Genomic DNA, 55,175 nt, shown 5'->3' with positions numbered 1-55,175 from the left:
GACATCTCACCGCAGCTCTTGGGCCGCGGTCGTGGAGAGGCCCTCCGGACGGTGGTCGGCGATGACCCCATCGCCCACCGGGTGCAGGCCCGTCAGCATCCAACCGGCCGGTAGATCGATGATTCCCGCAGTACGCCCGTCAAGCGAGGGGGTTGCGAGGTCGCGGGTGTGTGTCAGGATCCGGTCGATCCATCCTCCTGTGACCAGCGAAGCGACAGCGGGGTCAGCTTCTCCGCCGAGGATGAGGACTCGCCGGGCGCCGGTCGAGCTGAGGACCGCGATGGCCTCGTCGGGTGTGTTCGGGAGCGGTTCTGCTGGGGTGCGCAGAACGTCGGGGTGGTGGCGGCCGGGGATGGCTTCGGTTACTTCGCCGTGGTCGACGACGATGTCGACCTGTGGTGCTGCGAACTCCCGTAGCCGTTCGCTGCTACGGGAATCGGTGCCGGCGGCCCAGATCAGGTAGGGGCGGCCTTCGGCGAGGCTGTGCAGCCACGGGTGCAGGAGCAGCTCGGCTTCCTGCTCGCCAGTTCCGACGACGACGTCGATTCCGGCTTGTCGTAGGAGCGCGATACCACCCTGTCCACGTGATGTGGGGTCTTCCAGCGCGACGACGACACGGGCGACTCCCGCGTCGATCAAGGCCTGATGGCACGCTGGTGTCACTCCGACGTGGCAGCAGGGTTCTAGCGTGACGACCGCGGTTGCTCCGTGCGCTCGTGCGCCAGCTGCTCGCAGCGCGTTGACCTCGGCGTGAGGTTCCCCCTTGCGGCCGTGGAACCCGGCGGCGAGCACTTCGCCAGAGGGGTCGAGGATGACACAGCCCACCGGCGGGTTGGGGCTGGTTGCCCCGGTGCGCAGCGCGGCCAGAGTGAGGGCTTGACGCATCGCGGCGAGTTCGGTGAGCCTCATGCATCTCCTGTCTCGGTGAGGGCGGCGAGGAGCTCGGCGACCTCGGGGACTCGCCTGTGCGGGCGAAGGGAGTCGGCCACCGCGCGGATCTCGGCAGCGCAGCGTCCGGAATTGACAGCGCGGGCCAAATCCCATGCGGTGTGCGCCTGGTGAGCGGCAGCGTCGATCAGCCCTGCCTGCTGCAGGGTAATCGCGTATCGGACGAGGTGGGCTGCCCGGTCTCGCTGATACACGCTCGGCAGCTGGTGCAGGCCCGTGTCGAACAGCGCCGCGGCTCTCTTGGGGCGTCCCGCGATCGTCCAGCACCACGCACGCTGCAGCCCCACCCAGTTGGTCGAAGCGAAGGCGCCGTGTCCGGAGCGTGCGTCGCCGGCGTCGTGGTCTTCGGCGTAGTTGTGAGCACGGTCGAGCATCCGATGCGCGGAGGTTTCGTGCCCGAGGGCGGCCAGCGCGAGCGCGTGCTGGGTGTCCAGTGCGGCGCGCATCGATGACTGTGGTTGGCCCTCGTCGTGGGCGCGAGCGAGGCGTTCGAGCACCCGGTGCGCGGTCTGCGGTGCCGCTCGGCTACTGGTCGCTGGGAGGATTTGTTGCGCCCGTCGGTAGTGCGTCCACGTCACGAGGTCACGATCACCGCCAGCTCTTGCCAGATGCAGGGCTTGCTCTGCCCAGTGCCGCGCGGTCGTCTGATTACCCAGGTCTTCATGAAGCCACGAGGCCGACTCCGCATACTGGGCCGCCAGACGCTGTGCCCGCTGTCGAGCGGGTTCAGGACCGTGATCGATCAACGTGGTCAACAACGGGATGTTTTGCTCGACACCTTGCAGGGCGTGGGAGGGGCCTACGACGTTGTCGGCTTTGACCAGGGCGTGCCACTGCTCGCCGAAGTAGCTGAGCACGTGGTCGGGGTCGACGTTGCGTGCCCAGACCCGCTCATTTGCCGGCGCTGACCGCTGGCCTTGGTCGAGGTCGCCGACCTCGAGGGCTTCTTCAAGCTGGTCCAGCGTCCAGCCCAGCGCTTGGGCGAGCGCGCGGCGGCGATGCGCTGCCGGGTCCCACTTCGCGCGTTCCCAGTCACGTACGGCGTCCGGGCTGACCCCGAGCTCGGCAGCCAGAGACTCGCGCGTGTACCCGCGGCTTTTTCGGCGCTCGGCGAGATCGTGTCGACGACGACGAACCATGCATCAGTAATACCAACCCCGGAACACTTTCGAGAAACGACGCCTTGCTTGGTACCCGTAGGCTGAGTTGGCAGGCGCGGCGCCCAGAGCAGGACGCTCACCAGCTCGATCGATCGCTGCGCTGTCCGGGTGATCCTCAGGCTGCTGTCGCAGCCGGTCAGATGATTCAGCCGGATGCATTCCCTCCCTGTTTCCTCCCCCTGGCACGTTGCGGACTGCTGTGAGTCGGTCTGTACTCACCGCCGAATCTGATCTCACCGGTCGAGCTGTGCCCGATTGCACGCGGCGTACCCGCCGCGTTGAGGCCTCGACCTGTTCTAGGGGGTGTCATGGCGCACGCGCCGCTGCGCGCTCACGGTTCAGCGACACGCGGGCCGGCCATCGTGCTTGTCGTCCTTTCAGCTCTTCTCGGGGTGGCCGCCGTCATCTGCAGCGCCACTGGCATTCGACTGCCCGTTCTCGCCATCGTCGTGCTCGCGACATCCATCGTCGCGGCAGCTATCGGGGCACTCGTCGTGCTGCCGAGCGGCGACCAGCTTGGCTCCCCCGTTTCCGACGCCGAGTCCGACGAGCAGGACGCGGACCAGGACGAGGAGCCTAGGCCGAGTGAGCCCAGCGCCGAGATGTGGTTGCCGCTGGCCGCCCGGTTGCAGTCCTTGCTGCTTCGGCTGGTCAATGAGATTGACAGCCTGGAGCACGAGGTCGAAGACCCTGAGTTGCTCCACGCGCTGTTCCGCAGCGATCACCTGGTGATCCAGGCCTTGCGGCTAGCCGAAACCCTGGAGGTACTGGGCGGTCGTCCCGTGCACCGCCGCGCGCGGGAACCGGTGCCGCTGCGGGCACTGGTTCGGGCAGCCATCTCGGAAATCACCCGCTACACCCAGGTCGACACCACCCGCATCGACGAGGTCGCGATCGCGCCCGCAGCACATGGCGATCTGCGTCATGTGCTGGCCGAACTCATCGATAACGCCACCTGGGCCTCCGACCCCGACGGTGAACCGGCCCTGGTGAAGGCTCGACTCATCCCGGCCGGGGTGAAAATCACCATCAGCGATCACGGCATTGCGCCGCGGACCGAGGAGGAATTCGCCCGTTTCAACGCGGTCCTCCGCGGCGCGGTACAGGTGGGCAAGGTACTCGCCGACGGCCAATACGGGCTCGCGGTCGTAGGTTTGGTTGCCCAGCGACGAGCGTTTCACGCCTCGTTGGAGCCCAACCAGTTCGGCGGCACCGACGCGGTGGTCGTCGTCCCCCAGCAATGGCTGGTGCAACCCGCCCAAGCCACTGCCCTGCCACCAGCGAAGCCGGCAGCCGCCAACGTGCCGCCGGCTCAGCCCCAGCGGAGCGCACCTCGTCACCTCGCCGGGGAGCTCCTACCCGAGCAGAGCTTCTTGCCCGCGCGAACACCCACTTCAGCAGCCACGGAGTCGACTCTGCCTCAACTGCCCAACCACAACCCCGGTACGTGGGCAGCAAAGAGGACACCCAATGAGCCGAAACCACCGTTGCCTCAAAGGGTTCCGGGTCATCACGCCGATGCCCTACCGCAACCGCAGGCCGCACCGACGTTACGGAACTCGTTCGATCCCGAGGCCATTGGCCAGGTCAGCACGACACTGACCGGCCATTCACCTACCTCGTCGTCTCCGAACGAGGCTCGACACCCGTTCTTCCCGTCCCGACCACAAGGATCCGTCGATGACTTCAGCGAACGCCCCTGATTTGACCTATCTCCTCGACGACCTCCGCGCCACGACGCTCGGCGTCCGCTCAATCGTGCACGCATCCACCGACGGGTTGTACAGGCACTTCAGCGGCCTCACGCGCGAAGCCGCTGAGCGCGAGGCCGCGTTGGCCAGCTCCATGCGGGCCTCGGCAATGCAGGTGCCCACCGAGTCGGTCACCGACGAGCCCGTCACCGACCTGACCTACCTGAACTTTGAGGTGGTCGGCTCGACTTCAGGGCTGCACGCGATGCTCACTCAGCCCGCCGAACGCGGGCTGCTGCTGGCCGTCGCTGACGATCGATGCACGCCCCTGGTTCTGGCAACAGCCCTCAAACAGCTGGGTGACCGAGTCGCTTCCTGGTGGCAGACCGAGCCTCGCAACAGCAGCACTTCACTGGCCCAGTGAGGATGCGCGACGAGGACGACTTCGAGCTGCGGATACGTCCGTACCTGATCACCCGTGGCCGCACCGCCGTGGATCCTCGACTCCGCGTCGACTCCACGGTGCTGGCTACTGGCCAAATCTCGCCCACGGAAATCCGGGCCGAACACGGTCAAGCTCTGGGCCTGTGTGAGCGTCCGGCTTCCATCGCTGAACTCGCGGCGCAACTCGACCTGCCCGTGCCGTTGGCGAAGGTCCTCGTCACGGACTTGCTGGCGCACTCCGCCGTGTGTCTGCGTGCCACCCCGGAAGACGCACCTGATCTGCACACTCTCGAGGAGGTCCTGCGTGGGCTCAGACGACTCTGAGGCGATCCCGATGTCGGTGAAGCTTGTGGTCGCCGGCGGGTTCGGCGTCGGCAAAACCACCTTCATCGGATCGTGCTCGGAAATTCGCCCGGTCCGCACCGAGGAACTCCTCACCACCGCCAGCGTCGGTACCGACGACCTCACCGGGGTGCGCGCCAAGACCACCACGACGGTCGCCGCCGACTTCGGCCGGATCACCTTCCACACCAACCAGGGGCTGGTGCTCTACCTGTTCGGGACACCGGGACAACGACGGTTCTGGCCGTTATGGACTGAACTCACACGTGGCGCGATCGGCGCCGTGGTGCTCGCCGACGTCCGCAAACTCGACGACTGCTTCGACGCAATCACCTTCTTCGAGACGCGAGAGATCCCGTTCCTAATCGCGATCAACGTCTTCGACGACGCCTACATCTACGACAACCAGGAACTGCGCGCGCCCTCGCGTTGCCACCACAGGTACCGCTGCTGTTCTGCGATGCACGCCACCGCGGGTCAGTCGTCGACGTGCTGATCGGGCTCGTCGAACACCTCCACGCCCGTGCTCGACACACCCTGTCCACCTCGCCGTTGGGAGAGCCACGATGACCCAGCAACAGGACCAGCAAATCCTCGACTTCCGACTCGCACAGCAGTCCAACCCGTTGCGAAACGACCCGGACGCCCCTCTCCGCAAGCGGCGCCTGGCCGAACTCGGGCTCTCGCACGACCAACCTCAGCCACGCCTGGACGCCTTCGCGGCCGAGCTCGCCCGCGGCGCTGCCGAGCTCGTCAATGGGTCCCTACCCGATGCCATGGTCAACATCCTCGCTAGTGATCACCAGTATTTCGCGGGGATGCACCTGTCCGCGGGTCCCAGTGGCGATGCCACGGCCGCGCTTCGACAACAGCACACCGCCCCATCGCGCGTGATGAGCCTGGACACCGGCTGGTGCCCCCACGTGATCTCACGTCGCAAGGCACTCACTCTGCCCGATGTCTTCGCGATGGTTCGCTTCGCATCCAACGAGGCAGCCATGGTGCTCGACATTCGGTCGTACCTCGGTGCCCCACTGCTCGATCCCGACAGCGGCGTCGCACTCGGCACTGTGTGCGTCACCGCGCGCGACACCCGTCCCTACGACCGGAACGCCACCGCGTTCATCAAGGACAAGGCACGCGAAGTGACCCAGTTGATCCTCGATGACCGCACCTAGTGCCCGTGAGGTCAGGGCGACCTGTCCGTCGCCCCATGAAGCTCGTCCAACCCACTGGAACGGGAGTGCTGATGTTGAGCAGCCGCAGGCATGCTGACCGAGCCGAGCACATCGACCGCGACTTCTTGGTCCCCCGCCACCACGCGCTCCTCAGTGAGGTCGCCGAGTTCGCCCTGGAACACGTCCGACCTCGAATCGCCCAACTGGAGTCCTCCGCTGAGGTCAACGACGACCTCGTACGCTTGATCGCCCGTCGTGGCTGGATCGGCGCTACCATTCCCGCGCGCTACGGCGGGGCCGGGATGGATCACCGCAGTCGCGTCATCATCATCGACCAACTCGCCCGCGTCTCCGGCGCCGCCGCCGCCGCTGCCCAAGCCAGCGATATCCCAGTGGCGATGTTCCTGTACCTGGGGAGTCCTGCACAGCGGCAGGAGTGGCTTCCGAAACTAACCAGCGGCAAGGTGCTGGCGACCATTGCCGTCACCGAACCCCGATCCGGTGGCCACGTTCTCGGAATGGATACCACCGCCACCCGCGACGGAAACGCCTACGTCCTCACTGGGCAAAAGTGCTACGTCGGAAACTCGCACATCGCCGATGTCCACGCTGTCGTCGCTCGCACCGGCGACCGCCAGCTCAGCGCGTTCCTCGTTGACGCAGACGCCGACGGTCTCACGCTCATGCCGCACCAGCCGGCGTCAGGACTGCGCGGGTTCAGCTTCGGCGATATGAGCTTCCGGTCCGTTCATGTTCCCTCGTCTTCCCGTCTGGGTAAGCAGGGCGACGGACTCACCGCAGCCTACCTAGCCTCCATCGTGCACGGACGCCTCGATATCGCCGCTGTCTCGATTGGGCTCCACCACGAGCTGCTGGCCGCCACGGTGTCCTACGTACGGGGGCACCCACGCCTGCGCGGTCACGAGACGGTCCAGCAACGATTAGGGCAGCTGCAGTCGAACCTGCTCACTGCGCGCCAAACCGTCTACCACGCGGCATGGCTACTGGATTCCGGCGCCGATTGTGATGCGGAGCTGATCAACTGCAAGCACGTTGCCATCGACCTCGGCATTCACTCCGCTCGCCTCGCAGCCGAGATCTTCGGGGCTCGATCACTACGTGCGGCCGAGCCGGTCGAGCGGTGCATCCGAGACCTGCAGCACCTCTGGGCGCCAGCAGGGACCGGCGACGTCCAACGGTTCCGTCTCTACCAGACCGCCCTCGGCATCACGAAATCGTCCTGGTCCTTGCGCTCCACCACGTGAACCGGGACTAACCACTTCCCCCACCCGACCCAGTCCTCAGTGAGAAAGCCACCGCCATGACCGACTCCATCGACACCAGCACGGCCAGCATCGCACGCGTCTACGACGCGTTCCTCGGCGGCAAGGACAACTTCGCCGTCGACCGAGAGGTTCACGACGCCATCGTCGAGATCGCGCCCGAAGGGCCGGCGCTGGCCCAAGACGGCCGCCGATTCCTCTCCCGAGCGGTGACGCACCTGGCTGCCGAGGGCGGGATCGATCAATTTCTTGACATGGGCTGTGGTCTGCCGACCCGCGACAACACCCACGAGGCTGCCCAGCGAGTGAACTCCGATGCCGCGGTCGTCTACGTCGACAACGACCCCGCGGTCGCGGCCTACGGGCGCGCCTTCCTCACCACTGGCCCCAACACCCATCTCGTGAACCAAGACCTGCGCGCTCCTGACGCCGTGTTCAGCGACCCCGTACTCACCGGGGCCCTGGACTTCACCAGACCGATCGCTTTGATGCAGTGCGGCACGCTGCACCATCTCGATGACGACGACCGCCCTGACGCGGTCATGCATGCCTACATCGACGCGCTGCCAGTCGGTTCGTTCGTGGTCTTCAGTCACTTCTACCTGCCGGACCAGAGCGACCCGGGCTACGTGCTAGCCCGAGAGATCGAACGCCGGTTCCGGTCGTCTTCGATGGGAACCAGCCGATTCCGCACCACCCACGAAATCACCGCGTTCCTCGCCGGACTCGAGCTGCTTCCTGCCGGTCCTCAAACCGACGCCGCCCCGATCGTTCCCGTCGCCCAGTGGTGGCCCTCAGGACCGCCACTGCGTCCTGCACGACCGATGGACTCCCTGTTCGTCGGAGGACTCGCTCGCAAACCGGCCTCGCCGAGCACCAACTAACCGCCCGAACCACCGCGAAACTGGAGGAACCCATGCCAACCGACACGGCGCTTGATTCGCCGGAGCGTGCGCTCCCAAAACTACTCATCGCTGACCGAATCCTCAATCCCCATGCCCGACGATTCAACGACGCCGACTGGCGCCCCACCGAGCGCGACGCCGTGTTCATCGACGCTGGCCACGCCCGAGCCTGGTTTTCCGAGAACCGACTCAAACTCCGGCAGCTTGTCGACGTCGCCGCAGCCGATGGCAACGACACCACGGTGTGCCGCATGGTCGAAGCATTGTGGGGCGGAATTCTGAAATCCCGCGCCCACCGACTCTTTCTGCCAGCCCACCAGCTGGCCGTCACCGCCGCAGGACGCGTACAGAACCCAGCTCAAGCGCTCATCTACGCGCGAACCTCCTGGAGCCTCCGCGCCATCGGGTCCATCGAACAGGCCACGCTCATGGCCCAACAGGGCCGTGCGATTGCGATCCGCACCGGCGATCCCTATTCCGAGTCGCTGGCCGCCAGCGCAGAAGGACGTGCCTACCTCGCCGCCAACAACCCGGGGGCCGCGATCGCCGCGCTTGAAGACTCCCTCCAGATCGTCGAGCAGCTCGGAGAATCCCGGTCCAGCGCACTTCGCCTTCAGCACATCGCGGAATGCCACATCGCCCTAGTACTGCAACGGCACTCAGAGTGGGTGTCCGCGTTGTCGGTAGTGGCAGTGGCGGGCTTGGTGTTGGCGTCGTCGGCGCCAGCGTGACCAGGACCAGACGTGCTTGGCGGGGTGTGGTGTCCGGGTGATGAGGTTGATCAACAGTCGGCGGAGCTCTGCTAAGGTGTAGTCGATCATACCCGGTTCTCGGGCGTTGAATTTGCTTGTGTGGCCTGGGTTTTCGCCACGGCTAGCCACGCGAGGGCGAGCAGCGACAGGGTGGTGTGGGCGTACCAGGCTCGCCAGGAGCGTGCTTGGTAGTGGTCGAGCCCGGCCTCGTTCTTGGCCTGTTGGAAGCACTCCTCGACATGCCAGCGAGATCCGGCGGTCCAGGCGAGATCGAGCAGTCGGGATCGGCGGGGTCCGTAGGCGACGTAGTAGGCGATCTCGCTGGGATTGCTCGTCGAGCGCCGCGCCAGCAGCCAGCGTCCCCGCCCGGGCGGCCAATCGGCGCCGAGCGGGATGCGGGCCCAGTCATAGATGCGCGGGCCGTGGGCACCGGCGCCGACCGACAGTCGTCGCCACGATTGCTCGGACAGCCCGGCGATGAGCTCGTCGGCCCGGCTCGTGTCACTGGAGAGGGTGGTCAGGGTGTCGTTGCGTTTGGTGGCCAGCACGTAGGCCGCGTCCTGGGCTTCGAGCCAGTCCCGCAGGTAGTGGGCCTGCCCGTAGGCCTCATCGGCGGTGACCCACGAGAACGGCACCCCGGCTTCGAACGCCCGAGCCAGCATCGCTTGGGCCTGCGCAGGTTTGGTGGCAAAGTCGACCTCGTCGGGCACCCCGGCCGCTCGGCAGCGGTCCCGATCATCGGTCCAGCTGGTCGGTAAATACAGCTCCCGGTCGATCAGCGCGTGCCCAGCCGAGGACGCATACGCCAGGAAGGTCCCGATCTGGCAGTTTTCCGTGCGACCGGCCGTGCCGGAGTACTGGCGCTGCACCCCGGCCGAGCGAGTCCCCTTCTTCAAAAACCCGGTCTCATCGACGATCAACACACCCTCGCGGTCACCGAGGTGCTCGATGACGTAGTCACGCACGTCGTCGCGGACCCCGGCGATGTCCCAGTCCGCCCGCCGCAGCAGCCGCTGCATCCCATCCGGACTGACCTCACCGGCCTGCTCAGCGATCGTCCACCCGTTCTTGCGTTCCAAGCCCGCGACCAGGCCCGACACGTATTCACGCACCCGCGCACGTGGCTCTGAACGCACGAACCGCCCAGCGATTCGCTCGTGCACCCGCTCCAGCTCCGCCGCCACCAGCTCCACAACCACGCCCACCATGATCCACTACGGCTCAGGCGAGTGCCGTTGCAGTACTAGGACAACCGGACCGTGCCGAGCAGCGGCTGCAAGCCGCACTCCAGATCCTGAGTTCACTGGCAGATGCCGAAGGTACGGCGCGAGCCCGCTGCGTCTTGGCAGACACGATGCTGGCCGGTAACCGACCGGACGAGGCCCTGCTACTCCTCCAGCAAAGCCTCGACGAGATCACGCACCCCAGCACCGAGGGCTACCAAGGAGACGTGCTGGTCCGTGCCGGACACGCCTCAACCGCCCTCAACGACCACGACAGCGCCCGTTCCTACTATCACCAGGCCTGCCTTCAGTATTCCCTGGCTGAATCGTGGGACAACCTCGCCGAGGCCACAGCCGCATTAAACCGCATCACAACGTAACCAAACAACCGGGTCCGCAACAAGCTCTTGACGCGAGTTCGTCGCCGAGCCTGTCTGCTCGCCCATCTCCAGTACCCCAGTAGTGATCGCCAAGCGAGGCAAGTCGCGCCGCACCGGGTCGCAACCCGTGATCGGTAGCGGGTTGCCGGAGCCGATCGAGGGAAATGGAGAAAGGATTCGGACCTCGGCCGGTTGGTGTGTTCTCGCCTGACTGATGCCTACGCGGGGCAGGCCTGCACCACAAGCCCGCCCCGCGAACTTCTCCGCTCGTTCCTCGCTCCGAACTTCGCGCTCTGGGCTTGTGGCTCCGGCCAGCCCCGCGTCGAGACGGCATCAGCCGAGAACACACCAACCGGCCGAGGAGGTCGATCTCGATGCGATTTTGGAAGAAGAAGCCCAGGGCAGAGCAGCCATTGCCGGAGCTTCGGAGTAAGAGGTCCCGCGATGCTTATGCGAACGCCCTGAACTATCTCGGTACGGAGACCGTCCGGGACGGCAATCTGGACCAGTTGCTCATCCTCAGTACCAGCCCGAACCGGGCTCACGTGATGCTGATCGCCAACGAGATCACGCTTGGTCTCCGCAGGATCATCAGAACGCGCAAGCCCATAATGCCCACACAGCCCAGCGGCTGGTTCGGCCGCTGGACGCGCCAGGACCTCGATGCCGCCCATGCAGCCGGCGCCGCCGAGGGCTACCGGAAGGCGACCGGCGAGTTCACCGATGGACTTGGCGAGCTCATTCTCGTCCCACTGCTGGAAAAGCCCGGGGAGCCGCGAGACGAGTGACAGCCGTATGGGCGGGGCACCCGAAGAACTCCGGCCGCAGCCCGAGGGGACGGACAGACGGACGACGATGGCCGGCAACACTTGAACGACGGTTGCCTGCACCGGTCACCGACCGCCGACCGCAGTACCTGCCGCCAAGTAGCCAGCAGTGGCGATCCGGCGAGCTCGCCCGGATCCGGGCGGTTACGTGACGAGCACGGTACCGAGCTTGCCCGCAGCGGCGGAGCGGTCGGCGCTGATCTGCTGTGGGCCGAGGAGGCCCACGCCTCCGGGCTGGTGACCCGCCTGTACCTGCCTTTTCCCGACCAGGACACCCGGTGACCGCAGCAGTGGCGGGACCTGCGAAAACCATCCTGGTGACCCGCTGCAAGTTCCCCGGCGCCTGACCCGCGCCAACTCGGCCCGGCCCCCGCTCCCCGCGGGGACCGGGCCTTTTTCCTTTTGCCCCGTGGCACCCGGGCGGACCGACCAACCGCTCGACTGCCGCGCATTCCGAGTGAAGGAGACAGATCCGCTATGTCCGACACGTTGACGATTCGGCACGACTACGAGGGCGGCACGACGATCGAAGGTACCGCGAAGAACAGCCCCGCTCACCACGCGATCAAGGCCACCCGCTCCTGGGTCTGGTCGCGCTACGCCGGCGCGTGGCTGCTGCGCTCGTCTCGCCACCGCCGCCCCAAGTACGCCGACATTGACCTCATCGAGCAGGTCCTGACTGACCTGGGTTACACCGTCACCCGCGACATCGACGAGACGATGCCGACCGTCGCCGAGCAGGAAGCCGACCGCGCCGAGCGGATGGACGACCGTTCCAACCGGCTCGCCGAACGCTCCGAAAAGCAGGCCGGTGCCGCTGCGGCGACGCGTGAGAAGGCCGACGCGGTGTTCCGGAACATCCCGTTCGGCCAGCCCATGTTGGTCGGCCACCACAGCTACAACGCCGACCGCAACCGGCGGGAGCAGGCGGCCAACAACCTCACCAAGTCCATGAAGCAGGGCGAGTACGCCGACGAGCTCGCACGCCGGTCGGACACCGCCGCAGCGCACATGGGCGCGCGGCACAACCCTGTGACCGTCGGCAACCGGATCGAAAAGCTCGAGGCCGACCGTCGCGCGGTGCAGCGCCAACTCGACGGCGAAGGCGCCATCGAGTCCTACACCGACGAGCACGGCAACCCCCGCGAACGGCGGGTCAACCGCCCACCGGAGGGCGAGGCCCGCGAGCGGTTGACCACGAAAGCAACCGACCTGGACGACACGCTCGCCTACTGGCGGCGCATCTACGCCGAGCTCCAGGCCGAAGGCAAGGCGTCGACGGCCGGACCGGACACCGTCGCCAAGGGCGACTGGGTGCTCATCCGCGGCGACTGGTACCGGGCGCGCCGGGTCAACAAGAAGACGGTCAGCGTCCCGAGCCACCTGGTGAACGCACCCGAGCAGGGCCGCCGCGAGTCGACCAACACCGCACCGTGGCACGAGGTCCGCGAGCACCGCACCACCGAACAGATGCCCGCCGCGTTCGTCGAGGCCTACGAGACGCCCGGCGCCAACCGGTTTCGGATCTCTTCCACCCAGTTCGTGGAAGCAGTCGCCCGCAAGAGCACGCCCGGCGAGCGCGACAGCGCAGGTTAACGCCGACGAGGCGAAGTCGAGGACGCGCGGCACGCCCCGCGCGGGCGGTGGGGCGTGCGCACTCTGCCCCGGCAGCGGCCCGGGGTCAAGCCGCGAAAAGCGTGCGGCTGGACCCCGACCCGCTGCCGGGGCCCTGGCGAGTGCGCCCCACCGGCCACGGCGGGGCGCACCACAGCGGGGTGTGAGGAGGCGGGACCGACCACTCGCCCTTCACGCCGGCCATTCCGAGTGAAGGAGCCGCGCGATGACGCCTGAAGAGGAGAAGCAGTACATCGCCACGATCACCAGCCGGGAGCACACGCGCATCGCCGACGAAGACCACCGGCGGCGCGAGGCACGACGCCCTGAGCTGGAGCGGCGCGGGCTGATCCCCAACGGGCTCAAGACCCCTAACGAGAAGAAGAAGTAGGGCACAAGCGGCGCGAGCGGATCACTCCGCTCGCGCCGCTTTTTGCCTCCCACCACCACACGTTTTCCGAATTCCCGCAGGGCACAGCCATGCCCGGAAACGGAGCCACGATGAGCACCACCGGCACCGACCAGACCACTCCCGCGACCGCGCCCGCCGTCACGGAGCAGTACACCGCCGAGCCGGACGCCTACCCGTACGTCCTGCGCGGAGTCGATCCCCGCGAGCTACGCGCCGACGGCAACAGCCGGAACATCGGTGACATCCGCAAGCGTCGTCCCGAACTCGTCGCCTCGGTCGCCGAGCACGGGGTGAATCCGATGATCTCGATCATCAACGTCGCCCCGGACTTCGCCACCGGAGTCCTCGACGTGCTGGTCGGCTTCAACCGCCACGCCGCCGCCGTCGAGGTCAAGGGGGTTGAGAACCCCGATCTCACCATCGACGTCCTGGTCCACGCGCCGGGCACGACCCGCCAGGACATCCTCGTAGCCCAGGGCATCGAGAACATCCACCGTGAGGGCTACACCCAGACCGAGGAAGCGGCACTCTACGAGCAGCTGGCCCTGACCGGGCTGGGAGACGACGCGATCGCCCAGACCCTCACGCGCCCGGTCGAGCGAGTCCGCGCCGGTCGCAAGGTTGCGGCCACATCCCGCACCCGTGCGGCGGGAGCCACGGTGCCCAACGCCGACCTACTGGTCCTGGCCCAGCTCTCGGAGTTCGCCGACGACGAGGACGAGCACCAGGAGCTCGTGGACGTACTAAACCGGCGCCCCCATGACTTCGAATGGAAGTTGGGCCAGCTGCGGCGCCGTCGCGACCAGCGCGCCAAGCAGGCCGAGGAGGAGCAGCGCCTGGTCGAGCAGGGCTACACCCTCTTCGACAACGCCTACGACCTGCCCGAGGGCACCGCGCGGTTGGCCGAGTTGTGCACCGGCGACGACGAGACTCCGCTGGATCCCGCCGAGCACCGCGACTGCCCCGGGCGCGCCGCGGTCGTCGACGTCGACCCCGAGCTCACGGTGCGGGTCACAGAGCTGTGCAACGGCTACGCGGGACACGGCCACCGCACCATCGACTCGGTGCGAGTCGCGGCTGAGGAGGACCATCTGCGTGCCAAAGGCGTGCCGGTCGTCGACCCGGAGACCGAGGGCCTGGTCCAGCTGCGGGAGCTGTTCGCCGACGAGACGGCCGAGCGGCCCCTCACCGTCGACGAACACGCCAGCTGCCCCGGGCATGCCGCCTACACCGATATCCGCTGGTCCAGCGTGGACGTCACCTACGTCTGCACCGACTACGCCGCGCACGGCCACATCCTGCGCACCTCCCCGAGCACGCAGCGCGAACCCGACCCGGCCATCAAGGCCGCCGAGCGCAAGCGCGCGGCCGCGAACAACAAGCTGTGGCGCGAGGCCAAGACCGACCGCCGGGAATGGCTCGCCAAGTACTTCTCCGGGTGGCGCAAGCGCAAGACCGCGGACCTACCCGCCCGCGTGCACCACTGGCTCGCCCTGGCGCCGGTGCTGGCCAGCGACTACCTCGAAGAAGCCGCACCGGCCAACCGCTACGCCTGCACGCTGCTCAAACTCGGTGAGCCCGAGGGCTACCGGCGCGAGAACAACCCGCTCGTCGTGCATCTCCGCAAGCGAGCCACCACCGAGCCCCAGGCCGTACTCATTCGCCTCGCCCAGGTCATCGGCGCCTGCGAGCAGCACTGGGACCGCGCCTACACCGAATCCGCCGACGCCAGTTGGCGTCAGCCGACCGACAGCGCTCGCTACTACTTCGAGCTGCTGGATGCGCTCGGCTACCCGCTGTCCCACGTCGAGCAGCTGGTGAACAACCCCGAGCTCGACAACGAGCACTGGGCGCACCTCGCCGCTGACGACCAGGACGACGACGGCGACGGCGACGACAGTGACGACGGTGACGACGACGGCGGCGACCCGCAGATGGCGTGACGAGCGCCGCACGTCCCAGGCGGCGCGGGCGGGGACCGACCAACCCGCCCGTGCCGCCTTCGTCGATTCCGAGGGGAAGGACCTGACCGTGTCCAAACTGACCAAGAGGGACGCCCAGCTGCACCGACAGGCGTGCGAGCTGGTCGACAGCGACCGCCCCCTGACCGAGGACGAGAAGAACATCGTGCTCGATCACTGGCACGAAGCTTCCACCGCCGCCAACAGCCTGGAAGGGGCGTTTTTCACCCCGCGCGGCCTGGCCCGCGACATGTCCGTCGAGCTGGTCGGCATGAACGCCACCCGCATCCTCGACGTCGGAGCCGGAACCGGGCGACTGGCGTTCGAGTGCCGTCGGCTGTTCGCTCATCGCTGGAACGGTGAGCCCCGCCGCGAGCTGGTGTGTGTGGAGCGCAACCCGGACTACGTGCGGGTCGGCCGCAAGGTGTTGCCGGAGGCCACCTGGATCTGCGCCGACCTGCTGGACCTGCCGACCATGCAGCTCGGCACCTTCGACGCCGCGATCGGCAACCCGCCGTTCGGCACCGTTGCCCGTACCGGCAACGCGCCCGGCTACCGAGGCCGCCGGTTCGAATACCACGCCATCGCGACCGCCGCGCTGGTCGCCCGCTACGGGGTGTTCCTGATCCCGCAGACCTCGGCGCCCTTCCGCAGCAGCGGCCAAGCGGGTCTGACCTGGGCCGCCGACGACGAGTACGCGCGTTTTCACGCCGCCACCGGACTCGAGCTCCAGCCCGGCTGCGGCTGGGACACCTCCTACTACGCCGACGACTGGCGAGGCGTCAGCCCCCACGTCGAGATCGTCACGAGCGACCTCAGCGACCTCGTTGCGACCGCCGACCAGCTCTCGCTGGTCTGAACTCCCCGCTGAAACCCCAGGTCGTCCTGGAGGCGAGACCGACCAACTCGCCCCAGAGCCGGAAATTCCGAGTGAAAGGGACAGACATGAGAACCGTAGAGATGGTCATCGGCTACGGCGCCGACGGACGCCCGCACAACATCGTCCTCGTTGACGGGCACGAAACCGAGGTCACCGTTTACGAGCTCGACCCGAGCTCGAAGCTGCTCCAACGAGGACGGGCGGGCAACTGGATTCTCCAGCAGGAGAAGGGCGCATCGCAGGCCTCACCCCAGGCCGCTTCCCGGATCCGCAGCTGGGCGTACCAGACGGTCCACGACGGCCACATCACGCCCGACTCCGAGAACGACGACGTCCCCGATCCAGACACCGTGATCCAGGCCGGAGACGCCACGGTGCGCCGATTCCGCGGCCCGGACGGCACGACCGTCGTCGACATCAACACCGGTCCGGTCGAGAACGACCTCACCGACCGAGTCGTCGACGAGCACGGCGACGTGCACGGCGGCCTGACGTTCTGAGCCAGCTGCTGGATTCCCTCACCCGCCCGGTGACCAGGGACCGACCAACCCTGCCCACCTGGCGGCTCACCCCGCATTCCGAGCGGAGACCGCAATGAACAGCTACAACAGCGAACCGCCCCCGTCGACTCCCGCGCTCTGGATCAACCCCGACACCCCCGAAGGCGCCGTGATCCTCGCGTTGTTCCGACGGCTCAAGGGCGTCGAAAAGTCCGATGGGTCCTGGCCCGGCTCTGACGTAGCCGACGAGCTCACCGATTGGCTGGCCCGCATCGGCCTGCATCCCGATGACGACCCCGACCAGGCGGTGCGACACCTGCGCACCCGTCCCCGTACCTGGACGGTGTTCGGCCTGCGCGACAACGACGCCGACGGCGAGACCCTCATCGCCGCGGTCGTCGCAGGCGAGATCACCTGCCGCGACACCGCCCCCGGCGAGGAGGGCGGTTATCAGCGCGTGGCGCTCTCCGTGGTCGCCACTGGCCCGGATGAGGCCGAACGCAGGGCGTTCCAGCTGTTCGAGGTTGTCCGGCCCGACTAACCACCGAGCGCGAAGCCGCACCGAGCGTGGTGCGGCTTCGCGCTCGGTCCCACACCAACGACACCGAATTGGAGTTCAACATGAGTAGTTCTGCGACCAATCAGTTCGGCCCTGGTGAGCATCCCGTGGTCGTCAGCGTCACCCTCGATGGCAACCCCGGCGAGCAACCCGTGACCGTCTGCGCAACCGTCCCGAATCTCCAGCGTCGGGAGGAAACCAGCTTCCTTGGGCGAGTGGTCGGTCTTGAAGCCCAACTGGACGTGCTGTTCCCCGGCGACAACCGGCCGCACACCTACTACCTGTCTCGGCTTGTTGGCGAGCCCTGCTGGGTGCAGGACGCGCATTTCGGCCCCAACAACTTCCCATACTTCAGCAACGGGTTCGGCGCCCGTTATCTGAAGCTGACCGGCGTCGCCCCAGGCCTGGAACGCCTCCTCGACCAGGCGGCGCGGGGACGCGGGTTGGTCGACGAAGATCGGCCCAGAGGTGCCCCTAGTGCTGCCGAATCATCAGGTGTCCGAGGGCACCAACGACGACTGAGCCGCCCCGCTCGGTGGGGCGTGCGCACTCTGCCCCGGCGCCGGCCGGGGTCAAGCCAAAAAGCGGCTTGACCCCTTTCCCGGCGCCGGGGCCTGGACGAGTGCGCCCCACCGAGCCGGGCAGTGCAGCAGTTCCGAGTGACCAGGAGAAAGACGATGACCGTGGAGATCACCCCGCCGCCCAATTACCACGAGACTCGACTGCGCGGGTTGTGGGCGCTGTCCGGGTGCGCCGATTGCGGCGGCGCTGGCGAATTCCTCGCCACCGATGACGACGACCCAACCCTGCGCTACCCGCAGCCCTGTGACTGCCTGTGGTGCCCGGAAGCCGAGCTCGAAGGCAGGTTTGAGGAAGAGAACGACCCTGCCCAACAGGTCGAGCTCAGGGAGGAACTGGGCCGCCGCGACGCCGAGCAGGCCCGGCTGCACATCGCCGAGGAGATCGGTCCTCGCCAAGTCGGCGACCGCTACTGGTCCGGCTACTCGCGCAAGACCTACACGGTTGAGGACATCTCCATTTCCGACCCTGATGACTTCGCGGGACCACGCTGGTCGATCACGGTGCGCTGGGACAACGGTCGTGTGGCTACGCACTACACGCCGTGGAACCCCGAACGGGATGAGGTGCTTTCCCCGCCCCCACAGCCTTCGGTACCAGCACCGCCTCGGCCGCATGGCGAAGGCTGCCTGCGCTGCCGCTCCCGATTCGCGCTGATTCGCGCGGCCCATCGGGTCGGCCTGCTCTAACCAGTCCGTTACTGAAAGGCACCGACTTGTACCCGAGCACGCTCACTAACCAGCAGATCCAGGGCTACCGAGCACTGCGCCGCGACGGCGTAGGCGCGGCTACGGCCTACCGGCTGGCCGTCACCGAACCGGACATCCCGTCCTACCGCATCGGGCCGGGCGACCAGATCACGTTCGTCCTCGACGACCGGCCCGACCTCGCGGAATTCATCATTACCGCGACATCCGTGCCCGACCCCGCCCCTGACACCTCCTGGCTCGGTACATTCCGCCGTCTCGGGCCACGCGGCTGGCGGCCGCCGGAGGCGATCGAGCTCACCGACTCCCTGGGCTCCTACTTCGTGCCCGCCTACTCCCTCGCACTGCGTCGCGCGGACCTCTCGGCCCGCGGCTACGCGCGGGGACCCGCCCACATGCTGGCCGAACGCGGCGTCCGCGACGACGCTCGTCTAGCCCTTGAGCTCGACTGCCGCATCGTCACTGTCGAGGTCAGGAAGGCCGGAGTGCTCCTGGGTACCGCGTCGCTCGGCACGGACTTCAAGCCGGGCGAATGCCGTGATCATGCGCTAGCTGCCGCAGTCGCACATCACGGCCTGATCGACGAAGCCGTCTCCGATGCGCGGGCCAGGCTCCCCGTACTGCTGGCCGCGCTAGCCGCCTGAACCAGCGAGTTGCTGGACGCCTGAAACGCTGTGGCCCACCCGGCGAGCGCCGGGTGGGCCACGAGCAGACCGGCGCATCACCCCATACAGGGGTCCGCAGCCGAAGCCGCGGCCGACCAAAGAATCCACCGATCTTTCCGAGTGAAGAAGGACCGGCAAGCCGACTATCACTTCACGCCGCCAGTGTAGCGCAGCTCCCAGAAGAGGTAACTCCGTCACCCGGCCCCGCACCGCCGGGAACTCGGCACTGCCAGGAAAAACCGGCCTCGGACTGCCGTGGACGCGCGCTCCCCGCACCGACTCCCGGAGAACACACATGACCACTCCCTCGACCGACGTGCCCTCGCATTACGACCCCATTCAGGTCTTCGCCGAGATCTTTGACTTCGGTCTGCTCGCCAACCACGTGGGGCCTGCACTGACTTGCTCCGAGGTCAACGTCCTCGCCGGGGCCCTGGAGTCCATCGGCCGCCAGGACGGCGCACGCTACTGGCTCGTCGCACACCAGCAGGACTGCGACGAATCACACCTGCACTGAATCGTGCTGGCAAGTTCTCACTCTTCTTATGCCGCAACGATTTCTACCGATAAGGAGTGTCCAATGTCGACGATGTTCGAGGCGATCTTCGCGGTTTTCCTCATCGGCGTCACCTTCATCGTGCTCAATCACCTGCCGCCATTCCTGGACGCCCTCATCGAGCGCGTCCGGCCGCATGAAGTCGCTGTCGCTCAACCGGAGGACGACGACGAGAACGACCACGCGGACGACGAGAAGAAGTGATCGGTGCACGCGGCGGGAACAGCATCCTGCCGCGTGGCCAGGACGTCCTAGGCCGCCTGGCCACCACCACGACTTGATCAGGAGGAACGCCATGACGATCTTGTTCACGTCGCCGTCTGATTCGCCACGCATGTTCGGCCTGCACGACTACCGCCGCAGCTACGTGCTCCCCACCGAAGTCGAGAGCAACATCCCGAGAACAGGCAGCGATGGCGAGTTCGGCTCGTGGAACTACGCCCGCGGCGTGCTGGTCGAAGTCAGCAGCCGACTGCGCGCGGTCCCGCTGTCGCTGCACTACATCGAGCTAGAGACCCCGAAGCGGCTGCCGATGGGCATCGAGGTCACCGCCGTCGTCGAAGACCACACCCGGCGGCGGGTCACCGTGGTCTCGCGCTGCGAGAACGCCCCGTACGGCCCGCGCGGCGACTTCTGGCAGCTCACCGTCGACGGCGCCGTGCCTGACGGCGGTCGCCACAGCTATCCGCCGTCGCTGCCGTGGCTGGCCTTCCTGGTTCACCGCGCACTGCTCACGACGAGCTGATCGACAGCGTGCGCAGTGGGTTTGGTGCGACGGATTCCGGGTGGTCCGGCCTTACGCTCCTATCCAGGAAGGACAGAACCATGAGCAGTCCAGCCACGATGCGTCCCTGCCCCTCCAGCCCGCCGCGGCTGATGCGAGCCGCGCTGGAGGCGGTCGAAGCCGGTCATGCGGTGTTTCCGCTACAACCGCTCAGTAAGAAGCCCGTGCCGAAGGACTGGGAAGCGACCGCTTCCCGCGATCCCGATCAGATCCGGGCCTGGTGGGAAGCGATGCCGTACAACGTCGGCATCGCCTGCGGCCCCTCGGGCCTGCTCGTCATTGATCTTGACGACGCCAAGGGCCAGCGGGCTCCGGACCGGTGGTCCGGCGCCCACCACGGGCGCGATGTGCTCGCCCAACGAGCCGCCGAGGACGGCGAGCTCTACCCCGGCGACACCTACACCGTGAGGACCCCGTCCGGCCAGCATCTGTACTTCCGGGCCCCGGTCGAACCGGAGCTGCGATCCCGGGTCGGCTGCTGGTGGCGGGTCGACACCAGAGGCGCCGGCGGGTACGTCGTCGCCGCCGGTTCGATCACCCGCCCCGGCCGCTACCGAGCGGTGAACCAGGCCGCGATCGCTCCCCTGCCGGAATGGCTGGTCACTGCCCTGACTCCACCACCTCCGCCGGATCCGGTCGACCTGGAGCTGCCTGCCGGGCAGGCCAGCGCTTACGTCGCCGCCGCGGTCGACGGCGAGACGTTGGCGGTCGCCACCGCGTCCACCGGCCAGCGGCACAACACCCTGCTCCGGGCTGCCGCGAGGCTCGGCGGGTTGGTCGGAGGCGGCGTGCTCGACCAGCACACCGCAGAGACCGCCCTGTACGGCGCAGCCCGAGGCCACATCGGACAGGACGGGTTCACCGAGCGCGAGGTGACCCGGACGATCCAGGACGGCCTGGCCTGGGGTCAGGCGCGGCCGCGCTACATCTCTGCCGAGCACACCAGCTAGCCCTCCCCCGAACTCGGCGATTCCGGGCACCCAAGCAAGCGCCGGGAGTAGGTCGGGGTAGCGGGCGGCCGGGTGCCGTGCCGGGGATGTCGATCTACGCGGATCAGATCAGGACGAGGCCGCTGGAACAAGGGCGCCTCCGGCGTCGGCTTCGCCGATGCGCTGACGCGCCCCCTTGCACCACCAGCCACGCCCTGATCCGGGAGTCGCAGATCGACAGCCCCTCGGGCACGGACCCGGTCACCAGCCGGGTTGGTGCAGGTGGCGAGCGGGCTGTCGGGATTCCGAAATTCACGACTTCGCAGGAGGTACATCATGGCTGGCGAGATTGAGATGACCATTGTTGGCAACCTGACCGCGGACCCCGAGCTGCGGTTCACCCCGTCCGGCGCCGCCGTCGCCAACTTCACCGTGGCCAACAACCCGCGGTACTTCGACCGGCAGACCGGCGAGTGGAAGGACGGCGACGCGACCTTCCTGCGCTGCAACATCTGGCGGCAGATGGCCGAGAACGTCTCCGAGTCGCTCAAGCGCGGGATGCGCGTCATCGTCCAGGGCCGCCTACGGCAGCGCTCGTTCGAGACCAAGGAAGGCGAGAAGCGCACCGTCATGGAGCTCGAGGTCGACACGATCGGCCCCGACCTCCGCTACGCGACCGCGTCGGTCAACAAGGTGAGCCGGTCGCAGAACCAGGCGGCCGACAACAGCCCCTGGGACGCGGCACCGGCCCCGGCCGGTACCGCCGTCGGCGCCGGTGCGCCGCCCTTCTGATCCCCAGCACCCGCGCTAACGGGGCACGGCACTTCGGTGCCGTGCCCCGTTTTTCATGCCCGTGACCTGCTGAAAGGCGCGCTCATGCAGCACATCGACCTGCACCTCATCCGCACGGCCCGCTACTGGCGGGAACTGCGCCTGCTCTGCTGGCTCGCCCTCGCCTACCCGCCCCGCCGCCTGCGGCGACTCACCGCCCGCGGACACGGCGACGACAGCACCGATCTCTGTCGAGACCCCACGACAGAAACCGACGCATCAGTCTGATTCGACAGAAACCGACGCACCGGTCCGGTTTCGGACTGGACGAAGCCAACTGGCCGAGCCGGGCGCGCGCCGCATCACCACCGGCGCCTGCCGCCCGCTCACCCGGCCGGGCACCGACTTCCCCGGTGCCCGGCCGGACTCTTCGAGGAGACGATCCGTGAACACATCCACGCAGCCCGATACCTTCGACCACGAGCTCACCTTCGGCCCGGCCTACTCCTACGAGCTTTTCTTCGACACCAGCCATCCGCGCTACGTGCGGCTGCCGTCGACGCCGCCGGTCTCGGCCCGCTTGGGCATCGGGGATCGCTGCGGCTGCGAGTCCTGCCGCAGCGAAGCCTTTTACGCGGTTTCCCCGTTGTGCCGGTTCTGGCGGGCAGGATGCGACGCCTGCGAGGGAAGGCGCAGCTGCCGCATGCGCGTCGCGCCCGGCGGCCCCTGGCGCGAGGAGGTATGCAGGCTCTGCGAGCACTCTTGGCGCGAGGAGGTTGCCTGGTTTCGTTTTGCCCTGCTCGACCGCGGCCTGGCCGCCCGTACCCTGCGCGACGAGGCCGCTCGTCGCCTCGCGATCACCGGCGAGGAGCCCTGGCCGGTGGAGATTCCCGCACATTGGCGCGACGCCGACGCGCTGACGCTGTTCCGCTACGCCGTCGCCAACGAGGACCACGCCCAGGTGCAGCAGGCCAGCCTCGACCGTGACGACACGACCGAACTGGCTGTCGCCGGCGGCGTGGAGGCCCTGGCCCGCAACATTCAGGGTTTCCGCGACCTGGCCGCGGCGTACCGCGCCCACGGCCGACACCAGCTCACCGCCGGTGACCCGACCGAGCCCGGCCGCGAGACCGGAAGCAGCCGCGGTGGGACCTAGAGCCGCCGCGCCCGCCGGGTTTCCCCGCCCGACGGACACCGCTTCCAGGCATTACGTCCATCGCGTAGGCCGATCATGTCGCCGTCGTGCTCTATCCTCGATCGACATGAGGTTTCGTGCCGTCGTGGTGTTCGCCCGGCTCTGCGGTGCGGCCGGCCTGGGTGTGTTCCTGGGGTCCGCCGTCGCGGGTCTGATCAGCATCGTCACCGGCACCGCGTTCGCGCGTGGTGCCGCCTGGGTGACCGGCGTGCCCGTGCTCGCGGTGCTGGGAGCTCTGGCCGGGCTCGCCATCGCCTGGATCACCCGCCGGTGGTTCGTCCCGCAGGCCTCGCACCGGCGGTTGCTGTTCACCGCAGCCGGGGTGGCGGCCCTGCCCTTGGCCGTCGGGGTCGCACAGGGCGAGCCCAGCATCCCTGTTGCGTTCACGCTCATCGCCGCCGCGGTGATGCTCACTGTGACGTTGTGGGTGCGCGGGTATCGCCGTGAAACCGCCCAGGTCCGGGCGATGATGTACGGCTACGGCCGCCCCGCCGGCAGGTGACGAACGCCGCCGGGCCGGAGACGCTGCCACTGTTCGAGGAGCCGGTCGAGCCTGGCCCGCTCCCCGAACAGGTAGTCCCGCCCGCCCACCCGGACCGGCGCCATAAGCGATGACGGCTACGACACGTACTCAATCACGCGCGGCGGCCGGGAACGCACGGTCAAAGCTGTCGTTGTTCCCCTGACACCGCGCCGGTGGTCTCCTCACCCGCCGCTGCCCCCGTCAGCCTCTGCTCGGCAGGTTCCGTCGGGACCATGTCCGGGGCCGCCTGCGCCGGACCACTGCTCGCCTCGGCGTCCGCGCGGCCTGCCGCGATCAACCGTCGTGCTTCCTTATCGCTGCGCAGCTCCAACAGCTCGGCCACCTGCTCGACCGTTCGGCCCGCCTCGTGGATCGCCAACGCCGCCTGAGCCTGCCGGGTGTGCTCACCGGTGACCCGCTCCTGCGATTCGGCACGCAGCGCATCGATCTTGCGCTGGAGGGCGGCCACCTTCTCCTCGCAGGCGGCGTCCTCAGTGGCGATGGCCTCTCCGGCCTCGATGTACTCGCGCAGCGCGTCCTCGACGCGCTGCTCCCGTTGCTTCTGCTCGGCGAGCTGATCGGCGTTGCGCTGCCGGGCGCGCTCCAGGCGCTGACTCATCCTGCTCGACCGGCGCGGCCGCCGGCTGCGGGTGGACGTCGACTCGGCCATGTCCGCTTCCTCCCCTGACGGTTGTGCCCTACGAGCTCGACGCTAAGACCGTCCGAAGCCGAAGCGTCCCGACGCGCCGGGGACCGGCGGCTTCGCGATGGGAAGGGAAGGTAGGCAGATGAAGAGGGCGCGCCCGGCCGAAGCCGGGCGCGCCCTCCGTGCCGTGCGCGGAAGCCCCGAAGGGCTTACCACCGCGAGGTGGCTCGGCCAAGACCGCGCCGACACACTCGCCTGGCGTGCGCAGGGCCCGCTGAGGCCCGTGTCGCCAAGCACCGATCAGTGTAGCCGCCACCCGTGACGCACGGTGCCAACAAGCGGCAGGCCGACCGTGCCCGGAGCCTTGCTCGGCCAGGCGCCTGCCCGTACCCGGTGCCCGGCCGCCCACGGTCACCCGAACCTGCCACAGTGCCGGCGGGCGGCGCAGGGATTGTTCTCCGCTGCGCTCCGAACAATGAAGACATTTCCTTTCTTCCCCCGGCCCTTCGCGGCCGGATTGTCTCGACGTGTGGGACTGCCGCGTCAAGGCCACCCCACAAATTCCCGAAATTCTTCTCCGCAAGCTCCGAACAATTTCGGGAATTTGCGAGGCCCCGACCTTGACCCGACAGCCCCACACGGGAGTGATTGGCCTATGTCGAAGGGACGGGGAAAGAAAGGAAATGTGCAAACTAATGAACGGGGTCAATTTTCCGAGGGCAACTCGCCTTCGTGTCGCCCAACCGCGCAGGTCAGAGGGCGGTTCACTTGATCCGGCGAATTGCGGAAAAAGGCAATCAAAAGCCCTGTTGAGCTTGCCGCGAGTTGGCAATTCGGGATAGAATAAGAGTCGTAAGCCGCCGGGAAGGCCAAGCCTGGCGATTGCGCAAAAACCGCTGATTTGAGGTTTCCCCATGTCGCATTCTGTGACGATTTCGGACTCGGTTCTTTCTGTCGCCGCATTGCTGCGCACCGGCGACCTTCGCACCGCCCGCGCACAGTGGCGCGAGACGCTGACCAGCGCGAACGCCCGCGAAATCGGCGTGCTGGCCGAGTGCGGCCAGATCCTGGCCGCGCACCCGCGTACCGCAGTAACGCGGCTCCGCAAGTACTGGCAGCGCGCCGACGAGTACGACCGCGCCGTCATCGCAGCGTGCGCCCCGCGCCCCGGAGAACAGCGCGAGCGGCCCGAGCCGCAGGCCGACCGCGCCCCGCGCTGGGACCGCCGCGCGATCGAGAACGCCCGCCGCCGCGCCGATGGCGAGGTTCGCACCGAGAGCCGGCCCGAACTCCGCCGCGCCCAGCGCAAGGCCCGCACCGACGCCCGCGCGGTCACCGAGTACGCCACCACCCGCGCCGGAATCGACGACGCCCCGCAGCGCGCCGAGCAGCCCGACGGCTACGCCGTCGACTACGAGCGCATGGCCATCAACCCGGTGGCGCGCGACCGCGAGCGGCCCGACCCCCGCACCACCGCCGTTCGCGACGGCGGCCGCCCGTGCGTGGCCCTGGGCTGCAACATCGAGCCCAGCCGCGCCGACCGCGCCCACCGCGACGGGTTGTGCCAGGAGTGCCGCGAGCTGGGCCGCCCCGGTATCAACCTGCCGGAGGACGCGACCCGCCCTCAGGCGATCGAGGCCCTGTGCTCCTACATCCACCAGCACTACCCCCGCGCGCTGGACCACCTCCGCACCGAGTGGGCCCGCTACAGCGACCAGGCCGACCGCGACACCGTCGCCGCATGGGTCGCCGCGAACGCCACCGAGCAGCCCGCCGCCGAGCCCGCGCCAGAGCTGGCCTCGTGTGCGACCTGCGGCACCGAGCGCGTCCCGCGTGACGTGCGCTGGCAGGACGTCGACGACGGGCAGTGCGCCAATTGCCGCCGCCTGGACGAGCTCTGGCCCGGCCAGATGGCCGCAGCCGCCACTGTGGAGGCCCAGCCCGCGCCAGAGCTGATCGCCGCCTAACCACGTTCCCGCGTTCCACCCCGGGACCCCCGGCCCAGATGGGCCGGGGGTCCTTTTCGTGCGCCCACCAGCCCCGGCCGCCGTGCCCGTCGGTCGGGCCGCTTTCCCGTGCCCGCTCTTGCGTCTTGCGCGCCGGTCCGCCCTGGTCCGTTTCGGCCGGCATCTCGCCCTTGTGTCCGCGCCGGCACTCCCCTGATCTGTGGCCTCACCTCGCACACAGCACCTCTTGCATTCTCAATGCTCGCCGGATCTGTATCGATTGAGTCTGCGACGGGCGGCCGCCCCGGCCTGCTTAGCGTGAGTGCATCGACCGTGGCAGGAACCGCTGATGAAGGGGGCGCCGTGATCGGTGTTCGCAAAATCAGCCCCGGCGGTCATGAGTACCTGACCGGGTCGGTGGCCTGTGGCGATCGGGAGCTTGAACCCGGCGAGGCGCTGTCGGACTACTACACCGCGCACGGCTACCCGCCCGGACAGTGGTTCGGGCGCGGCGCGGCCGCACTGGGGATGGACGGCGAGGTCACCGCGGCGCAGATGAACGCCCTCTACGGAGAGGGCAGGCACCCGGACGCCGACCGCATCGAAGCGGCCAAGATCGCAGCGGGCGCCTCGCCGGAAGAGGCACTGGCCGCAACGAAACTCGGTTACCGGTTCCGCCAGCACGGCGGTGCCGACGAGCTGCGCAGCAAGGTCGTCGATGCCTACAAGGCGTACAACCTCGACAACGACCGTCCGATCGGTGCGCCGATCGATGAGGCCACCCGGGCGGCGATCCGCCGGGATGTGCAAGCCCAGGCCTACGCCGAGAACCACGGCGGCACACAGCCCAGCAATGCCGAGTTGAAGAAGTGGCTGGCCGAGCAGAAGCGCGAGATGAAGAACGCGACTTCCGGCTACGAGCTCGTTTTCGCCCCGCCGAAGTCGGTCTCGGTGGCATGGGCACTGTCCGATGAGGCCACCCGCGAGCAGATCGTCGGCCTGCACCGCCAGGCCGTGCGCGACACGTTGCAGTACTTCGAAGACAACGTTGCCTTCACCCGCAAAGGCGACGGCGGATACGCCCAGCACGACGTCAAAGGCATCACGGCGGCCCTCTTCGAGCACTGGGACTCCCGCTCTGGGGATCCGCACCTGCACACCCACGTGCCGATCAGCGCCAAGGTGCAGGGTCCCGATGGCCGCTGGACGAGCTTGGACGGGCGCAGTGTGCTGGCCGCGGCGGTGACGACCTCGGAGTACTACAACAGCCGCCTGCGGGACCTCTTCCGTGAGCAGGGTGCCTGCTGGGTCGAGAAGCCCAGCGGTGGGTTCGATCTCAAGCGCCCGGTCTGGGAGCTCGACGGTGTACCCGCCGAGCTGCTGGCGGGCTTCTCCCAACGTGCTTCGGCGGTCGAGCAGGAACGCGCCCGAGCGATCGTGGAATTCAGCCGCTCCCACGGTCGCGAGCCCAGCCCGAAGGAAGTGCTGGAGATCGGGCGCCGGGCGCAGTACGGCACCCGAGAGGCCAAGCAGGCGCCGCGCTCGTTGTCCGAACACCTGCGGCGCTGGCGCTCCCAGGCCGTCGAGATGGTCGACGAGACCGTGCTCGGTGGGCTGCGGGAACGGCTCTTCGGCGGCGCACCCGAGCAGGTTGAGCAGGTTGATGTCACCGCGCTCGCCGCACGCACGCTGGCGACAGTGTCCGACCACTACAGCCACTTCAACGTCTGGAACCTCGAAGCAGAGGCGCATCGTCAGTCCGCGCACCTGCGGGTGCCCGACGGCACCCGCGATCAGGTCATCGGCCAGATCGTCGAGGCGGTCGTTCGGGACGCCGACACCGTGGCGCTGCAGGCCCCGTCCGTGGTCGAGGAGACCTCGGGGCTGCGCCGGGCCAGCGGTGAGAGCGTGTTCGTCGAGCACAACGCCCAGCGCTGGACGACGAACCGCACGCTGCGCGAGGAGTCGGCGCTGGCGGCGTGGGGGCGGCGCCGCGACGGCGTGCGCATCAGCGATGCCGCGGTCCGGCGAGCCGTTGGCCGCGCGAAACTCAACGCTGGTCAGAAGCATGCGGTTGCCGGGTTCGCGACCTCCGGGCACCGAGTACAGCTCCTCTACGCACCGGCGGGGGCGGGCAAGACCACCGCGATGCGGGTCTTCGCCGATGCCTGGCGCGCCGACGCCGGCGAGGTCTACGCCTTCGGCCCGAGCGCCCGCGCGGCCCAGGAACTCGGCACCTCGATCAAGGCCCGCCCGCACACGCTGCACCAGGTCACCAAAGCGATGCAGAAGAGCAGCGCCGAGCGCGCATTCCCGTTCACCCGCGGCGATGTGCTCATCATCGACGAAGCCGCGATGGCCGGCACCCACACGCTGCACGACGTCGTGCGCTACGCCCTGAACCGAGGCGCGGACGTGCGAATGGTCGGCGACGACAAGCAGCTCGCCGCCGTCGAAGCAGGCGGTGCGGTGCGCTGGTTCGCCCACCACAACGGGGCACTGCGGCTGAAAGAGGTCGTGCGCTTCGCCGACCCCGAGCAGGCCGCGGCCTCCCTGAAGCTGCACGCCGCCGACCCTTCGGGCCTCGACTACTACTTCCAGAAGGACTGGGTGCACGAAGGCAGCCGGGAGACGATGCGCGACGCCGCGCACCACGCTTGGCGCACCGACCTCGATGCCGGTCGCCCGAGCCTGCTGATCGTGCCCGCCAACGAAGACGTCGTCGCCCTGAACCGCCAGGCCCGCGAACTGCGGCTGCACCGCGGCGACGTCGACGCCGGCCAAGCGGTGCAGTTGCACGACGGTACCCACGCCAGCAAGGGCGATTTGGTCGTCACCCGCCACAACGACCGGTTGAAAACGCTGTTCAGCGGCAAGGACTTCGTCAAGAACGGCGACACCTGGCAGGTGCGGGGCATTGGCCGCCACGGGGAGCTCAAGCTGCGTCACCAGGACAGCCGCGGCACCGTAACGCTGCCGTCCGACTACGTCGCCGAGCATGTCGAGCTGGCCTATGCGGCGACGGGGAACCGCTCGCAGGGCATGTCGGTCACCGGCGGCTCGTCGCACAGTGTCGTGCCGCAGGGGCTGTCGCGCGAACAGCTCTACACCCAGATGACCCGCGCCGAGCACGACAACCAGGTCTACGTCGAAACCGTCCAGCACACGATCGACAGCCACCAGGAAACCCCGGCCGAGCGCACCGGGCGGGGCGTCCTGGAAGCCGCACTTGAGCGGTCCTCGGCCGAGACCTCGGCGACCGAGGAACTGCGCGCCTCCCTGGACAAGGCCGAGTCGCTGCGCACCCTCATCGGCCACCACGACTACGTCGCACACCTCGGCTCCGAGGAACGCATCAATGCGGTACTGACCGAGCACGTGCCCCACCTGCTGGAGCAGCCTGCTGTCGGGGCGCTGCGCCAGACCGTGCGCAATGCCGAAGACGTCGGCTGGCAGGCCGAGCAGCTGGTGCCCACCGCCCTCGCCCAGGGACGCCTGACCGATGCCGACGATCCGGCGGCGATGCTGCAATGGCGCATCGAGCAGCACCTGCTGCACGAGCAACCGCCACCGCGCACCGCCGCACCCACGATGAGCCAGATCAACCACTGGCGCGTCATCGTCGAAGGCCACGACACCACCGCCGACATCGAAGAACCCACCTGGGAACGAGTGTGGAAGCTGGCGGCCGCGGCCGATGCGGAAGGCCTGGACACCGACGCCGCGGTGGCCACCGCCGCACGGCAACTCGCCAACCGGCCCTCCTCCGACCCATTGGACGCCCACCACTACACCGCCGATGCGGTCACCGCCGCGCTGGCCGAGCAGCGCGAAAACGGCCTCGGCTGGAGGCCCGCACTTCCGTGGATGGCCCACCCCGACCACACCCGCCCCAGCGACGAGCTGCGCGACTACCTCCCGCGCCTCAACGACGCCATCACCCACCGCCACGCCACACTGCGCGCCCAGGCCACCGCCGAGCAACCACGCTGGACCGCCGGATTGGGGCCACGACCCGAAGACCCAGCGCTCGCCGAGCGCTGGGACACCGTGGCCGGTCTGGCAGCGGCCTACCGCGAGACCTACGGCATCCGCACGAACGACCCGGCACACCCGCTGGGTGAACAGCCCGACAGCCAGGGCCTGCGTTCCCGCGCCTGGCACGACCTCATCGACCAATGGGGGCCGCCCACCGCGACCGCCAGCACCGACCAGACCACAGCGACGAGTCACGACGAGCTTGAGCGGCTACGCGAGAGCATCGACTTCGACGATCTGCTGGAGACCTTCACCGACACCCTGCACGAGCGGACCGAAGAATCCCTGTCGGTGCTGGCCGAACGTCACCACACCACCAGCCGTGAACTGCTCAACCGCGTCGCGCACCAGGCCCTGGCCGAACACGCCCCCCACGCACTCGGCCAACCCGCCGAACCCAAGCTGCTCGACACGCTGCGCCGCGCCGAAACACAGGGATGGCAGTCCGACCGGCTCGTCGAGCGCGCCGTCACCACCAGCGGCCGCGAGCACAGCAACGACCCGGCCGCGGTGCTGCGGTGGCGCATCGAATCCCACATCGCCGACCACCAGCCACCCGCCCGCTTCGCCGACCCCAGCACAGAACAGACCGACCGGTGGCACACGATCACCACCGCAGTTCTGCCGAGCGAGGACGTCACCGACGACTGGGGACTGGTGTGGCGGCACGCCGCCGCCGGTGCCGCCGAAGGCCTGGACGCCGACTCGGCGGTCGCCGATGCCGCACGGCAGCTCGCCGAGTGGCCCGCCGACCCGGCGGAAGCCCACCGCTACGCCGCCCAGATCGTCGTCGACCACCTCACCGACCAACGCGACCAAGGCGCCGGCGAACAGCCCGTGCTGCCCTGGCTGAACACCCCCCACCGCTCTGTGCGGGACGCCGAACCCGAACTCGCCGACAACCTGGACCAGATCACCACCGCAGTGGCGACACGGGTCGGCGAGCTCCGCGACCACGTCGCCTACGACCGCCCGGACTGGGCCGCGCGACTCGGACCGCGGCCGCAGGAGGAGACCGCCGCCGAACGCTGGGACGACGTCGCCGGGCTCGCCGCCGCCTACCGCGAGACCTACGGCATCCGCACGAACGACCCGGACGTGCCGCTGGGGCCCGAACCCGGCGGCCAGAACGCCAGAGCCGATGCCTGGCGGACTATCACCGATAAATGGAGGAACACGATGACCAGCCCAAACGGGAACTTCCAGCGCGACGACACCACTGAACGCATCGAGGCTCTGCGTGACGAGGTGCTGGAAAGCCGCGAGGACTACCGCGACGACTACCGCGAGCGCCATGACGACTACCACGACGATGAGACCCGCCGCGAGAGCGAGGGCGACTACGAGCGCTACGGCTACGACGATGACGAAGAGCTGGACCAGGGCAGCGGATTCCACTCCGGCATGGGCTTCTGAACGTGGATCCCTGAAACACAGAGAACCCCGGAAAACCAGTTTCCGGGGTTCCTCGTTGCCGTGGAACGGGTGGACGGCGTTTCGCGCCTGGATCAAACGGGCCGCGTCATCGCATCGCGAGGGGGCGGGCGGTCACTGCTGTGTCGGGTCTTGGACCTCGGGGTCGTAGGAGACGGAGATGACGACCTCTTCGTCGTGCGGGCAGTGACCAACCGCCCGGTGCGGTTTCGTCACCCCCAGGCCGCAGAACGCCGCCCATGCCCGCAGGCTCGCCTGCGGTTCGGGGTCGATATCCGGGACGCGGCCTTCCAGCGCGCGGGACAGCCCCGACGAGATGGTCCAGGTCAGCGGCGGCAAGCCCATTCGATCGGCGTCGGCCAGCATCTCAGCCAGGGCGGTGGTGGTCTGGCGCTGCGCCGTTCGGTCGAGTGCGGCGCGCTCGGTGGCGATGAGGTTCGTCGAGTTGCTCATGCGGTGATCTTCTCGCGCCACGGTCATCGGCGTTGGCCATCCGGCACGTGTCGCTCGGAATAGACGGTGCCTTCGGGGTCGCGGAGCTCGAGGCATACCCGGCAGGTCCAGGTGCTGTGCCCGCCGTTTCGGGCTGCTGGGCAGGTGCACGGGAGCCAGCCGCGCAGCCACTGGCCGGAGTGCTGGACGTGGCCGCGGGCACAGGTCGTCGGTGGCTGATTCGGCATGGCCGCCCGCGTTCCTTCATGACGTTTGGGGCGGGTCGCGCCGCCAGGGTGCAGAGGCCGACCCGCGTGGCCGGAGCACCTTCCCCGTACCCCGACGCACCAATTATGAACACACGTTCGATGTGATCGCCAGTTCTGCGGAGACACCGGGGCTCTGGTGTTCATCACCCAGCTCTACGCCATGCACCGCCGGGCCCTGCCCGCCTGATCACCGGCACCGAACCCCGCCACCCCCTCCTGTCCAGCCCGGGGTTCACCGTCACCCAGCCCCCGGCCCAACGTCGGGGGCTTCCCCATGTCATCAATTTCGGTCAACACTGAAACAACTGCCCCAACGAAAATAGGGCCCCGGTTGGAAACGGCGTTTCCAACCGGGGTCTGCCACGGCAGATCTCCCAGACTCGCTCCGGGCGCAACAGCTCACCCTGCTGCAGTCGATCGCCATACCGGCGATCTCGGGGTTACGGGTACGGGATCGAACGCAGCGGCCTGCACTTGTTCCCGTGGCTGCTAAATCCGACCGCGCCGTAGCCTTCATCGCTGTTCTGGCCACCGACGTTGGGAACCTGGCTGTCCGGTGGCACCGAACGACACTCGGTAGCAGCGGTGCTGGGGTCGTTCTTTAGGTCCCATTCCAGGAGGTAGATGGTGCGGTCAGTGTTGTTGACCACGGACCGCACCCGGTTAGTGGGGTTGTTACTCCCAAACGCTTCGCCTGGCGCCGCGAATGTCCCTGAGTAGTAGTTGAAGTTTTCCCACTCGCGATCGTTTGCCCACATCACGCGGCTCGGAGTGCGCACCGGACTGTACGGGGACTGGTTGTAATCGTGTCGGTCGTAGAGGCAGTAATCCCCGCCAGCGCAGGCGTCGCTTCCTACCTTTGAATGGGTGGAGGGGCCTTCTGTCTCATCGTCATCGTCATCGGCAAGTGCAGGCGGGACGAGTGCGAGAACTCCGGCCAGGGCCGCAGCCACAGTCACGGTTGTGCGAAGCATTCGCGCAGAACTCCTTCCGGTCGTGCTGATGGTGACCACGATCAACACACAGCAAGCCCTGGCGCGCCTGGCTGCCGACCACATCGAGCGATCCACGACCACTCGAACGACGTGGCCGCCGCGCTCGGCCCGGTCACCGCTGGTGCACTGGTCCCGTCCGTCGTTGCTCGTATCGGGAAGGACCCTGCACAAGCGCTCTCACGTTCTACCCGCCCTGGGCTCGTTGGCTGCCGCCGGCGCCCTGCTGCTATCCCTAGCTGCCACAGCCGCCGCCGATGGCACGATCCTCGTCTACTCAATCGGCAAGCCCGCGGAGCAGCAGATCAGCAACCCCAACAATCCCGAATCCGTCCCCGGCGGTGCCTTTCTGCGCAACGACAGCGGCCAGTTCGTCGAGGTCTATCCCATGCCCGGCTGCGTAGGCGCACCGGCACCCGTTGTCCCGCCAGGCGAGGAATTCAACGGTCAGTTCAACTGCTACATCTCCCGAACCTCGGACGGGGACTAACACCACCCCGCCGCCTCGATCGAGGCCGTCCTTGCGTTGGCGAGTCCGTAGTTGGAAACGGCGTTTCCAACTACTCCAATCGCGGCAGATCACCCGGGCTCAGATCGGGGCGCAGAGCTGGCGTAGTGCACGTATTCCGAACGCGTCGTATTCGCCCCGGGAGGGTTCAGCGGCAGCGGAGTGGCGGGGTCGCGTATTCACCTGCCGCGAGTTCCCCGGCTTGTGCAGGCTCTCTGCTCGCGGCGACCCGGCTGGACTGGACCTTCCACCGGGGTGGAAGGTGCACGGTGGGTCTGAGAGTTCGAGAAGCAAGATCTGACCAGTGCGGGGAGCTGCCGTGCGCATCGGAGAACTGGCTCGGAAGGTCGGTGTGAACACCAAGACCCTTCGCTACTACGAGAGCATCGGCCTGTTACCAGCGGCCGAGCGGACCAGCGCCGGATACCGGGTCTATGGTCCGGGCGATGCCGATCGGGTGGGCTTCATCAAAGCCGCCCAACGGCTGGGCATGCGCTTGGACGAGATCGCCGAGGTGCTCGCCCTGCGCGATGCGGACAAGCGTCCGTGCAGCTATGTGCGCGGCGTGCTGCATGAGCATGTCACCGACATCGACAACCGCATCGCCGACTTGCAGCGCCTGCGGCAGCAGCTGCTGGACCTGGATGCGCGCGCCGACCAGCTGGCCTCCGACCCGAGCGCGGCGCCTGCCTCATGTCCGCTGATCGACCACGTTCGTCACCAGGGGCAAGTCCGGACTTGACCTTGCACCCGAGTGGAATCCCTAGCGTTCGATGTGGAGGTGATTGAAGATGGCACAGCGCCATGTCGAGGTATTCACGACCGGCTGCGCGGGCTGTGAGCCTGCGGTCAGTCTGGTGAAGGAAATGGCTGGGCCGGGCTGCGAGGTAGTGGTGCGCGACCTGCGTAGCGACGCTGATGCAGCCGCCAAGGCGAATGAGTACGGGATCACCCGTGTGCCCGCCGTGGTGGTCGATGGCCGCCTGGCGGATTGTTGCCAGGGTGCGCACGGCCCGACTCGCCAGGGCTTGGCCGCAGCTGGCGTCGGCAGCTGCTGATGCAGCGGTGGTCCTGCCCCCAGTGGGCAGGACCACCAGTGCCGCAGTCCGACAACGCGTCTCCCTATCCAGGCTCGCTCGCCTTGGCCAGGGCCCGGCGCAAGTCAGCCTCGCCCGGTATCCCGGATGCAGTGCCGTCGGCGCCCCGGTACAGGCGGCACGACAGGCTCGGTAGTGCCCCGGGTGACGCGAACGGATCGGTGCCGTCGATCAGGATCGTCGGCGACCCGTACATGCCCCGCCGGGCAGCCTCGGCCTCATCGGTCACCTCGACCAGCTCCACCTGGGTGTCCTGGTCGTCCAGTGCGGCAGCGATCCGCTCCAGCGCGGGCCGTGCGTTGGGGCAGTCCGCCACAGTCAGTACCGTGATCCGCATCAGCCCTGATCCTCCCGTCGTTGTCCTGCACCGACGCTAGCGCGGCAGTAGACCTACCCTGCCCTGTCCGGCTGCCCAAACTCGTGGACATCCCTGGGTGCCGGGGGCAATCCGCCTCCGTAACTGAGGTCGAAGTGCTGTCCGTTCTCACGAATAGAGCCGCCCCGGGGTGTTCAGCCCTGGGGGATCCGGGATCGGGTCAGTGGGCGGGCAGCAGGCGGGGCACCACCCGGACGTAGATCACCATGCCGACGACCTCGACCAGGGTCTGGGTGACCACGACGACCGCTGCGATGGCCAGCGTGTCGGGCAGGGCCAGGGCCAGCGGGAGAACGACCAGCGAGTTGCGGGTGGCGCCGGTGAACACGATCGCCCGGCTGGCCGGCACGTCCAGCCGGAACAGGCGGGCCACGGCGAGCCCGGCGAAGGCCATCACGAGTAGGAAGGTCCCGTAGAACGGGACGACACGGGCCACCGTGGCGAGGCCGTCGCCGAGTTTCGGCACCTGGGAGGCCACCACCGTCAGCAGGGTGGCGGCCATCAGCGGCACCATCAGCGTGCCCATCGTATCGGCAGCCCGTTGCCCCGCGGCCCGGCGAGCCGCCCAGGCTTGGGTGAGCCAGGCCAACGTCAGCGGGATGACGATCAGCACGACGAATGCTTCGACGAACGGGCCGACCTCGACGACCTCGGCCAGGTCCGAGCCCAGGAACAGCAACAGGTAACCGGGCAGCAGCACCATCTGGGCGATCAGGAGCAGCGGTGTGGCCGCGAGCAGCCGCTGGCTGCTGCCGCCGGCCAGTCCGCTGAAGACGATCACGTAGTCCACGCAGGGTGTCAGCAAGACCAGTAGCACTCCCAGCCGCACAGCCTGGTGGTCGGGAAGGAAGGCGACCATCGCCGCGACCACCAGTGGCACCACCACGAAGTTCACCATCAGCGCTGCGGCCAGGAACCGGCCCGCCCGCACCGAGCGGCCCAGCTCGGCGGCAGGCACCTGCAGGAACGTCACATACAGCAGGGCCGCGAGCACCGGGTTGATGGCGTGTTCCAGACCCGGCCCCGCCTCGGGGGCGACCCAGCCCACCAGGGCTCCGGCCCCCAGCGCCCCCACGTAGATGGCGACCTGGTGGCGTTTCATGCCTGCGACCAGGCCGGATGCTGACGACAACGATGGTGCTCCTCGCAACGTGTGATGAACCAACCAGAACCGGCGGCACGGCGAATGGTCAGGCGGCCGGGGTGAACAGCTCGGCCAGCAGGAAGGCGCCCTCGGCGGGGGCGCGGACTTTTAAGCGCAGCACGGGGCCGTCCAGATGGAGGCGGAAGTCGAAAAACGGGCAGCACTGCTGCTCGTCGGCGGCCAGCGCGGCGATCTGTCCGGCCCGGTCGGCGGGCACGGTCAGGCGCACGCCGTCGTCGATCTCCTCGTGTTCGGCCCCGCGTAGCAACTGCTGCCACTGTCCGGCCCGTTCCCCGATGTCCTCGCCGGTCAGGGAACACGCCACCGGCACTGTCCGCCATCGCTCGGCATTAGCTTCGGTCTCGGCCGGACGCGCGGACGTCACCGGCACCGGTGACGTGCCGTTGCTAGGAGTGAGGAACGCGCACTGCGGATCGCAGTGACCGCTGCGGTCCGGCAGCGCGTCCAAGTGCCCCAGCGCCCGATACAGGACGGTGGTGAAGGCGACCAGCTCCGCCGTGCGCTGCTCGGCCTCGGCGATCCGGGCGGCCACCCGGGGCCGCAGGTCGGCCTTGACGTCCTTGCAGGCCCCGGGGGTTGAGGAACATCCGTGTCGGATCGTGCGCTAAGGGTTCTCCCGGTTTGTCGCCGCGTTGACCTGCGGTTACGCGGTGCTGGAGTCTTCCAAGGTCGTTTGTTGTCGATCTTGGAAAGGGCTGTTGTGGCAGTCGAGTTCCTGTCGGATGACCAGGCCGCTTCGTACGGGGCGTTCCCCGAGTCGCTGCCTCGGGGTGAACTGGAGCGGTACTTCTTCCTGGATGACGCGGACCGGGAGCTGGTGCGGGGCAAGCGCCGGCCGCACAACCGGCTCGGGTTCGCGATCCAGCTGACCAGCGTCCGCTACCTCGGGCGGTTCATGCCGGATCCGCGGCACGTTCCGGTGGAGGTGGCCGAGTACCTGGCCGAGCAGTTGGAGATCTCCGATCCGTCGTGCCTGAAGGACTATGGCGAGCGGGACGGAACCGCGCGCACTCACGCCGGGGAGATCCGGGACTTCTCCGAGGTCATCAGTGAGCTGAGCGAGTGGCTTGATGCTCGCGCGTGGACCACCGGGGACGGGCCGAAGGCGCTGTTCGACGCCGCGGTGGGGTGGTTGCGTGAGCGAAAGGTGCTGCTGCCGGGCGTGACCAGGCTGGCGCGGCTGGTCGGTTCGTGCCGGGAGGCGGCGAGTCAGCGGTTGTGGGAGACGCTGCACGATCTCCTCGACGACGAGCAGCGCGCCGCGCTCGATGGGCTGCTGGAGGTGCCGGAGGAGAACCGGACCTCGCGGCTGGACCAGCTGCGCCGCCCGCCGACGCGGGTGTCGGGGCCGGCGATGGTCGACGCGCTTCAGCGGGCCGCGGAGATCCTGGGGTTGGGGTTTGCCGAGGTCGACACCGAGGTCGTGCCGCCCCGTCGGCTCGCGGAGCTGTCGCGCTACGGGGTGCAGGGCAAGGCCACCCTGCTGCGCCGCCACGGCGACTCCCGACGGGCGGCAACGCTGTTGGCCACGGTGGTCTACCTGCAAACGAGGGCAGTCGATGACGCCCTGGACCTGCTGGACGTGCTGATCGCCTCGAAACTGCTGGCCCGAGCGGAGCGGGAATCGGCCAAGGAGAAGCTGCGCACCCTGCCCCGGCTCGGTAAGGCGTCGGCGAAACTGGCCGCCGCGCTGGAGGTGTTACTGGAGATCACCGGCGTACACGACGACCTCGCTGAACAGGCCGCTGACGACGGCGACACCGTGGAGCCAGTCAGTTTGGCGCAGGTGTGGGCCGAGATCGAGACCGTAGTTCCCCGCGCCGAGCTCGCCGACGCGCTGACTGCGGTGGTCGAGCTCGCGGGCCCGCCGGACTCCGACGCTGACGAGGCGTGGCGGGCGGAGCTGGTCAAGCGGTTCGCCACGGTGCGGCCGTTCCTGCCGCTGTTGTGCGAGGTGATCCGCTTCGACGCCGCCCCGGACGGGCAGCAAGTGCTGGCGGCGCTGCGGGATCTGCCGAAGTTGTGGGGCGGCGGCCGCAACAAGGTCGCCCGCTCGGAGATCGACGAGCAGCTGCTCATCGGCTCGTGGCGGCGCCTGGTGCTGCACGCCCCGGAACTGGAACCCGGCACGGTGGACTGGCGCGCCTACACCTTCTGCGTGCTGGAACAGTTCCACCGCTGCCTGCGCCGTCGGGACATCTTCGCGGTCAACTCCAGCAAGTGGGGCGACCCCCGCGCCAAGCTGCTGGCGGGCAGTGCGTGGATCACGGCGAAGCCGGTGGTGCTGTCCAGCCTCGGCCTGCCACCGGACCCCGACGATCACCTGGACGAACGCGCCGAAGCGCTGGATGCGACGTTCCGCGAGGTCACCGCCGGCCTGCCCGACAACACCGCGGTGCGCTTCGATGAGCACGGCCGACTGCACCTGGCGGCGCTGCCCGCGGAGGCCGAGCCGCCGAGCTTGGAGAACCTGCGGGTGCTGACCAACCGGATGCTGCCCCGCGTGGACCTCCCGGAGGTGTTGCTGGAGGTCTTTTCCTGGACCGGCGCCGATCAGGCGTTCACCTCGATCACTGGCGGCGAAGCCCGCCTGTCGGATCTGCACATCACGATCGCCGCGCTGCTGGTGAGCGAGTCGTGCAACATCGGCTGGACTCCGGTCATCAAGCACAGCGTGTCTGCGCTGACCAGGGATCGCCTCGCTCATGTCGACGCCACGTACCTACGGATGGACACCCTCAAGGCGGCCAACGCCGCGCTGATCACCCACCAGGCGAACATCGATCTGGCCCAGCTGTGGGGCGGTGGACACGTGGCCAGTGTGGACGGCATGCGGTTCGTCGTCCCGGTGCAGACGATCAACGCCCGCCACAATCCCCATTACTGGGGCCAGAAACGGGGCGCAACGTGGCTGAACATGGTCAACGACCAGGCCGCCGGACTCGCAGGCAAGGTTGTGGCGGGCACCCTGCGTGACTCGCTGCACGTCCTGGACGTGCTGTATGACCGCGACGGCGGCACGAAGCCGCAGATGATCGTCACCGACACCGCCTCCTACTCCGACATCGTGTTCGGTCTGCTCACCCTGGCCGGATACACCTACGCCCCTCAGCTGGCAGATCTGCCGGATCAGAAGCTGTGGCGCATCGACACCAAGGCTGACTACGGCCTGTTCACCACCGCGGCCCGGGGTCGCATCGACCTGGAACGGGTGCGGCGGAACTGGGAGGACATCCTGCGGGTCACCGCCTCCATCCACACCGGCGCCGTCCGAGCGCACGACGTGATCCGGATGCTCTCCCGCGACGGCCACCCCAACCCGCTCGGCGAAGCCATCGCGCACTACGGACGGATCCACAAGACCCTGCACGTGCTGCGGATGGTCGACGACACCGGCTACCGCCGTGACATCAAAGCCCAGGCCAACCTGCAAGAGGGCCGCCACGCCTTGGCGCGGCGGATCTTCCATGGCCAGCGCGGTGAACTGCGTCAGCGCTACTACGAAGGCATGGAAGACCAGCTCGGCGCGCTCGGTCTGGTGCTGAACTCGCTGGTGCTGTTCAACACCCGCTATCTGGACGCCGCGATCGCCGAGTTGCGGGCCGGTGGCTACGAGGTCCGCGACGAAGACGCTGCCCGGCTCTCGCCCTTCGTGCGTCACCACGTCAACATGCTCGGCAGGTATTCGTTCTTGACCCCGGAGCTGGCCGGCGGACTTCGACCGTTGCGCGACCCGTCGACTCCGGACGAAGACGACATCAACTAAGACGCGGTCACAAGGAGTCTCCGCGCCTCTTCTTGGACGCGGGGGATCCTTGTTGCGTTCGGCCGTGCGTCAGGGGTCAGGGGCGGCGGTGGCTCAGCGCCCAGCCGGTTTCGGTGACCACGGCGGTCGCCCCCGCGAACACGAGGTGGGCGAGGAAACCACGCAGATGCGTCACGGCCGGGTAGGCGCGGTTGGGGGCGCTGTACCCCAAGAGCGGGGTGAGTCCTTCGTCGACGATCGCTGACATGGCCGCGCCGAGACCGAGGGCGGTGGGCACGGCGGGGGTGTGCCAGCGTCGCCGGATCACTCCGTACAGCGGTGCCCATCCGAGGGCCAGCCCGTAGTGGAAGGCGAGTCCGGCGCGCTGCAGTTGGCGTTCGGTGAGCTTGATCCCCAGCAGGTTCGCGGTTTTCTGTGCGGCGATCTGAAACGGTGGGCCGGGGCGCACGGCGTCCTCGCGGGCCCGGGCGGCTTCGGGTTCCCACTGGTAGAGCTTCATGCTGACCGGTTCCATCGCCTTGGTTGCCAGGTAGCCGGCTGCTGCGCCGAGGGCGAGGTCTTCGATGAGGGCGCTGTGCCTGCGCATCGCGTGTGTCCCTCCTGGCGTGACGTCTTTGGTGCTGAGCTGATGCCCGGCAGACCAGAACGGTGGTGTCCGGCCCGCCGGGCTCGTGGTCTAGCAGCAGCCCGGCGGGCCGTCGGGGATCATGCGTTGCTGGGCGAGTTGGTGGCCGAGTTCGAAGGCGTCGGAGATGGGCAGGGTCGTAGCGTCGGGGTGCTCGGAGAGCCATCCTTGGGCGGCCTCGGAGGAGGCGAAGAAGTGCACGTGGTTGCAGAAGGCCGTGCGCACCGACGTGCACTGCCCGGGGGTGACGAGGGAGACCACGGCCGTGGCCGGTTCCACGTTGGTGATGCCGTCGGGCGCGGCATCCAGGCGCACCGGTGTTCCGGTGGCGTGGCAGGGCGATTCCACCTGCGCGGTGCGGCTCAGGACGGCGGGGAAGATCAGGGTGTCCAGGGCGCACCAGGTGTAGAGCTGGTGTCCGTTGACGGTGAACCGGTGCGGGGTGGGTCGCTGGGTGAGGCCGTAGCCGACGATCCGGCCGGCGTCGTCGTATTCGGTGTCGGGCAGCGCGGCCAAGGCTTGGTGGACCTCGTGGCTGGAGTGTCCGGTGGCCGAGGCCAGCTGCTCGGTGGTGACCGGGCTGCCCTGGGCCAGCAGCCGCAGCAGCGGCTGCCACAGCCAGGGCAGGTCCGGGTTGGTGAGGCTCAGCGATGCGCTGACGGTGCGCGCCAGCGGAGACATCTCAGCGGTCATCGAGTTGGTCCTTTGTGAAGTTTCCGGGTGGTTGGCTAGGCGGCGCAGCAGGAGAGTTTGGTGACGTCTCGGGTGAAGGTTTGGGCGGCGAGTTTGAGCGCTTCGGCCATGGTCAGGTAGGGGCACCACAGCTCGCCCATGTCCTGCACGGTCATCTGGTTGTGCAGGGCGTAGACGGCGGTGGCGATCACCTCACCGGCGCCGTCGGCGAGCACGTGCGCGCCCAGCAGCCGCCCGGTGTCCCGGTCGGCGACGAGTTTGATCAGGCCGCGGGTGTCGCGGTTGACGATGGCGCGGGGCACGTTTTCCAGCGGCAGGACCCGGCATTCGCAGGTGTAGCCCTGCTCGACGGCTTGGGCGTCGGTGAGTCCAGCGGCGGCGACTTGGGGGCTGGTGAAGGTGACCCGGGGCAGGTGGTGGTAGTCGAGGGTCCGTTCGGCGTGGTTGAAGGCGTTGTCGACGACGATCGCGCCGTGGGCGGCGGCGACGTAGACGAACTGCGGGTGCCCGGTGACGTCTCCAGCGGCCCAGATCCGGGGGGTGTCGGTGCGCAGCCCGTCGTCGACCTGGACGTGCCCTTGGCTGCCGAGTTTCACCCCGACCTGTTCCAGGCCGAGCCCGTCGGTGACGGGGCGCCGTCCGGTGGCGATCAGCACCTGGTCCACGCGGAGTTCGCGCGACCCGTCACCGGTGCGGAGTTCGGCGACGGCGTGGCCGTTTGCGCGTCGCACGCTGGCCAGCGTGGCGCCGGTGTGCACCCCGATGCCTTCGTCGCGGAAGACCTGTGCGAGCGCCTGGGAGATCTCGGGCTCTTCGGCCGGGGCGAGGCGGTCGAGCATTTCCACGACCTCCACCCGCACGCCCAGCCGGGCGAACAGCTGGGCCTGTTCCAAACCGACGTAGTTCCCGCCGACCACGAGCATGGATTCGGGCAGGGCACCCAGTTCCATCGCGGTGGTCGAGGTCAGGTAGCCGACCTCTTCCAGCCCGTCGACCGGGGGTGCCCAGGGGCTCGCGCCGGTGGCAACCAGGTAGTGGGCGGCCTCGACCTGCCGCGTGCCGCCGTCGTGCAGCTGGACCTCCACGGCGGGCCCGTCGACAAACCGTGCTTCCCCGGCCAGGATCTCCCAGCCGTACTCGCGAGCCAGCCCGGTGTACTTCTCGGCCTGCATGGCCGCGACCAGATCGGCCTTGCCCCCGATGAGCTCGGTGAAGGCGACCTCATCAGCACTGGCCCGGATCCCGGGGAACTTGTCGGCCGACAGCGCGACATGCCGGGCCTCCGCGGCGGCCAGCAGCGCCTTGGACGGCACACAACCGGTGTTCACACACGTCCCGCCGATGATGCCGCGCTCGACCATCACCACCGACAGGTCCTGGCGGCGCGCGGCGATCGCCGCCGCGAACGCCGCCCCACCTGAACCGATGATCGCCAGATCCGCCCTCATCACAAGGCCCTCCATTCTCACTTCCCGATGCCCCGAGGGCCCGAGTTGTATTCGCTTTGCCGGATGTATGATGACATCATCGTATCCGACAAGGCGAATACGTGCAGGCAGGAGGAGCCACTGAAGCAGCGAGGCGTTCGCCGCGTCGCTGCTCGGCGGGCACCGGTGGTGCCGGCTTCGTCCTGCCCCGCGTTTTCGTGCCGACCGCGACCGTGCCGAAGGATTGATCATGTCCACTTCCCGCAAGGCGGACCTCCGCAGCGCCGGGGCCGTTCTTGGGCTTATGACGCTGGCGGTTCTGTGTTGCGCGGGCCCTGCGCTGATCGCCGCCGGGGCGCTGGGCGCTCTCGGTGCCTGGCTGGCCAATCCCTGGGTGCTCGCGGCGGCCGTCCTGCTCCTCGTGGGACTCGGGGCGTGGGCACTGCGCCGCAACCGCGGCACCACCAGAGCCGACTGCTGCCCGCCCGCATCCCCGGCGAACCACCACACCCGAACCGATGATCAGGAGCGTTGAATGCCCCGCACTCCACGTGCCTGGCTGACCTGGCCGCAGCGCCGCACGATGCCGATCACCGCGCTGGTGGGGGCCGTGCTCGCTGTCGTGTTGCTCAGCGCCTGCAGCCCAGGCCCCACCACACAATCGCCTGCCGGCCCCACCGGCGCCGCCCCCGCGCAGGCGCCGGCGGGTTCCGGGGCGTTCACCGCCCGCACCCTGGCCGGGAACACCATCGCGGTCCCGGACGGTAAGCCCGCCGCCTTGTTCTTCTTCTCCGTCAACTGCGGGACCTGCGGGCCCGGTGCCGTGGCCCTGGCCCAAGCCCACCAGGCCCTCGGCGACAAGGCCCGCTTCGTGGCCGTGGACGTCGCTCCGAGCGAGACCGACGAAGACATCCGCGGCTTTCTGACCGGCAACCGCGCCGAGTCACTCGCCTTCACCCGCGACACCAACGCCGGGCTCATCGGCGCCTACCAGATCAACCAGCTCAGCACGGTCGTCGTGATCGACCCGGCCGGAAACGAGGTCTACCGCGGGATCGAGCCGAGCGCCGACCACATCCAGACTGCGCTGACGCAGGCGGGCGCGCGATGACCGCGCTGCTCACCCTGGCCTTCGGCGCGGGTCTGCTCGCCCCGATCAACCCCTGCGGGTTCGCCGTGCTACCCGCGATGCTGGCCTACACCACCACTGGTGAGGCCCACACCCGCACCGGCCTGGGCACCCGGCTAGCCAGCGGGCTCCGCGCGGGCGGCGCGCTCAGTCTCGGCTTCGCCGGCACCATCACCCTCATCGGCCTGCTGCTGGCCGCCGGGCTGCGCTCGGTGACCGCCGCGGTGCCCTGGCTGGCCGCAGCGTTGGGCGCCGTCCTGGCCCTGACCGGCCTGGCGATGCTCGCCACCGGACGTACCCTGCCGCTGCGGGTGCCGACCCGTCGCGGCACCACCGTTGGCAGCGGGCCGCGGGGCATGGTCGGCTTCGGTGCCGGCTACGCCCTGGCCTCGGCCTCCTGCACCGTGGCGGTACTCATCGCGGTCGTCACCCAGGCACTGGCCTCGGCCAGCCTCGGCGGTCTCGTCGTCGTCTTCGCCGCCTACGCGGCCGGATCGACCACCCTGCTGCTCACCCTCGCGGTGTTCGCCGCCCTGGGCAGCGGCCTGATCAGCCGCTACCTCACCCGCCTGCTGCCGCACCTGCCCCGCCTCACCGGCGCCGTGCTCGCCGCCTCCGGCGGCTACCTGCTGGCCTACTGGCTTCCCGGGCTCCTCGGCAGCAACCCCATGCCAAACAGCGCATTCACCGCGGTGGTCGCCACGATCTCCGCCTGGATCAGCGCACACCAACTCGCCGTCGTGCTCGCAGCACTGGCCATCCTGGCCGCCGCCACGCTCGCCGCGGTGATCCTGCGCCGCACCACCCCCGCGCCAGCCGAAGACTGCTGCCCACCAGCGACCGGGGAGACCGAGCAGCATCGTCGCGACCCTAGCGCCGCCTCGAACAGCCACCCTGATTCGTAAAATCCGCCCTCGCGAATACGAGCGGTGACAGGAGCCCCCTCATGAACCACACCACGCCGAACCCGACGACCGCGGCCCTGCTGTCCGGCAACGGCGAGGAGGCCGGCACGGTGGCCAAGTTCTTCCGGGCTCTCGGCGACCCCACCCGGCTGCGGCTGCTGGAATTCCTGCTCCACGACGAGCACTCGGTCAGCGACTGCGTCGAACACGTCGGACTGTCCCAAGGCCGGGTCTCCACCCACCTCGCCTGCCTCGCCGACTGCGGCTACGTCCAAGCCCGCCGCGAGGGCCGCTGGTGCTACTACCGCGTCACCGACCCCCGCGTCGCCGACCTGGTCGTGCTGGCCCGCTCCCTCGTCGCCGACAACAGCACCGCCCTGACCGCCTGCCGCCGCATCGAGCCCGCCACCGGGGAGGCGAGCACACCATGAACACCCCCGAACCACCCCCGGACAAGCGAGATCGACGCGACCGGGACCTCTCCGAGCGCACCGCGGGCAAGTGGGGCATCGCCGCCCTCATCCTCGCCCTCGCCTGCTGCGCAGGCCCCCTCGTGATCGTCGCGATCGCCAGCGGAGCGCTCGGCGCACTGGGTGCGGCCCTGGGCAACCCCGTCGTGCTCGCCACCGCCGGCGTGATCCTCGTCGCCGCGATCACCGCCCTGCTCCTGCACCGCCACCGACGCCGGTGACCACGCACCTCAGCCCCACCGCCCAGCCCCTCGGAAGGAGACTGCATGCCGCGCTCAGCCGCCCCGTCGGCCACCCGACCCGGCACCGCCAAGACCCTGGCTCAGGTAGCCCGGGACCGCGCCTCGATCGTGCTGTTCATCGTCCTGGCCGTCGCCGCCATCGGAATCTATGCCACCGTGCTGCCCTCCGAAGCCGCCCACGGCAGCCTCAGCCTGCACAACTGGGCCTACCTCGACGCGACAACACTCGGTTTCAGCCTCATCCTCGGCATCGCGGCAGCCGCCCTGCTCACCCTCCAGACCTACGCCCTGCGGCAAGCCACCGCCCACCGCCGAACCGCCGGGGGCCGCACCGCCCTCAGCGGCGCCGGATTCCTCGCCAGCCTCGTGCCCAGCCTGTGCTGCACCCCGCTGCTACCCGCCGTCCTGGCCCTGTTCGGCATCGGCGCCGGCGGCGCGACCGCCACGATGAAAACCATCGCTCCCCACCGAGACATCATCCTGCTGGCCATCCTCGCCCTGTTCGTGGCGCTGGGATGGTGGACCACCCGCCGCATCGCAACCCGCGCCGGGGCAACCTCCTCCACCGCCCCGGACTGCTGCGGCCCCGAACACTGAGCTCCACCCCACCTGCGCTGCTGGATGGCACGACCAGCTCTGCGATCGCACCGCACAGGTCAATTGGCACGCCCGCAGCGCTTTCCGTGGCGGGATGCTGCCGCGCTCACCGGCGGCTGTCGCCGGGCGCCAGCAGACTGGTGACCTCGGCCAGGGCCGCCGGGGAGGGTTTGAAGTAACCGCGGACGTTCTCCGCCCGCTTATGCCGAGACTTCGCCATCAACAGCAACAGGCTGGCGCCAGCCTCGCCGAGGTGGGTCAGGGCGCAGTGGCGGAATTCGTGCAGATCCCACCCGATGCCCGGGCCGCGCAGGGCGGTGTGGGCATCCAGCAGGACGCGGGCCTGGCCGTAGGACAGTCGCGCGAGCCCGGTGTCCGGGCACAGGTCGCGGGGGCCGAGGACCTTGCCGGGTCCGGGGCGGCGGTGGGTGCAGAACACCGGGCCGCGGGTGCGGCCCTTGAGTAATCGGGGCAGCAGCCGGGCGGTGCCCGCGTCCCAGTAGACGGTCTCCAGCACGACGTCCTCACGGGCCTGGCCCCGGCGAGGGGTTTTCGCCCGCGCGCCCTTGGCCTTCACCGGCGCACGGCGCCCGGTCAGGTCGAGGTCCTCGATGTTGAGGCCGAGGATCTCGTCGGCGCGGGCGGCGGTCTCGTACAGCATCCGGTAGAACGCCTTCTCCCGGAGCGCGACCTCGCGCCGCGCCACCAGCCGGTCGATCGCCAGCCGCGACCGCACCGGGGTCTGCGAGTCCGGAACCGCCAGACGCTTGGCCCACCCCGGCACCACCGGTGCCCCGGGCTCACGGTTGTCCCTGCACCACGACAGCCACGACCCCACCGCAGCGCGGCGGGCGTTCCAGGTACCCACCGCCGACATGCCCCACAGCGACTCCAGGGCCTCACCGACCTCGTCGTCGGCCACCGTCACCAACGGCCTGGGCTCGCCGATCTTCACCGCGGTCTTGCCGACCGCGGTGGCATAGCCGCGGATCGTGTTCGGGTTCGCCAGCGAATCAAGGAACAGCTCCACCGACCGGCCGACGGTCAACACCGAGGAATCGGTCGGCAGCGCCACGACGTTGGACACCCGCGTTCTCCCTTGCCACAGATAACAGGGTCGCTTCGCGCGCCGCCGCGGGGACGTTCCAGCTGGACGTGATCAGCTTTGCCGCAGATAATAGAGCGTTATCTGTGGGAAGACTTCAGGCGCCAGTGGCGGTCGAAGCCGCGTCAGCCGCCCGCCAGGGCCGACGAAGGCTTAGCGCACGATCCGACACGGATGTTCCTCAACCCCCGCCCCCGATTCCCACACCCGCAGAAGCTCGGCGATCTCCTCCAGCGGCAGCCCCAGATGTTTGGCCGCGTCGATGAACGCCAGCCGATCCACAGCGTCCTCGCCGTAGATCCGGTAGCCGGCCGGAGTCCGCTCGGCGGGCAGCAGTCCCGAGGTCTCGTAGAACCGCAGGGTCGTGGCCGGGGTGCCGGTGCGTTCGGCGAGCTGGGAGATCCGCATCGTGCTCACCTCCCGACGGTAAACCTTCGACCCGGATCGAAGGTCAAGCCTGTTTCCCCCGCTCTCGCTGTTGCTTTTGCTCGTGCGCTCGGGCGTGGAGGAAGGCGTGCCAGTCGCGTTTGGTCCGGTGCACCCACTGGACCGCGGCGGTTTCGCTGAGTCCGAGCAGGGTGGAGAGCACTGCTGCGGGCAGATCGCTGGCCAGGCTGAGAAGGGCTGAGTTGCGGCTGATCCGGGTGGGGATGTCGTGGGCGGTGAGCTTGGAGACCAGGCTGGCCGCGGCCAGTGGCCGGCCTGCTTGTTGCCCGGGAAACAGCCAGTTCGCGGGTGTGCCCGACCGTCCGACCAGGGACGTGGTCGTGGCGGTGGCGATGTGCTCGGCGAGCAGGGCATCGAGTGCTGGTGGCAGAACCAGGCCGTGACCGTTGATCCGCAGCCGCGGCGCGTCGCCGAGATCGAGGTCGTCGGTGGTCAGTTCGACGATCCGGGCCACGTGGAGTCCGAAGACGAGCACGAGCGCGCCGGCGACCCGGACGTCGAGCGCAACGTCCTGGTCGTGCAGGCAGCGGTGCAGGAGTCGCCCGTAGTCGTCCTCGGTAAGGAAGTCCTGCGGATCACTGCTGCGGTGGCGGGGCAGGTCGAGCTCGCCGACGAGTCGTCGTCTGCGGGCCCAGCGCAGGAAGTGGCGGGACTGCAGGCGGTTCCCGCCTGCGGACAGCCATTCGTCGACGTCGGCCTGGGTGAGTCCGGCCAGGCTGGTGTTTCGCTGCTCTGCCCAGGTCAGCAGGCTGATGGCCACGTTGATCAGCATGCGGGCACGGGCACCGCTGTGTTCGGTGAATCGCTTGTGTTCCGCGCGGTGGCGGGCGCTGCGCAGCACCGACCAGTGGGCGTAGGGAGCGATGATGCGGCGGTGGTGCTCGGGAAGCGCCCGCACGGTGCGCTCGGCCCAGGCGTCGGCTGCGGCCAGGGCCTCGTTGCGCTTCGCCAAGATCCCCAGATGGACGAGCATGGCGCGCAACGCGATGACGGCATTGCCTGGTGGCAGGGCATCAAGGGCGTCGTGGCTGATGTCGTCGCGGCCGATCATGCCGCGCAGGATCTCGGCGCCGCTGTTGTCGCGGCGCAACCATTCCAGGACCGATCGGACGCGTTCGGCCCGCGCCAGCGAGTCAAGCAGCGGCTGCAGTGCCGCGGGGACTTCGCCGTGGTCGTCGGCGAACTTGCACCGAAGCCGCTCGGCGGCCACGCAGCGCACGCATCGCCCCTGGTGGAACAGTTCCTCGGCGCCGGATCCGCAGGTGCGGCAGGCGTAGTCGATGTCCGCGCCGGAGCACGGCCCGCACACGTCGCGGCCGGCGGGATCGTGTCCGATGAGGGGCCGGATATGCCCGCAGCTCGGGCACAGCTGTGGGTTGGCTCGGCTGGTGCGGTAGCAGTCCCGGCAGACGCCGCCGATGGGCCAGTGGGCCGCGACCGGGCGCGCTCGATTGCAACGAGCGCACGGCGAGGTGGGAACGTCCACGCACGAGCGGCACACCGGCTGACCGGTGGTGATCCTGCGGCACGGCCGCCGCCGGCCGCAGCGCGAGCACTGCGCGATGGTGTGGTTGCAGCGTTTACACAGCTCCCGGTCGCCGTCGGGGTCGCGCTTGGTGATGATCCGGACGTCGCCGCACTGACCGCACCGACGCCGAGGCCGCGTGGTCGACTCGTAGCAACGAGGGCACAGCGGTCCGTCCGGACCGCGTGCCGCCGCGATGTCGACCTGGCCGCACCGGCTGCAGCGGTGTTGCGGGTTCGCGTGGCAGCTGGAGCACAGGGCGGAGCCGTCGGGCTGCCGCTTCTGCGGCCGCCGGCGTTCCCCGCACCGCGCACACGGCTCAAACCGTGAGGGATCACGGACCCAGCAGGTATCGCAGATCCGTCCGCCGGTTGCCTGCAGCCGCAACGGCTTGTCGGTGCGCCCGCACCCCGCACAGGGCACCAGTACGACCGCGTGGCCGCGTGCGGCCAGGTGCTGCACCAGCCTTACCAGCACCGTCGGGCACTCCGGCGAGCCAGCGACCAGCGCGTCGGGGTGGGTCAGCAGGTGCGCGTCGAGGTTGCGCAGCCCGGTGTAGCCGTCGGCGTTGACCGCGATGAGGATCTCGCGCGCCTGGTCCCGATCAACACCTGGGAGGTGGGATACCAGGTGGTCGAGCACCCGAGCACGCGCGGCCAGGGTGGCCGCGACCCGTTCCCGGGTCGTGGTTTTCGCCATCAGTCCGGCCGCCGGATCGTGCTGCGCCGCACCGGCGGCGCGGCCGCACGCCCCTGCTCGGCGGTCTTGCGGAGCTCGGCGTTGACGACCTGGACCTCGATAAGGTCGCCTGGCTGGCAGCCCAGGATGTCGCACAACGCGGCCAGCACGTCCATCGACAGTCGCTGCGGCGGCTGGGCGACCAGGCGGTAAACCTGCTCGCGGGACAGGTGGATTCCCCGCTCGGCCAGCAACGGCACAAGCTCAGAGGTCTGAAACATCCCCTGCTCGGCCATCCGTAGCCGCAGGTGCCAGTCGATGCCCATCTTCTTGATCACGAGGTGCTCTCCCACAGGTCGCTGTTGCGTGACCGCAGCGCGCTGGTCAGCAGCCGGTTGCGGTACTCGTCCGACACCCCGGAGTACAAGGCGGTTGTCGAGGCGTAGGAATGCCCCACCTGGTCCTGAACGAACTTCTCCGGGTAGCCGAACTCGATCAGGTGCGTGACGTAGGAATGGCGCAGGCAATGCAGGTCCAGCTCCGGGTCCAGACCGGCTTCGTCGCGCACGACCGCGAACAGCTGGTCGATCTTGCGGTAGCTCAACCGGCCCCGCCGCTCGGTGATCCACACCGCGGGGTGCTTGCCGGGGCTGAACAGCGGCCGCAGTTCGGTCACCCACTGCTCCAGCACCGGCACGACCCAGTCCATCTCCGGCACCAGCAGCACGGTGCGCCGCTTCGGCGGGCCTCCCCGTGAGGACTTGCCCCAGCGCACGAAGACGCCGCCGAACTGGCCGAACTCCCGTACTTTCGGGTTGCGGCGGAAGTCGACCACGTCCAGTCCCCAGGCTTCGCGGCGGCGAAGCCCGAAGGCGTAGATGGTCTTGAGCATCGCCGCTCCCCGCTGGGCGGCCAGAGCGCCTTTACGGCCGCGGGCCCGGATCTGCTCCACCCTGCCGTCGGCGGCGTCGAACAGTTCCTGGACCTCGTCGTAGCTCAACGGCCGGCGTCCCGGCCGCCCCTCGAACTCCGCGGCGTGCACGACGCTGTTCTCCGGATGCAGCAGCTGGCGCGGCACCGCCGCGAACTTCTCGCTACACAGCTCGGTCCAGCCATAACGAGCATCGACCAGGTAGTCCAGGAACATCCGCAGGTCCGTCTGATAGCCCCGCGCGGTCGACACCGCGATCGGCCGCGAACCGGAACGAAGGTGATCGAAGAACGCCTCGACCTCACCCACGTTCCACTGCCACGGGTACAACTCGGAGAACCGGTGCAGGCGCCGCAGCAGATCAAGCCGCCGCTTGATCGTCTCGTCACGTAAGAACCGCACCCGCTGCTGGCGCGCCCAGCCCTCCAACATCGCCGCGAACACCGCCGGCGCCGGGTCGAGATGCACCACCCCGTCGGCCAGCACCGAACGCGCGGCCCCCGGCAAATCCACCTGATCCACGATGTTGCATTAAACACAACATTGTGGCTCCTGATCTAGCAGGTCTGCTGTTTTCCCAGCGCACCCCAACGACCACGGAAACCGATCGCGCGCTACTCTCCCCGCTGACCTGCTGCTCAACGCAGTATCTGCCGATGCATCAATGTTGCATCTACCCCAATTGGTCCTTGATCCGTAGGACGCGGGGCTGGTGTCGCCACCGGCCGTACTCCACGGCAGTGTCGGTCTCGACCTCCGCGACGACCTCGATCTCGCAGGGCTGCCAGGGCAGCAGATCGTGCCCGGGCAGCCCTGCGATCACCCCAGGCAGCAGCTCCGGGCCGCCACGCGGACGCAACACCGCAGCCAACTCGGCACGCACCCCGCGCGGCACCGGCTGCGACAACCCGACCGCCCGCCACCGGCCGGCAAGATCGGCCAACCCCAGAACGACCCGGTCCGGACCGGACACCCCCAGCACCACGGCCTCGCTTGTCGTGATCCGACGGACCTTCACCCAGCCGCTACGACGGCCCGCCTGATAGACCCCGCCGACGGGTTTGGCCACCAGGCCCTCGATGCCCCTGTCCGCGGCCTGCTCGCTCATCCACCACAGCGCCTCATCGCGCTCGAGGGTCATCGGAACCGGCTGCACCACCCCAAGACCGCCGCCATCCAGCCGCCGCACCAACTCGGCACGACGCTCCAGATACGGCTGCCGACGCCAATCCCGCCCACCGGCGGCCAGCAGATCAAAGGCGGCGAAGTACACCCCGACCCGCTGCTGGCGGCGGTGGGCCGGGCTCATCTGCAGCGCCGCGAACTCGATTCGCCCCTCGTATCGGTAGGCCACGATCTCGCCGTCGAGCACCACCGACCGGCCCGCCACCGCGGCCAGTATCTCCGGGAACCGGGACCCCAGGTTCGTGCCGGTGCGCGACCACAACCGCTCGACGGCCAGGAGCCCGCGCCAGCCGTCGAGCTTCGGCTCGAATGCCCACCCCGGGCCAGCCGGCACCTCCCGCCGCGGCTGGGCCGTAGCCAGCACCTCCGGCGACCACGCCATCACCACCGCCCCGCGATACGTTGAAAGCCCTGCCACGATCCTGTGACAGGGCCTTCAACCGCGCAGGTCGAACCGGGTCTGATCCACCCCCGCCTGCCCGAGAGCCGTCAGCGCGGCAGCGCTGCCGACCAGCGCGATCAACGCCGCGCGCACCCGCTGCCGGAGGCGTAGGTCTCGGACTCGGTGTACTCGTTGCCGTCGTCGTCGACCTCGACGTAGTCGTAGCCGTCCTCGTCGGCGTAGTAGGCGTAGTTCTCGCCCTCTTCGTAGTAGTAGTCGTCCTCGTCTTCGATGTAGCGCCCGCTCACGCGCCGCACCTTCCCGTCGTCTGTCAGGTCCTCACCAGTTCAGACACCGAGCTCACCGAAGACGTTGCGCGACTAGCTCTGCAGGGGTGCGACCAGTTTCTGTCGCTGTTCGTCGCTGTATTCGATGGTGATGAGAAGCCAGATCGGCGGCACGAGGCCACTATCTCACTCATTGCGGGAGCAGTAGCGTGCGGCGGGGAGCGGGTCTGAGGCGGTGGATGCCTCCCATACCACGGCGATGTGCGCCTCGAACACGTCGGTGCCGGGCGGTTTCCACCCGCCCGGCACCGATCATCTAATGGGTTGTTCAGCAGAAATACGCAGCCCCTTGGCCCTGATGGCGGAAGAACGCCGACTCCCCCGGGGCAAGGTAGTAGCACGGTGGGTCGCTGAACCACACGTCGATCGACACCATGCCCCCGTGGGCACAGTGGTTGGTGACCAGCGTGGAATCCCACGGGTCGTACTTGTAGGTCAGGCACGACTCCCCCGACAACCGTGGCAGACCGTCGGTGGACGCGGCGGTTGCGGTCCCGGCAGTAAGCGCGCTGACCGCCAGCGCGGTCGTGGCCCCGGCCAGCAGTGCCCGGCGCAGCATCAGCATCTTCATCTCCCTTGCTCAGCAGACGTAGGCCTCGGGCATGGAGCCGTCCAGGCCCTTCCCGATGCCGTCGAAACGGGCGTATCCGCGTGTCAGCGGCTTGCAGAACGGGTCCCATAGAGGCTGGGAGACCGACACCAATGCATCGCTGCAGTTGCTGGTGACGGTGACGTTGACCATGTCCCCGCTCTCCCCCCGGATCGCGGTGATCCAGGCCGTGCAGCCTGCCCGGTCGGTCGGGACCGCGGTGGTTTCGGCGTTGGCCAGACCCGCTGTGGACCCGGCAATCCCGATCGCGGTCAGCGCGATCACCGCCGCTTTCGTGTACGTCTTCACGTGAGACTCCTTGTGTCGCAGCATGATCATCGTCTGGCCACACAGGACGCATCCGTTGATCTCGTTGGCACAACAAGACTCTTCGCTGCGGCGGCTACATGTCGCCCATGCGCACGTGCGTCCTCCATGCGCATATATGCGCAGTTCACAGCACATACGCGGGCGTCAATGGTCAGCGGTGAACGCCACCAGGCGGCTACAGTCCCACCGCAATCAGGAAGGGGGATCTGATGGCGCGAGAGCACGCATCGCCAGGCCAGCTAGTGCGGCATCACCGGATGCAGCGCGGGCTGACACAAACCGCGCTGGCTCGGCTCGTGTGTTCCGGCCAGTCGCGCATTTCGCACATCGAGCGCGGCGACCTGCCGTCACGGGAACTGGCCGAGCGCCTCGATCGGTCCCTAGGGCTCGGTGGCGAGCTGCAGGAGACAGTGGAAGCCGAGCACGACCGCCGAGCGCAGGCACGCGATGGCAACGCCGCTCTGCCGGGAGCAACGGGGCCGGTGTTGGTCGGCCGCGAGCGCGAGCTGGCGTGGCTGGATACCGCCGTTGCTGCCGGGCACCGGATCCTCGTCCTGGACGGCCCGGCCGGAAGCGGCAAAACCGCGCTGGCCGTGGCGTGGAGTACCCGCCACTGCCCCGGCGAGGTAGTGGCGGTCCCCGGTTACACCCCCGACCGGGCACTGCGCAGCGTCGGTGCGCTTGCTGGCGACTTGCTGCGTCGGCTGGGAGGCCGGTGCACCTCAACTGATCTGGCAGCGCAGGCCCGAGCGGTGCGGCGTGCGGCTCGTCCCGGCCGGTTCGTCGTGCTCGACGACGTCGATGGCGAACAAGTCGCACCGCTGCTACCAGCGCTGAGCCACTGCGTTGTCGTGCTCACCGCGCGGCAGCGCCAGCACGACCTCGCGATCAGTTACCACGCACGGCGCCTGGCCATCGATGGCCTGCCGCATGCCGCCGCGTGCGCGCTGCTGTCCGAGCTCCTTGACGCGCCGCACGCGGTCCTTGGGGCGGTGCGGGACGAGATCGCGCACGCCTGCGACGGCCTTCCACTGGCGCTGCGGGCAGTCGCCGAAGCCATCCGCGATACCGGTACTCCACCGCCCTCGCCGGTGACCGCCGAGAGCCTGCTGCCGATTCTGCAGGCCACGG

The 55,175-nt window shown here is 68.7% G+C and carries 60 protein-coding genes and 2 pseudogenes (1 of these 62 only partly in view); 41 read left to right on the top strand and 21 right to left on the bottom strand.

What is annotated here, in order from left to right; genetic code table 11:
- Positions 1-6: 6 nt before the first annotated feature.
- Positions 7-909: a bifunctional diaminohydroxyphosphoribosylaminopyrimidine deaminase/5-amino-6-(5-phosphoribosylamino)uracil reductase RibD gene (gene ribD / locus REH65_RS31425; protein WP_406690361.1), complete on the bottom strand. Its 903-nt coding sequence runs from the start codon at positions 907-909 to the stop codon at positions 7-9.
- On the bottom strand, positions 906-2,087 hold the full coding sequence (locus REH65_RS31420; protein ID WP_406690360.1) for a helix-turn-helix transcriptional regulator: 1,182 nt from the start codon (positions 2,085-2,087) through the stop codon (positions 906-908). Before REH65_RS31420 ends, ribD begins: the two co-directional genes overlap by 4 nt.
- A gap of 329 nt (positions 2,088-2,416) precedes the next feature.
- On the opposite strand from REH65_RS31420, the gene REH65_RS31415 reads away from it, so the two are divergent.
- The 8 genes and pseudogenes from REH65_RS31415 to REH65_RS31380 all read left to right on the top strand — a co-directional run bounded on the left by REH65_RS31415 (position 2,417) and on the right by REH65_RS31380 (position 8,682).
- A complete protein-coding gene (locus REH65_RS31415) occupies positions 2,417-3,811 on the top strand; it encodes a hypothetical protein (protein ID WP_406690359.1) in 1,395 nt (464 codons plus the stop codon).
- Positions 3,789-4,223: a hypothetical protein gene (locus REH65_RS31410; protein WP_406690358.1), complete on the top strand. Its 435-nt coding sequence runs from the start codon at positions 3,789-3,791 to the stop codon at positions 4,221-4,223. Before REH65_RS31415 ends, REH65_RS31410 begins: the two co-directional genes overlap by 23 nt.
- A gap of 2 nt (positions 4,224-4,225) precedes the next feature.
- Positions 4,226-4,567 (top strand): DUF742 domain-containing protein, encoded by a 342-nt coding sequence (locus tag REH65_RS31405; protein ID WP_406690357.1) that lies wholly within the window; start codon positions 4,226-4,228, stop codon positions 4,565-4,567.
- 10 nt (positions 4,568-4,577) lie between these two features.
- Positions 4,578-5,155: pseudogene (locus REH65_RS31400) on the top strand (GTP-binding protein).
- A complete protein-coding gene (locus tag REH65_RS31395; RefSeq protein WP_406690356.1) occupies positions 5,152-5,763 on the top strand; it encodes a GAF domain-containing protein in 612 nt (203 codons plus the stop codon). The pseudogene REH65_RS31400 and the gene REH65_RS31395 overlap by 4 nt, the downstream one beginning before the upstream one ends.
- Positions 5,764-5,834: 71 nt before the next feature.
- On the top strand, positions 5,835-7,028 hold the full coding sequence (locus REH65_RS31390; protein WP_406690355.1) for an acyl-CoA dehydrogenase family protein: 1,194 nt from the start codon (positions 5,835-5,837) through the stop codon (positions 7,026-7,028).
- Positions 7,029-7,084: 56 nt separating this feature from the next.
- Positions 7,085-7,930 (top strand): SAM-dependent methyltransferase, encoded by an 846-nt coding sequence (locus REH65_RS31385; protein WP_406690354.1) that lies wholly within the window; start codon positions 7,085-7,087, stop codon positions 7,928-7,930.
- A gap of 32 nt (positions 7,931-7,962) precedes the next feature.
- Entirely contained in the window at positions 7,963-8,682 is a 720-nt protein-coding gene (locus REH65_RS31380; RefSeq protein WP_406690353.1) for a hypothetical protein, read from the top strand.
- An 86-nt stretch (positions 8,683-8,768) separates the two neighbouring features.
- Here the strand turns inward: REH65_RS31380 and REH65_RS31375 are convergent, their stop codons facing one another.
- On the bottom strand, positions 8,769-9,902 hold the full coding sequence (locus REH65_RS31375; protein WP_338595437.1) for an IS701 family transposase: 1,134 nt from the start codon (positions 9,900-9,902) through the stop codon (positions 8,769-8,771).
- A gap of 38 nt (positions 9,903-9,940) precedes the next feature.
- On the opposite strand from REH65_RS31375, the pseudogene REH65_RS31370 reads away from it, so the two are divergent.
- The 20 genes and pseudogenes from REH65_RS31370 to REH65_RS31275 form a co-directional block, all read left to right on the top strand.
- Positions 9,941-10,306: pseudogene (locus REH65_RS31370) on the top strand (tetratricopeptide repeat protein); the annotation flags it as partial.
- A gap of 374 nt (positions 10,307-10,680) precedes the next feature.
- Positions 10,681-11,094, top strand: coding sequence for a hypothetical protein (locus tag REH65_RS31365; protein ID WP_406690352.1), 414 nt, complete (start codon positions 10,681-10,683; stop codon positions 11,092-11,094).
- A gap of 81 nt (positions 11,095-11,175) precedes the next feature.
- Positions 11,176-11,415, top strand: coding sequence for a hypothetical protein (locus tag REH65_RS31360; RefSeq protein WP_406690351.1), 240 nt, complete (start codon positions 11,176-11,178; stop codon positions 11,413-11,415).
- Between the two features lie 195 nt (positions 11,416-11,610).
- Positions 11,611-12,729 (top strand): DUF3560 domain-containing protein, encoded by a 1,119-nt coding sequence (locus tag REH65_RS31355; RefSeq protein WP_406690350.1) that lies wholly within the window; start codon positions 11,611-11,613, stop codon positions 12,727-12,729.
- Between the two features lie 244 nt (positions 12,730-12,973).
- A complete protein-coding gene (locus tag REH65_RS31350) occupies positions 12,974-13,138 on the top strand; it encodes a hypothetical protein (RefSeq protein WP_406690349.1) in 165 nt (54 codons plus the stop codon).
- Positions 13,139-13,248: 110 nt separating this feature from the next.
- Positions 13,249-15,102 (top strand): hypothetical protein, encoded by a 1,854-nt coding sequence (locus tag REH65_RS31345; protein ID WP_406690348.1) that lies wholly within the window; start codon positions 13,249-13,251, stop codon positions 15,100-15,102.
- An 88-nt stretch (positions 15,103-15,190) separates the two neighbouring features.
- The gene (locus REH65_RS31340; RefSeq protein ID WP_406690347.1) at positions 15,191-15,979 is read left to right on the top strand and encodes a methyltransferase domain-containing protein; all 789 of its coding nucleotides are present in this window, start codon (positions 15,191-15,193) and stop codon (positions 15,977-15,979) included.
- Between the two features lie 86 nt (positions 15,980-16,065).
- Positions 16,066-16,500 carry a hypothetical protein gene (locus REH65_RS31335; protein ID WP_406690346.1) on the top strand — a complete coding sequence of 145 codons (435 nt, stop codon included), beginning with the start codon at positions 16,066-16,068 and terminating at the stop codon, positions 16,498-16,500.
- A 94-nt stretch (positions 16,501-16,594) separates the two neighbouring features.
- Positions 16,595-17,041, top strand: coding sequence for a hypothetical protein (locus REH65_RS31330; RefSeq protein ID WP_406690345.1), 447 nt, complete (start codon positions 16,595-16,597; stop codon positions 17,039-17,041).
- Between the two features lie 80 nt (positions 17,042-17,121).
- Entirely contained in the window at positions 17,122-17,652 is a 531-nt protein-coding gene (locus tag REH65_RS31325) for a hypothetical protein (RefSeq protein ID WP_406690344.1), read from the top strand.
- Positions 17,653-17,736: 84 nt separating this feature from the next.
- Positions 17,737-18,327: a hypothetical protein gene (locus tag REH65_RS31320; RefSeq protein WP_406690343.1), complete on the top strand. Its 591-nt coding sequence runs from the start codon at positions 17,737-17,739 to the stop codon at positions 18,325-18,327.
- Positions 18,328-18,353: 26 nt separating this feature from the next.
- The gene (locus REH65_RS31315) at positions 18,354-18,989 is read left to right on the top strand and encodes a hypothetical protein (protein WP_406690342.1); all 636 of its coding nucleotides are present in this window, start codon (positions 18,354-18,356) and stop codon (positions 18,987-18,989) included.
- 316 nt (positions 18,990-19,305) lie between these two features.
- Positions 19,306-19,527 (top strand): hypothetical protein, encoded by a 222-nt coding sequence (locus REH65_RS31310; RefSeq protein ID WP_406690341.1) that lies wholly within the window; start codon positions 19,306-19,308, stop codon positions 19,525-19,527.
- A 72-nt stretch (positions 19,528-19,599) separates the two neighbouring features.
- A complete protein-coding gene (locus tag REH65_RS31305; protein ID WP_406690340.1) occupies positions 19,600-19,770 on the top strand; it encodes a hypothetical protein in 171 nt (56 codons plus the stop codon).
- Between the two features lie 91 nt (positions 19,771-19,861).
- Positions 19,862-20,311, top strand: a complete 450-nt coding sequence (locus tag REH65_RS31300) for a hypothetical protein (RefSeq protein WP_406690339.1) — start codon at positions 19,862-19,864, stop codon at positions 20,309-20,311.
- An 80-nt stretch (positions 20,312-20,391) separates the two neighbouring features.
- Positions 20,392-21,300 (top strand): bifunctional DNA primase/polymerase, encoded by a 909-nt coding sequence (locus REH65_RS31295; RefSeq protein WP_406690338.1) that lies wholly within the window; start codon positions 20,392-20,394, stop codon positions 21,298-21,300.
- Between the two features lie 315 nt (positions 21,301-21,615).
- Complete coding sequence (locus REH65_RS31290) at positions 21,616-22,071, top strand: single-stranded DNA-binding protein (protein ID WP_406690337.1); 456 nt, start codon at positions 21,616-21,618, stop codon at positions 22,069-22,071.
- A gap of 84 nt (positions 22,072-22,155) precedes the next feature.
- Positions 22,156-22,338, top strand: coding sequence for a hypothetical protein (locus tag REH65_RS31285; RefSeq protein ID WP_406690336.1), 183 nt, complete (start codon positions 22,156-22,158; stop codon positions 22,336-22,338).
- Between the two features lie 157 nt (positions 22,339-22,495).
- Positions 22,496-23,206 (top strand): hypothetical protein, encoded by a 711-nt coding sequence (locus tag REH65_RS31280; RefSeq protein ID WP_406690335.1) that lies wholly within the window; start codon positions 22,496-22,498, stop codon positions 23,204-23,206.
- A gap of 106 nt (positions 23,207-23,312) precedes the next feature.
- Positions 23,313-23,747: a hypothetical protein gene (locus REH65_RS31275; RefSeq protein WP_406690334.1), complete on the top strand. Its 435-nt coding sequence runs from the start codon at positions 23,313-23,315 to the stop codon at positions 23,745-23,747.
- A 160-nt stretch (positions 23,748-23,907) separates the two neighbouring features.
- Here REH65_RS31275 and REH65_RS31270 read toward each other — a convergent pair whose 3' ends face one another.
- Positions 23,908-24,438, bottom strand: coding sequence for a hypothetical protein (locus tag REH65_RS31270; RefSeq protein ID WP_406690333.1), 531 nt, complete (start codon positions 24,436-24,438; stop codon positions 23,908-23,910).
- A gap of 890 nt (positions 24,439-25,328) precedes the next feature.
- Between REH65_RS31270 and REH65_RS31265 the strand changes: the two genes are divergently transcribed.
- Positions 25,329-26,381, top strand: coding sequence for a hypothetical protein (locus tag REH65_RS31265; RefSeq protein WP_406690332.1), 1,053 nt, complete (start codon positions 25,329-25,331; stop codon positions 26,379-26,381).
- A gap of 342 nt (positions 26,382-26,723) precedes the next feature.
- The gene (mobF, locus tag REH65_RS31260; protein WP_406690331.1) at positions 26,724-31,814 is read left to right on the top strand and encodes a MobF family relaxase; all 5,091 of its coding nucleotides are present in this window, start codon (positions 26,724-26,726) and stop codon (positions 31,812-31,814) included.
- A gap of 132 nt (positions 31,815-31,946) precedes the next feature.
- On the opposite strand, the gene REH65_RS31255 is transcribed toward mobF, so the two are convergent.
- Positions 31,947-32,285, bottom strand: coding sequence for a hypothetical protein (locus REH65_RS31255; RefSeq protein WP_406690330.1), 339 nt, complete (start codon positions 32,283-32,285; stop codon positions 31,947-31,949).
- 688 nt (positions 32,286-32,973) lie between these two features.
- The gene (locus REH65_RS31250) at positions 32,974-33,486 is read right to left on the bottom strand and encodes a hypothetical protein (protein WP_406690329.1); all 513 of its coding nucleotides are present in this window, start codon (positions 33,484-33,486) and stop codon (positions 32,974-32,976) included.
- Positions 33,487-33,535: 49 nt separating this feature from the next.
- On the opposite strand from REH65_RS31250, the gene REH65_RS31245 reads away from it, so the two are divergent.
- From REH65_RS31245 to REH65_RS31235, 3 genes are all read left to right on the top strand, one after another.
- The gene (locus REH65_RS31245; RefSeq protein ID WP_406690328.1) at positions 33,536-34,015 is read left to right on the top strand and encodes a hypothetical protein; all 480 of its coding nucleotides are present in this window, start codon (positions 33,536-33,538) and stop codon (positions 34,013-34,015) included.
- A gap of 337 nt (positions 34,016-34,352) precedes the next feature.
- Entirely contained in the window at positions 34,353-34,775 is a 423-nt protein-coding gene (locus tag REH65_RS31240; RefSeq protein ID WP_406690327.1) for a heavy metal-responsive transcriptional regulator, read from the top strand.
- Between the two features lie 49 nt (positions 34,776-34,824).
- Positions 34,825-35,091 carry a thioredoxin family protein gene (locus tag REH65_RS31235; RefSeq protein WP_406690326.1) on the top strand — a complete coding sequence of 89 codons (267 nt, stop codon included), beginning with the start codon at positions 34,825-34,827 and terminating at the stop codon, positions 35,089-35,091.
- A gap of 64 nt (positions 35,092-35,155) precedes the next feature.
- On the opposite strand, the gene REH65_RS31230 is transcribed toward REH65_RS31235, so the two are convergent.
- The 3 genes from REH65_RS31230 to REH65_RS31220 all read right to left on the bottom strand — a co-directional run bounded on the left by REH65_RS31230 (position 35,156) and on the right by REH65_RS31220 (position 37,203).
- On the bottom strand, positions 35,156-35,467 hold the full coding sequence (locus tag REH65_RS31230) for a thioredoxin family protein (protein ID WP_406690325.1): 312 nt from the start codon (positions 35,465-35,467) through the stop codon (positions 35,156-35,158).
- Positions 35,468-35,666: 199 nt separating this feature from the next.
- The gene (locus REH65_RS31225; RefSeq protein WP_406693274.1) at positions 35,667-36,608 is read right to left on the bottom strand and encodes an arsenic resistance protein; all 942 of its coding nucleotides are present in this window, start codon (positions 36,606-36,608) and stop codon (positions 35,667-35,669) included.
- Positions 36,609-36,696: 88 nt separating this feature from the next.
- The gene (locus tag REH65_RS31220; RefSeq protein ID WP_406690324.1) at positions 36,697-37,203 is read right to left on the bottom strand and encodes a hypothetical protein; all 507 of its coding nucleotides are present in this window, start codon (positions 37,201-37,203) and stop codon (positions 36,697-36,699) included.
- Between the two features lie 168 nt (positions 37,204-37,371).
- On the opposite strand from REH65_RS31220, the gene REH65_RS31215 reads away from it, so the two are divergent.
- Positions 37,372-40,437 carry a Tn3 family transposase gene (locus REH65_RS31215; RefSeq protein WP_406690323.1) on the top strand — a complete coding sequence of 1,022 codons (3,066 nt, stop codon included), beginning with the start codon at positions 37,372-37,374 and terminating at the stop codon, positions 40,435-40,437.
- 76 nt (positions 40,438-40,513) lie between these two features.
- On the opposite strand, the gene REH65_RS31210 is transcribed toward REH65_RS31215, so the two are convergent.
- The 3 genes from REH65_RS31210 to merA all read right to left on the bottom strand — a co-directional run bounded on the left by REH65_RS31210 (position 40,514) and on the right by merA (position 43,203).
- The gene (locus tag REH65_RS31210; RefSeq protein WP_406690322.1) at positions 40,514-41,023 is read right to left on the bottom strand and encodes a DUF1440 domain-containing protein; all 510 of its coding nucleotides are present in this window, start codon (positions 41,021-41,023) and stop codon (positions 40,514-40,516) included.
- A 90-nt stretch (positions 41,024-41,113) separates the two neighbouring features.
- Positions 41,114-41,755: an organomercurial lyase MerB gene (merB, locus tag REH65_RS31205; protein ID WP_406690321.1), complete on the bottom strand. Its 642-nt coding sequence runs from the start codon at positions 41,753-41,755 to the stop codon at positions 41,114-41,116.
- A gap of 35 nt (positions 41,756-41,790) precedes the next feature.
- Positions 41,791-43,203: a mercury(II) reductase gene (gene merA / locus REH65_RS31200; RefSeq protein WP_406690320.1), complete on the bottom strand. Its 1,413-nt coding sequence runs from the start codon at positions 43,201-43,203 to the stop codon at positions 41,791-41,793.
- Between the two features lie 229 nt (positions 43,204-43,432).
- Here merA and REH65_RS31195 point away from each other — a divergent pair, with 229 nt between their 5' ends.
- The 6 genes from REH65_RS31195 to REH65_RS31170 are packed head-to-tail and all read left to right on the top strand — an operon-like array spanning position 43,433 to position 46,525.
- Positions 43,433-43,717, top strand: a complete 285-nt coding sequence (locus REH65_RS31195) for a hypothetical protein (RefSeq protein ID WP_406690319.1) — start codon at positions 43,433-43,435, stop codon at positions 43,715-43,717.
- The gene (locus REH65_RS31190) at positions 43,718-44,293 is read left to right on the top strand and encodes a TlpA family protein disulfide reductase (protein ID WP_406690318.1); all 576 of its coding nucleotides are present in this window, start codon (positions 43,718-43,720) and stop codon (positions 44,291-44,293) included.
- Complete coding sequence (locus REH65_RS31185; protein ID WP_406690317.1) at positions 44,290-45,216, top strand: cytochrome c biogenesis CcdA family protein; 927 nt, start codon at positions 44,290-44,292, stop codon at positions 45,214-45,216. The genes REH65_RS31190 and REH65_RS31185 overlap by 4 nt, the downstream gene beginning before the upstream one ends.
- 41 nt (positions 45,217-45,257) lie before the next feature.
- A complete protein-coding gene (locus REH65_RS31180) occupies positions 45,258-45,647 on the top strand; it encodes an ArsR/SmtB family transcription factor (protein ID WP_406690316.1) in 390 nt (129 codons plus the stop codon).
- Positions 45,644-45,907, top strand: coding sequence for a hypothetical protein (locus tag REH65_RS31175; RefSeq protein WP_406690315.1), 264 nt, complete (start codon positions 45,644-45,646; stop codon positions 45,905-45,907). Before REH65_RS31180 ends, REH65_RS31175 begins: the two co-directional genes overlap by 4 nt.
- Positions 45,908-45,952: 45 nt before the next feature.
- Positions 45,953-46,525: a hypothetical protein gene (locus tag REH65_RS31170; RefSeq protein ID WP_406690314.1), complete on the top strand. Its 573-nt coding sequence runs from the start codon at positions 45,953-45,955 to the stop codon at positions 46,523-46,525.
- A 106-nt stretch (positions 46,526-46,631) separates the two neighbouring features.
- Here REH65_RS31170 and REH65_RS31165 read toward each other — a convergent pair whose 3' ends face one another.
- The 9 genes from REH65_RS31165 to REH65_RS31125 form a co-directional block, all read right to left on the bottom strand.
- The gene (locus tag REH65_RS31165; RefSeq protein WP_406690313.1) at positions 46,632-47,612 is read right to left on the bottom strand and encodes a tyrosine-type recombinase/integrase; all 981 of its coding nucleotides are present in this window, start codon (positions 47,610-47,612) and stop codon (positions 46,632-46,634) included.
- 171 nt (positions 47,613-47,783) lie between these two features.
- Positions 47,784-48,038, bottom strand: a complete 255-nt coding sequence (locus REH65_RS31160; protein WP_406693273.1) for a MerR family transcriptional regulator — start codon at positions 48,036-48,038, stop codon at positions 47,784-47,786.
- Between the two features lie 43 nt (positions 48,039-48,081).
- Positions 48,082-50,301: a hypothetical protein gene (locus REH65_RS31155; RefSeq protein ID WP_406690312.1), complete on the bottom strand. Its 2,220-nt coding sequence runs from the start codon at positions 50,299-50,301 to the stop codon at positions 48,082-48,084.
- Positions 50,301-50,618 (bottom strand): helix-turn-helix domain-containing protein, encoded by a 318-nt coding sequence (locus tag REH65_RS31150; protein ID WP_406690311.1) that lies wholly within the window; start codon positions 50,616-50,618, stop codon positions 50,301-50,303. Before REH65_RS31150 ends, REH65_RS31155 begins: the two co-directional genes overlap by 1 nt.
- Positions 50,615-51,724, bottom strand: a complete 1,110-nt coding sequence (locus REH65_RS31145; protein WP_406690310.1) for a tyrosine-type recombinase/integrase — start codon at positions 51,722-51,724, stop codon at positions 50,615-50,617. The genes REH65_RS31150 and REH65_RS31145 overlap by 4 nt, the downstream gene beginning before the upstream one ends.
- Positions 51,725-51,884: 160 nt before the next feature.
- A complete protein-coding gene (locus REH65_RS31140; protein ID WP_406693272.1) occupies positions 51,885-52,778 on the bottom strand; it encodes a hypothetical protein in 894 nt (297 codons plus the stop codon).
- Positions 52,779-52,915: 137 nt separating this feature from the next.
- Positions 52,916-53,086, bottom strand: coding sequence for a hypothetical protein (locus REH65_RS31135; protein ID WP_406690309.1), 171 nt, complete (start codon positions 53,084-53,086; stop codon positions 52,916-52,918).
- Between the two features lie 307 nt (positions 53,087-53,393).
- Positions 53,394-53,690, bottom strand: coding sequence for a hypothetical protein (locus REH65_RS31130; protein ID WP_406690308.1), 297 nt, complete (start codon positions 53,688-53,690; stop codon positions 53,394-53,396).
- A gap of 15 nt (positions 53,691-53,705) precedes the next feature.
- Positions 53,706-54,023 (bottom strand): hypothetical protein, encoded by a 318-nt coding sequence (locus REH65_RS31125; RefSeq protein WP_406690307.1) that lies wholly within the window; start codon positions 54,021-54,023, stop codon positions 53,706-53,708.
- Between the two features lie 230 nt (positions 54,024-54,253).
- Here REH65_RS31125 and REH65_RS31120 point away from each other — a divergent pair, with 230 nt between their 5' ends.
- A protein-coding gene (locus tag REH65_RS31120; RefSeq protein WP_406690306.1) for a helix-turn-helix domain-containing protein crosses the window boundary here: on the top strand, positions 54,254-55,175 show its 5' portion. It continues 263 nt past the right edge of the window; only the first 922 of its 1,185 coding nucleotides appear in the window; its start codon is at positions 54,254-54,256; its stop codon lies off the right edge, out of view.

This window comes from Saccharopolyspora sp. ID03-671 (assembly GCF_045278815.1).
GTDB lineage: Bacteria > Actinomycetota > Actinomycetes > Mycobacteriales > Pseudonocardiaceae > Saccharopolyspora > Saccharopolyspora ipomoeae.
This window is presented reverse-complemented; position numbering and strand designations above follow the sequence as displayed.

Excerpts from the sequence above, each read along its gene's own strand:
- ribD (WP_406690361.1), bottom strand. The coding sequence starts at position 909 with ATGAGGCTCACCGAACTCGCCGCGATGCGTCAAGCCCTCACTCTGGCC.
- REH65_RS31420 (WP_406690360.1), bottom strand. The coding sequence starts at position 2,087 with ATGGTTCGTCGTCGTCGACACGATCTCGCCGAGCGCCGAAAAAGCCGC.
- REH65_RS31415 (WP_406690359.1), top strand. The coding sequence starts at position 2,417 with ATGGCGCACGCGCCGCTGCGCGCTCACGGTTCAGCGACACGCGGGCCG.
- REH65_RS31410 (WP_406690358.1), top strand. The coding sequence starts at position 3,789 with ATGACTTCAGCGAACGCCCCTGATTTGACCTATCTCCTCGACGACCTC.
- REH65_RS31405 (WP_406690357.1), top strand. The coding sequence starts at position 4,226 with ATGCGCGACGAGGACGACTTCGAGCTGCGGATACGTCCGTACCTGATC.
- REH65_RS31395 (WP_406690356.1), top strand. The coding sequence starts at position 5,152 with ATGACCCAGCAACAGGACCAGCAAATCCTCGACTTCCGACTCGCACAG.
- REH65_RS31390 (WP_406690355.1), top strand. The coding sequence starts at position 5,835 with ATGTTGAGCAGCCGCAGGCATGCTGACCGAGCCGAGCACATCGACCGC.
- REH65_RS31385 (WP_406690354.1), top strand. The coding sequence starts at position 7,085 with ATGACCGACTCCATCGACACCAGCACGGCCAGCATCGCACGCGTCTAC.
- REH65_RS31380 (WP_406690353.1), top strand. The coding sequence starts at position 7,963 with ATGCCAACCGACACGGCGCTTGATTCGCCGGAGCGTGCGCTCCCAAAA.
- REH65_RS31365 (WP_406690352.1), top strand. The coding sequence starts at position 10,681 with ATGCGATTTTGGAAGAAGAAGCCCAGGGCAGAGCAGCCATTGCCGGAG.
- REH65_RS31355 (WP_406690350.1), top strand. The coding sequence starts at position 11,611 with ATGTCCGACACGTTGACGATTCGGCACGACTACGAGGGCGGCACGACG.
- REH65_RS31350 (WP_406690349.1), top strand. The coding sequence starts at position 12,974 with ATGACGCCTGAAGAGGAGAAGCAGTACATCGCCACGATCACCAGCCGG.
- REH65_RS31345 (WP_406690348.1), top strand. The coding sequence starts at position 13,249 with ATGAGCACCACCGGCACCGACCAGACCACTCCCGCGACCGCGCCCGCC.
- REH65_RS31335 (WP_406690346.1), top strand. The coding sequence starts at position 16,066 with ATGAGAACCGTAGAGATGGTCATCGGCTACGGCGCCGACGGACGCCCG.
- REH65_RS31330 (WP_406690345.1), top strand. The coding sequence starts at position 16,595 with ATGAACAGCTACAACAGCGAACCGCCCCCGTCGACTCCCGCGCTCTGG.
- REH65_RS31325 (WP_406690344.1), top strand. The coding sequence starts at position 17,122 with ATGAGTAGTTCTGCGACCAATCAGTTCGGCCCTGGTGAGCATCCCGTG.
- REH65_RS31320 (WP_406690343.1), top strand. The coding sequence starts at position 17,737 with ATGACCGTGGAGATCACCCCGCCGCCCAATTACCACGAGACTCGACTG.
- REH65_RS31310 (WP_406690341.1), top strand. The coding sequence starts at position 19,306 with ATGACCACTCCCTCGACCGACGTGCCCTCGCATTACGACCCCATTCAG.
- REH65_RS31305 (WP_406690340.1), top strand. The coding sequence starts at position 19,600 with ATGTTCGAGGCGATCTTCGCGGTTTTCCTCATCGGCGTCACCTTCATC.
- REH65_RS31300 (WP_406690339.1), top strand. The coding sequence starts at position 19,862 with ATGACGATCTTGTTCACGTCGCCGTCTGATTCGCCACGCATGTTCGGC.
- REH65_RS31295 (WP_406690338.1), top strand. The coding sequence starts at position 20,392 with ATGAGCAGTCCAGCCACGATGCGTCCCTGCCCCTCCAGCCCGCCGCGG.
- REH65_RS31290 (WP_406690337.1), top strand. The coding sequence starts at position 21,616 with ATGGCTGGCGAGATTGAGATGACCATTGTTGGCAACCTGACCGCGGAC.
- REH65_RS31285 (WP_406690336.1), top strand. The coding sequence starts at position 22,156 with ATGCAGCACATCGACCTGCACCTCATCCGCACGGCCCGCTACTGGCGG.
- REH65_RS31275 (WP_406690334.1), top strand. The coding sequence starts at position 23,313 with ATGAGGTTTCGTGCCGTCGTGGTGTTCGCCCGGCTCTGCGGTGCGGCC.
- REH65_RS31270 (WP_406690333.1), bottom strand. The coding sequence starts at position 24,438 with ATGGCCGAGTCGACGTCCACCCGCAGCCGGCGGCCGCGCCGGTCGAGC.
- REH65_RS31265 (WP_406690332.1), top strand. The coding sequence starts at position 25,329 with ATGTCGCATTCTGTGACGATTTCGGACTCGGTTCTTTCTGTCGCCGCA.
- REH65_RS31255 (WP_406690330.1), bottom strand. The coding sequence starts at position 32,285 with ATGAGCAACTCGACGAACCTCATCGCCACCGAGCGCGCCGCACTCGAC.
- REH65_RS31245 (WP_406690328.1), top strand. The coding sequence starts at position 33,536 with ATGGTGACCACGATCAACACACAGCAAGCCCTGGCGCGCCTGGCTGCC.
- REH65_RS31235 (WP_406690326.1), top strand. The coding sequence starts at position 34,825 with ATGGCACAGCGCCATGTCGAGGTATTCACGACCGGCTGCGCGGGCTGT.
- REH65_RS31230 (WP_406690325.1), bottom strand. The coding sequence starts at position 35,467 with ATGCGGATCACGGTACTGACTGTGGCGGACTGCCCCAACGCACGGCCC.
- REH65_RS31225 (WP_406693274.1), bottom strand. The coding sequence starts at position 36,608 with ATGAAACGCCACCAGGTCGCCATCTACGTGGGGGCGCTGGGGGCCGGA.
- REH65_RS31210 (WP_406690322.1), bottom strand. The coding sequence starts at position 41,023 with ATGCGCAGGCACAGCGCCCTCATCGAAGACCTCGCCCTCGGCGCAGCA.
- merB (WP_406690321.1), bottom strand. The coding sequence starts at position 41,755 with ATGACCGCTGAGATGTCTCCGCTGGCGCGCACCGTCAGCGCATCGCTG.
- merA (WP_406690320.1), bottom strand. The coding sequence starts at position 43,203 with ATGAGGGCGGATCTGGCGATCATCGGTTCAGGTGGGGCGGCGTTCGCG.
- REH65_RS31195 (WP_406690319.1), top strand. The coding sequence starts at position 43,433 with ATGTCCACTTCCCGCAAGGCGGACCTCCGCAGCGCCGGGGCCGTTCTT.
- REH65_RS31190 (WP_406690318.1), top strand. The coding sequence starts at position 43,718 with ATGCCCCGCACTCCACGTGCCTGGCTGACCTGGCCGCAGCGCCGCACG.
- REH65_RS31185 (WP_406690317.1), top strand. The coding sequence starts at position 44,290 with ATGACCGCGCTGCTCACCCTGGCCTTCGGCGCGGGTCTGCTCGCCCCG.
- REH65_RS31180 (WP_406690316.1), top strand. The coding sequence starts at position 45,258 with ATGAACCACACCACGCCGAACCCGACGACCGCGGCCCTGCTGTCCGGC.
- REH65_RS31175 (WP_406690315.1), top strand. The coding sequence starts at position 45,644 with ATGAACACCCCCGAACCACCCCCGGACAAGCGAGATCGACGCGACCGG.
- REH65_RS31170 (WP_406690314.1), top strand. The coding sequence starts at position 45,953 with ATGCCGCGCTCAGCCGCCCCGTCGGCCACCCGACCCGGCACCGCCAAG.
- REH65_RS31160 (WP_406693273.1), bottom strand. The coding sequence starts at position 48,038 with ATGCGGATCTCCCAGCTCGCCGAACGCACCGGCACCCCGGCCACGACC.
- REH65_RS31155 (WP_406690312.1), bottom strand. The coding sequence starts at position 50,301 with ATGGCGAAAACCACGACCCGGGAACGGGTCGCGGCCACCCTGGCCGCG.
- REH65_RS31140 (WP_406693272.1), bottom strand. The coding sequence starts at position 52,778 with ATGGCGTGGTCGCCGGAGGTGCTGGCTACGGCCCAGCCGCGGCGGGAG.
- REH65_RS31130 (WP_406690308.1), bottom strand. The coding sequence starts at position 53,690 with ATGCTGATGCTGCGCCGGGCACTGCTGGCCGGGGCCACGACCGCGCTG.